At 67.2% G+C, this 54,698-nt stretch carries 55 protein-coding genes, 3 tRNA genes and 1 pseudogene (2 of these 59 cut by a window edge); 29 read left to right on the forward strand and 30 right to left on the reverse strand.

What is annotated here, in order from left to right:
• A protein-coding gene (locus K5K93_RS18940) for a DUF3011 domain-containing protein (protein WP_222388691.1) crosses the window boundary here: on the reverse strand, positions 1 to 15 show its 5' end (the start). 501 nt of this gene lie to the left of the window's left edge; the window shows 15 of its 516 coding nt (coding positions 1–15); it begins with the start codon at positions 13 to 15; its stop codon lies beyond the left edge, outside the window.
• 273 nt (positions 16 to 288) lie between these two features.
• Here K5K93_RS18940 and K5K93_RS18945 point away from each other — a divergent pair, with 273 nt between their 5' ends.
• Positions 289 to 657 (forward strand): hypothetical protein, encoded by a 369-nt coding sequence (locus K5K93_RS18945; RefSeq protein WP_258954381.1) that lies wholly within the window; start codon positions 289 to 291, stop codon positions 655 to 657.
• A gap of 51 nt (positions 658 to 708) precedes the next feature.
• On the opposite strand, the gene K5K93_RS18950 is transcribed toward K5K93_RS18945, so the two are convergent.
• Positions 709 to 1,401, reverse strand: a complete 693-nt coding sequence (locus K5K93_RS18950; RefSeq protein WP_222388693.1) for an aspartate/glutamate racemase family protein — start codon at positions 1,399 to 1,401, stop codon at positions 709 to 711.
• A gap of 137 nt (positions 1,402 to 1,538) precedes the next feature.
• Here K5K93_RS18950 and K5K93_RS18955 point away from each other — a divergent pair, with 137 nt between their 5' ends.
• From K5K93_RS18955 to K5K93_RS18965, 3 genes are all read left to right on the forward strand, one after another.
• A complete protein-coding gene (locus K5K93_RS18955) occupies positions 1,539 to 2,171 on the forward strand; it encodes a cation transporter (protein WP_222388694.1) in 633 nt (210 codons plus the stop codon).
• Positions 2,172 to 2,270: 99 nt separating this feature from the next.
• Complete coding sequence (locus K5K93_RS18960) at positions 2,271 to 2,912, forward strand: LysE family translocator (RefSeq protein ID WP_032978625.1); 642 nt, start codon at positions 2,271 to 2,273, stop codon at positions 2,910 to 2,912.
• A 104-nt stretch (positions 2,913 to 3,016) separates the two neighbouring features.
• Positions 3,017 to 3,190, forward strand: a complete 174-nt coding sequence (locus K5K93_RS18965; RefSeq protein ID WP_025876319.1) for a DUF1328 domain-containing protein — start codon at positions 3,017 to 3,019, stop codon at positions 3,188 to 3,190.
• 25 nt (positions 3,191 to 3,215) lie between these two features.
• Here K5K93_RS18965 and K5K93_RS18970 read toward each other — a convergent pair whose 3' ends face one another.
• The 4 genes from K5K93_RS18970 to K5K93_RS18985 all read right to left on the reverse strand — a co-directional run bounded on the left by K5K93_RS18970 (position 3,216) and on the right by K5K93_RS18985 (position 5,177).
• Entirely contained in the window at positions 3,216 to 3,548 is a 333-nt protein-coding gene (locus tag K5K93_RS18970) for an SMR family transporter (protein WP_088101305.1), read from the reverse strand.
• A gap of 294 nt (positions 3,549 to 3,842) precedes the next feature.
• Positions 3,843 to 4,598 (reverse strand): transporter, encoded by a 756-nt coding sequence (locus K5K93_RS18975; RefSeq protein WP_222388695.1) that lies wholly within the window; start codon positions 4,596 to 4,598, stop codon positions 3,843 to 3,845.
• 70 nt (positions 4,599 to 4,668) lie between these two features.
• Entirely contained in the window at positions 4,669 to 4,902 is a 234-nt protein-coding gene (locus K5K93_RS18980; protein WP_222388696.1) for a DUF1653 domain-containing protein, read from the reverse strand.
• Positions 4,903 to 4,913: 11 nt separating this feature from the next.
• Entirely contained in the window at positions 4,914 to 5,177 is a 264-nt protein-coding gene (locus K5K93_RS18985; protein ID WP_093820557.1) for a hypothetical protein, read from the reverse strand.
• A 416-nt stretch (positions 5,178 to 5,593) separates the two neighbouring features.
• On the opposite strand from K5K93_RS18985, the gene K5K93_RS18990 reads away from it, so the two are divergent.
• From K5K93_RS18990 to K5K93_RS19000, 3 genes are all read left to right on the forward strand, one after another.
• On the forward strand, positions 5,594 to 5,800 hold the full coding sequence (locus tag K5K93_RS18990; protein WP_093820553.1) for a hypothetical protein: 207 nt from the start codon (positions 5,594 to 5,596) through the stop codon (positions 5,798 to 5,800).
• Between the two features lie 130 nt (positions 5,801 to 5,930).
• Positions 5,931 to 6,494, forward strand: a complete 564-nt coding sequence (locus K5K93_RS18995) for a DUF3011 domain-containing protein (protein ID WP_222391124.1) — start codon at positions 5,931 to 5,933, stop codon at positions 6,492 to 6,494.
• 174 nt (positions 6,495 to 6,668) lie between these two features.
• On the forward strand, positions 6,669 to 6,872 hold the full coding sequence (locus K5K93_RS19000) for a hypothetical protein (RefSeq protein WP_032978640.1): 204 nt from the start codon (positions 6,669 to 6,671) through the stop codon (positions 6,870 to 6,872).
• Positions 6,873 to 7,022: 150 nt separating this feature from the next.
• On the opposite strand, the gene dxs is transcribed toward K5K93_RS19000, so the two are convergent.
• The 7 genes from dxs to K5K93_RS19035 form a co-directional block, all read right to left on the reverse strand.
• Entirely contained in the window at positions 7,023 to 8,930 is a 1,908-nt protein-coding gene (gene dxs, locus K5K93_RS19005; RefSeq protein WP_222391126.1) for a 1-deoxy-D-xylulose-5-phosphate synthase, read from the reverse strand.
• Between the two features lie 105 nt (positions 8,931 to 9,035).
• Positions 9,036 to 9,701 (reverse strand): HNH endonuclease, encoded by a 666-nt coding sequence (locus K5K93_RS19010; RefSeq protein WP_025876340.1) that lies wholly within the window; start codon positions 9,699 to 9,701, stop codon positions 9,036 to 9,038.
• 398 nt (positions 9,702 to 10,099) lie between these two features.
• Positions 10,100 to 11,890, reverse strand: coding sequence for an acyl-CoA dehydrogenase C-terminal domain-containing protein (locus K5K93_RS19015; RefSeq protein WP_222388697.1), 1,791 nt, complete (start codon positions 11,888 to 11,890; stop codon positions 10,100 to 10,102).
• 65 nt (positions 11,891 to 11,955) lie between these two features.
• Positions 11,956 to 12,432, reverse strand: coding sequence for an LEA type 2 family protein (locus tag K5K93_RS19020; protein WP_025876342.1), 477 nt, complete (start codon positions 12,430 to 12,432; stop codon positions 11,956 to 11,958).
• A gap of 163 nt (positions 12,433 to 12,595) precedes the next feature.
• Positions 12,596 to 13,147, reverse strand: coding sequence for a lipocalin family protein (locus K5K93_RS19025; protein ID WP_222388698.1), 552 nt, complete (start codon positions 13,145 to 13,147; stop codon positions 12,596 to 12,598).
• A 173-nt stretch (positions 13,148 to 13,320) separates the two neighbouring features.
• Positions 13,321 to 13,396, reverse strand: a tRNA-Phe gene (locus tag K5K93_RS19030).
• Between the two features lie 42 nt (positions 13,397 to 13,438).
• Positions 13,439 to 13,514: transfer RNA gene (locus K5K93_RS19035), tRNA-Phe, on the reverse strand.
• 336 nt (positions 13,515 to 13,850) lie between these two features.
• Here K5K93_RS19035 and K5K93_RS19040 point away from each other — a divergent pair.
• Entirely contained in the window at positions 13,851 to 14,870 is a 1,020-nt protein-coding gene (locus K5K93_RS19040) for an NADP-dependent oxidoreductase (RefSeq protein ID WP_222388699.1), read from the forward strand.
• Positions 14,871 to 14,879: 9 nt separating this feature from the next.
• Here K5K93_RS19040 and K5K93_RS19045 read toward each other — a convergent pair whose 3' ends face one another.
• Entirely contained in the window at positions 14,880 to 15,722 is an 843-nt protein-coding gene (locus tag K5K93_RS19045) for a methylated-DNA--[protein]-cysteine S-methyltransferase (RefSeq protein WP_093820543.1), read from the reverse strand.
• A gap of 131 nt (positions 15,723 to 15,853) precedes the next feature.
• Here K5K93_RS19045 and K5K93_RS19050 point away from each other — a divergent pair, with 131 nt between their 5' ends.
• The gene (locus K5K93_RS19050) at positions 15,854 to 16,615 is read left to right on the forward strand and encodes an SDR family oxidoreductase (RefSeq protein WP_222388701.1); all 762 of its coding nucleotides are present in this window, start codon (positions 15,854 to 15,856) and stop codon (positions 16,613 to 16,615) included.
• A gap of 6 nt (positions 16,616 to 16,621) precedes the next feature.
• Here the strand turns inward: K5K93_RS19050 and K5K93_RS19055 are convergent, their stop codons facing one another.
• A complete protein-coding gene (locus K5K93_RS19055; protein WP_093820539.1) occupies positions 16,622 to 17,107 on the reverse strand; it encodes a hypothetical protein in 486 nt (161 codons plus the stop codon).
• A 164-nt stretch (positions 17,108 to 17,271) separates the two neighbouring features.
• Here K5K93_RS19055 and K5K93_RS19060 point away from each other — a divergent pair, with 164 nt between their 5' ends.
• Entirely contained in the window at positions 17,272 to 17,445 is a 174-nt protein-coding gene (locus tag K5K93_RS19060; RefSeq protein ID WP_162887676.1) for a hypothetical protein, read from the forward strand.
• Between the two features lie 54 nt (positions 17,446 to 17,499).
• Here the strand turns inward: K5K93_RS19060 and K5K93_RS19065 are convergent.
• The 4 genes from K5K93_RS19065 to K5K93_RS19080 all read right to left on the reverse strand — a co-directional run bounded on the left by K5K93_RS19065 (position 17,500) and on the right by K5K93_RS19080 (position 20,586).
• Positions 17,500 to 17,575: transfer RNA gene (locus K5K93_RS19065), tRNA-Ala, on the reverse strand.
• A gap of 137 nt (positions 17,576 to 17,712) precedes the next feature.
• Complete coding sequence (locus K5K93_RS19070; protein WP_222388703.1) at positions 17,713 to 18,627, reverse strand: alpha/beta hydrolase; 915 nt, start codon at positions 18,625 to 18,627, stop codon at positions 17,713 to 17,715.
• Positions 18,617 to 19,510: an alpha/beta hydrolase gene (locus K5K93_RS19075; protein ID WP_222388704.1), complete on the reverse strand. Its 894-nt coding sequence runs from the start codon at positions 19,508 to 19,510 to the stop codon at positions 18,617 to 18,619. The genes K5K93_RS19070 and K5K93_RS19075 overlap by 11 nt, the downstream gene beginning before the upstream one ends.
• A gap of 20 nt (positions 19,511 to 19,530) precedes the next feature.
• Positions 19,531 to 20,586, reverse strand: coding sequence for a sugar phosphate isomerase/epimerase family protein (locus tag K5K93_RS19080; protein ID WP_059064684.1), 1,056 nt, complete (start codon positions 20,584 to 20,586; stop codon positions 19,531 to 19,533).
• Between the two features lie 101 nt (positions 20,587 to 20,687).
• Between K5K93_RS19080 and K5K93_RS19085 the strand changes: the two genes are divergently transcribed.
• Both K5K93_RS19085 and K5K93_RS19090 read left to right on the forward strand, forming a co-directional pair.
• Positions 20,688 to 21,278: a TetR/AcrR family transcriptional regulator gene (locus K5K93_RS19085; protein WP_093820531.1), complete on the forward strand. Its 591-nt coding sequence runs from the start codon at positions 20,688 to 20,690 to the stop codon at positions 21,276 to 21,278.
• 154 nt (positions 21,279 to 21,432) lie between these two features.
• Positions 21,433 to 23,763 (forward strand): TonB-dependent receptor, encoded by a 2,331-nt coding sequence (locus K5K93_RS19090; protein ID WP_222388705.1) that lies wholly within the window; start codon positions 21,433 to 21,435, stop codon positions 23,761 to 23,763.
• Positions 23,764 to 23,830: 67 nt separating this feature from the next.
• Here the strand turns inward: K5K93_RS19090 and rnd are convergent, their stop codons facing one another.
• Complete coding sequence (gene rnd, locus K5K93_RS19095) at positions 23,831 to 24,910, reverse strand: ribonuclease D (RefSeq protein ID WP_093820528.1); 1,080 nt, start codon at positions 24,908 to 24,910, stop codon at positions 23,831 to 23,833.
• Between the two features lie 84 nt (positions 24,911 to 24,994).
• On the opposite strand from rnd, the gene K5K93_RS19100 reads away from it, so the two are divergent.
• Positions 24,995 to 26,878 carry a formylglycine-generating enzyme family protein gene (locus tag K5K93_RS19100; protein ID WP_222388707.1) on the forward strand — a complete coding sequence of 628 codons (1,884 nt, stop codon included), beginning with the start codon at positions 24,995 to 24,997 and terminating at the stop codon, positions 26,876 to 26,878.
• Positions 26,879 to 26,979: 101 nt separating this feature from the next.
• Entirely contained in the window at positions 26,980 to 27,870 is an 891-nt protein-coding gene (locus K5K93_RS19105) for a M48 family metallopeptidase (RefSeq protein WP_025876363.1), read from the forward strand.
• 548 nt (positions 27,871 to 28,418) lie between these two features.
• Here K5K93_RS19105 and xseA read toward each other — a convergent pair.
• Together xseA and queG are read right to left on the reverse strand one after the other, a co-directional pair.
• A complete protein-coding gene (gene xseA / locus K5K93_RS19110; protein WP_222388709.1) occupies positions 28,419 to 29,759 on the reverse strand; it encodes an exodeoxyribonuclease VII large subunit in 1,341 nt (446 codons plus the stop codon).
• Positions 29,760 to 29,804: 45 nt separating this feature from the next.
• On the reverse strand, positions 29,805 to 30,875 hold the full coding sequence (gene queG, locus K5K93_RS19115; protein ID WP_222388711.1) for a tRNA epoxyqueuosine(34) reductase QueG: 1,071 nt from the start codon (positions 30,873 to 30,875) through the stop codon (positions 29,805 to 29,807).
• A 23-nt stretch (positions 30,876 to 30,898) separates the two neighbouring features.
• On the opposite strand from queG, the gene K5K93_RS19120 reads away from it, so the two are divergent.
• From K5K93_RS19120 to K5K93_RS19145, 6 genes are all read left to right on the forward strand, one after another.
• Positions 30,899 to 32,383 (forward strand): NAD(P)H-hydrate dehydratase, encoded by a 1,485-nt coding sequence (locus K5K93_RS19120; protein ID WP_222388713.1) that lies wholly within the window; start codon positions 30,899 to 30,901, stop codon positions 32,381 to 32,383.
• The gene (tsaE, locus tag K5K93_RS19125; protein WP_025876369.1) at positions 32,380 to 32,862 is read left to right on the forward strand and encodes a tRNA (adenosine(37)-N6)-threonylcarbamoyltransferase complex ATPase subunit type 1 TsaE; all 483 of its coding nucleotides are present in this window, start codon (positions 32,380 to 32,382) and stop codon (positions 32,860 to 32,862) included. The genes K5K93_RS19120 and tsaE overlap by 4 nt, the downstream gene beginning before the upstream one ends.
• A gap of 82 nt (positions 32,863 to 32,944) precedes the next feature.
• Positions 32,945 to 34,522, forward strand: coding sequence for an N-acetylmuramoyl-L-alanine amidase (locus tag K5K93_RS19130; protein WP_222388715.1), 1,578 nt, complete (start codon positions 32,945 to 32,947; stop codon positions 34,520 to 34,522).
• A gap of 132 nt (positions 34,523 to 34,654) precedes the next feature.
• Complete coding sequence (mutL, locus tag K5K93_RS19135) at positions 34,655 to 36,559, forward strand: DNA mismatch repair endonuclease MutL (RefSeq protein WP_093820517.1); 1,905 nt, start codon at positions 34,655 to 34,657, stop codon at positions 36,557 to 36,559.
• Positions 36,560 to 36,570: 11 nt separating this feature from the next.
• Positions 36,571 to 37,500: a DUF1684 domain-containing protein gene (locus K5K93_RS19140; RefSeq protein WP_080148394.1), complete on the forward strand. Its 930-nt coding sequence runs from the start codon at positions 36,571 to 36,573 to the stop codon at positions 37,498 to 37,500.
• A gap of 2 nt (positions 37,501 to 37,502) precedes the next feature.
• On the forward strand, positions 37,503 to 38,441 hold the full coding sequence (locus K5K93_RS19145; RefSeq protein ID WP_222388719.1) for a TraB/GumN family protein: 939 nt from the start codon (positions 37,503 to 37,505) through the stop codon (positions 38,439 to 38,441).
• An 81-nt stretch (positions 38,442 to 38,522) separates the two neighbouring features.
• On the opposite strand, the gene phaR is transcribed toward K5K93_RS19145, so the two are convergent.
• From phaR to gluQRS, 3 genes are all read right to left on the reverse strand, one after another.
• Complete coding sequence (gene phaR, locus K5K93_RS19150; RefSeq protein WP_025876379.1) at positions 38,523 to 39,068, reverse strand: polyhydroxyalkanoate synthesis repressor PhaR; 546 nt, start codon at positions 39,066 to 39,068, stop codon at positions 38,523 to 38,525.
• Positions 39,069 to 39,246: 178 nt separating this feature from the next.
• Positions 39,247 to 39,987, reverse strand: coding sequence for an acetoacetyl-CoA reductase (gene phbB / locus K5K93_RS19155; RefSeq protein WP_093820513.1), 741 nt, complete (start codon positions 39,985 to 39,987; stop codon positions 39,247 to 39,249).
• Positions 39,988 to 40,004: 17 nt separating this feature from the next.
• Positions 40,005 to 40,925 (reverse strand): tRNA glutamyl-Q(34) synthetase GluQRS, encoded by a 921-nt coding sequence (gene gluQRS / locus K5K93_RS19160; RefSeq protein WP_222388722.1) that lies wholly within the window; start codon positions 40,923 to 40,925, stop codon positions 40,005 to 40,007.
• A gap of 93 nt (positions 40,926 to 41,018) precedes the next feature.
• Between gluQRS and htpX the strand changes: the two genes are divergently transcribed.
• A complete protein-coding gene (gene htpX, locus K5K93_RS19165; protein WP_099784842.1) occupies positions 41,019 to 41,885 on the forward strand; it encodes a protease HtpX in 867 nt (288 codons plus the stop codon).
• Between the two features lie 622 nt (positions 41,886 to 42,507).
• Here the strand turns inward: htpX and K5K93_RS19170 are convergent.
• Positions 42,508 to 43,335 (reverse strand): inositol monophosphatase family protein, encoded by an 828-nt coding sequence (locus K5K93_RS19170; RefSeq protein WP_025876387.1) that lies wholly within the window; start codon positions 43,333 to 43,335, stop codon positions 42,508 to 42,510.
• A gap of 120 nt (positions 43,336 to 43,455) precedes the next feature.
• Between K5K93_RS19170 and K5K93_RS19175 the strand changes: the two genes are divergently transcribed.
• The 3 genes and pseudogenes from K5K93_RS19175 to K5K93_RS19180 all read left to right on the forward strand — a co-directional run bounded on the left by K5K93_RS19175 (position 43,456) and on the right by K5K93_RS19180 (position 46,765).
• Positions 43,456 to 44,226 carry an RNA methyltransferase gene (locus K5K93_RS19175; protein ID WP_140227428.1) on the forward strand — a complete coding sequence of 257 codons (771 nt, stop codon included), beginning with the start codon at positions 43,456 to 43,458 and terminating at the stop codon, positions 44,224 to 44,226.
• Between the two features lie 320 nt (positions 44,227 to 44,546).
• Positions 44,547 to 44,642, forward strand: a pseudogene (locus tag K5K93_RS20345) (metal-binding protein); the annotation flags it as partial.
• Positions 44,639 to 46,765 carry an EAL domain-containing protein gene (locus K5K93_RS19180; RefSeq protein ID WP_222388724.1) on the forward strand — a complete coding sequence of 709 codons (2,127 nt, stop codon included), beginning with the start codon at positions 44,639 to 44,641 and terminating at the stop codon, positions 46,763 to 46,765. The pseudogene K5K93_RS20345 and the gene K5K93_RS19180, both read left to right, overlap by 4 nt.
• Before the next feature lie 4 nt (positions 46,766 to 46,769).
• Here K5K93_RS19180 and epmB read toward each other — a convergent pair whose 3' ends face one another.
• Entirely contained in the window at positions 46,770 to 47,810 is a 1,041-nt protein-coding gene (gene epmB / locus K5K93_RS19185; RefSeq protein WP_222388726.1) for an EF-P beta-lysylation protein EpmB, read from the reverse strand.
• Positions 47,811 to 47,907: 97 nt separating this feature from the next.
• Between epmB and efp the strand changes: the two genes are divergently transcribed.
• The 5 genes from efp to K5K93_RS19210 all read left to right on the forward strand — a co-directional run bounded on the left by efp (position 47,908) and on the right by K5K93_RS19210 (position 52,187).
• Complete coding sequence (gene efp, locus K5K93_RS19190) at positions 47,908 to 48,474, forward strand: elongation factor P (RefSeq protein WP_222388728.1); 567 nt, start codon at positions 47,908 to 47,910, stop codon at positions 48,472 to 48,474.
• Between the two features lie 218 nt (positions 48,475 to 48,692).
• A complete protein-coding gene (locus tag K5K93_RS19195; protein ID WP_025876398.1) occupies positions 48,693 to 50,036 on the forward strand; it encodes a TRZ/ATZ family hydrolase in 1,344 nt (447 codons plus the stop codon).
• 26 nt (positions 50,037 to 50,062) lie between these two features.
• Positions 50,063 to 50,779, forward strand: a complete 717-nt coding sequence (gene ubiG, locus K5K93_RS19200) for a bifunctional 2-polyprenyl-6-hydroxyphenol methylase/3-demethylubiquinol 3-O-methyltransferase UbiG (RefSeq protein WP_222388730.1) — start codon at positions 50,063 to 50,065, stop codon at positions 50,777 to 50,779.
• Positions 50,776 to 51,471: a phosphoglycolate phosphatase gene (locus tag K5K93_RS19205; RefSeq protein WP_222388733.1), complete on the forward strand. Its 696-nt coding sequence runs from the start codon at positions 50,776 to 50,778 to the stop codon at positions 51,469 to 51,471. Before ubiG ends, K5K93_RS19205 begins: the two co-directional genes overlap by 4 nt.
• An 11-nt stretch (positions 51,472 to 51,482) precedes the next feature.
• The gene (locus K5K93_RS19210; RefSeq protein WP_222388736.1) at positions 51,483 to 52,187 is read left to right on the forward strand and encodes a squalene/phytoene synthase family protein; all 705 of its coding nucleotides are present in this window, start codon (positions 51,483 to 51,485) and stop codon (positions 52,185 to 52,187) included.
• 145 nt (positions 52,188 to 52,332) lie between these two features.
• Here the strand turns inward: K5K93_RS19210 and K5K93_RS19215 are convergent, their stop codons facing one another.
• The 3 genes in view from K5K93_RS19215 to yidD are tightly spaced (at most 1 nt apart) and all read right to left on the reverse strand, a layout consistent with a single transcriptional unit that may run on beyond the window.
• Positions 52,333 to 53,181: a M23 family metallopeptidase gene (locus tag K5K93_RS19215; RefSeq protein WP_199776052.1), complete on the reverse strand. Its 849-nt coding sequence runs from the start codon at positions 53,179 to 53,181 to the stop codon at positions 52,333 to 52,335.
• Positions 53,181 to 54,527 carry a dihydroorotase gene (locus K5K93_RS19220; protein ID WP_093820491.1) on the reverse strand — a complete coding sequence of 449 codons (1,347 nt, stop codon included), beginning with the start codon at positions 54,525 to 54,527 and terminating at the stop codon, positions 53,181 to 53,183. Before K5K93_RS19220 ends, K5K93_RS19215 begins: the two co-directional genes overlap by 1 nt.
• 1 nt (position 54,528) lies before the next feature.
• Positions 54,529 to 54,698, reverse strand: the 3' portion of a protein-coding gene (yidD, locus tag K5K93_RS19225) for a membrane protein insertion efficiency factor YidD (RefSeq protein WP_080148401.1). It continues 85 nt past the right edge of the window; only the last 170 of its 255 coding nucleotides appear in the window; the start codon falls outside the window, past its right edge; its stop codon occupies positions 54,529 to 54,531.

Below are 54,698 nucleotides of genomic sequence, written 5' to 3' on the forward strand. Positions count from 1 at the left end.
CAGGCGAAGGCTCATTGAAACCTCGGTTTGGGGATGGGACGCAAGAATGGCGCACGTATGGCGCTCTGCGACGACCGCGGGCTGCGCTGGCTCAGGACGGATTTATAAGTGTGCGACGGCGCATGCAGGGCGTTACATCCCGTATCATCCCGGGCACATCCGATTGCATCGGTTTACAGTTTTTTACACGTTCCAGCGCTTTCGGATGCGGCTTTCGGGCCTCGCCCGTGGCTGCTGGCACGGGTGCGGACAAGGATGTGCGGACCACGACGACCACAGGGGGTTGCGTTGATCAGCAGTATCGTCATTCATCGGTCGGCCGGCACAGGCGCGGCCGACGTGCAGGTCCTGGACACGACGTTCAAGGGCAAGCGTGTTTTTGTTGCCTGGGGCCTGCGTGGCCTGGAACTGACCCGCGAAGCCGAGCCGGAAGATACGGTTGCGGCCCGCGATGCCCTGCGCCGGGTTTCCCGCCAGGCCGACGGGCCGCGCAGCGGCGAGATCTTCATTGCCAGCCAATCGGGCGTGGCCATCAGTGTCTACCGGATGCTGACCGAAGCCCGCAGCGGCGACGCCGTGTTCTTCCTGTGCGATTCGCCACCGGTGGTGGAATGGCTGGTCACTTCGCTGGAAGTGCAACCCGAATCGCCTGCGTGACCGGACGCCTGACCGTGCAGTCGAGCCTGTTCGACTGCACCCCGCCGTGGGTTACGCCAACGCTGCGTCCACTGCCGCGCGCGCATGCAGGGTCGTGGTGTCGAACAGGGGCACCGGGCTGTCTTCGGCGCGTACCAGCAGCATGATCTCGGTACAGCCGAGGATGATCGCCTCGGCACCGCGGGCAACGAGGCGTTCAATCACTTCGACGTACACCTGCCGTGATCGCTCGTTGACCACCCCGGCGATCAACTCCTCGTAGATGATCGCGTGTACCTCGCGGCGGTCATCGGCCTCCGGAACCAGTACCTCCAGGCCGAAGCGCTCGCTCAGGCGGCCACGGTAGAAGTCTTCCTCCATGGTGAAGGCGGTGCCGAGCAGGCCGACGCGCTGCAGACCGGCCTGCACGATCGCCGTGGCGGTCGGGTCGGCGATATGCAGCAACGGCAGCGGGCAGGCCGCCTCGATCTCAGCAACGAGTTTGTGCATGGTGTTGGTGCAGATCAGCAGCAGGTCGACGCCACCGGCCTGCAGCCGCTGTGCGGCATCGACCATCTCGTTGCCCAGGGCATCCCAGTCGCCGTCGTGCTGCAGCTGCTTGATGCGGGCGAAATCCAGCGACCACATCAGCAACTGCGCCGAATGCGCGCCGCCCAGCCGCGCGCGTACCTCTTCGTTGATGAGGCGGTAGTACTGCGCCGAACTTTCCCAGCTCATGCCACCGATCAGGCCAAGCGTCTTCATGCGTGTCTCCGTGCCGGGGAAGCGCCATTGCAGCACAACATGGGCCAGGACGTGCAATTGTGGATGGACCCGTCGCAGCAGCTGCCGGCGGGCCTGATCGGCGTGATAATGGGGTACGACAGGCAGAGGGCAGGGCGATGGGCGAATGCTGTGGCTGCGGCAAGACGCTGGATGTGGCAGCCATGCAGGCGCGCCACCGGCGCGTGCTGTGGATCGTCCTGCTGATCAACCTGGCGACCTTCCTGATGATGGTCGGCGCGTCATGGCACAGCCATTCGTCCTCGTTGCTCTCCGGTGCGCTGGACAACCTGGGCGATGCGGCCACCTACCTGCTGAGCCTGCTGGTGGTGGGGGCCGGCGTGGCGGCCAAGGCGCGGGTTGCGTTGTTCAAGGGCGTGCTGATCCTGGCTGCGGCCGTGGCAGTGGCGGCACAGATCGGATGGCGGCTGGCGCATCCGCAGGTTCCCCTGTTCGAGAGCATGGGCCTGGCCGCGCTGTTGAACCTGGCTGCCAACGGTGTCTGCCTGTGGCTGCTGACGCCGTATCGCACTGATGACGTGAACCTGGCATCGGCCTGGGAATGCGCACGCAACGATATCTTCGAGGGCGTTTCGGTGGTGCTGGCGGCGGGGCTGGTGGCGCTGTTCGGTGCCGGTTGGCCGGACCTGCTGGTCGCCATCGCGCTGCTGGTCGTGTTCCTGCGCTCGGCGCTGCGGGTGCTGCGCATCGCGATGACCGGGCTGCGCGCATCGCGCATTGCCACCGGCTGAGCCGCAGCAGCTGTAACCGTCGAATCGACCCCGGACTGTACATGGTGGTGACAGCCGCTGCGCACTATCCTTGCAGGGATTATTACGGTGGATGAAGTGATGGCCCTGCATACCTGGTGGTGGTTCCTGGCGACAGTCTTCGTGCTGTGTGGCACGCCGGGCCCGAACATGCTGCACATCCTGGGGCGCAGCGTCGGCCTGGGCTTCCGTCGCAGCGTGCCGGCCATGGCCGGTTGCCTGCTGGCGATGCTGCTGGTGCTTGCGGCGTCCGCAGCCGGCCTGAGCGCGGTGCTGCGATCATCGCCGATGCTGTTCGATGTGCTGCGTTACCTGGGTGTGGCCTACCTCGCCTGGCTGGGCATCAAGGCGTGGCGGGACAGCTACCGGCAGGCGCCGGTGGCGACAGACGTCGATGCAGCAGCGCTGGCGCCGGTGCACGGTGCCTGGGCAGTGTTCCGTGGTGGCCTGCTGGTGGGGTTGAGCAATCCCAAGCTGCTGCTGTTCGCCGCCGCGTTCCTGCCGCAGTTCGTCGACCCCGCGCGTGGCCAGGCCGTGCAGTACACGGTGCTGGTGGCGACCTTCGCCACCTGCGAACTGTTCTGGTACGTGATGTATGCCGCAGGCGGGCATGGGCTGCGCCGTTGGCTGGCAAAGCCATTTGCGCAACGCTGGTTCGAACGCCTGGTCGGCAGCGTGTTCCTCGCTTTCGCAGTGGCGCTGCTGCGCTTCCGGCCGCGCTGAGCGGGTTCGTTTCACGCCGCGCCTGCGACCTGTTCACGCGTGTGGCATCGCGGCGTACCTAACCTGATCCCACCTTCAGTATTCCCGCCAGGGAGAGGATCGACATGATCAAGTGGGCCATCATTTTCGCCATCATCGGCCTGATCGCCGGTGCGCTGGGTTTCGGCGGCATCGCCGGCGCTGCCGTGGGCATCGCCAAGTTCCTGTTCTGGGCCGGCATCATCATTGCTGTCGTACTTTTCGTGCTTGGCATGACCGTCGCCAAGAAGGTCGCCTAGCCCGGGTGTTCGTGCAGCAGCGCGTTCAATGCGTGCTGCTGTGCGAGAACAGGTTGATGACCAGCACGCCGGCACAGATCAGGCCGATGCCGATCAGCGCCGGAGCGTCCAGGCGCTGCTTGAACACCAGCAGTCCGATCAGCGAAATCAGCACGATGCCGACGCCGGACCAGATCGCATAGGCGATGCCGGTGGGGATCGACTTCATCGTCAGCGACAGCAGGTAGAAGCACACACCGTAACCGGCAAGCGCGCCCAGCGTGGGACCGAGCCGGGTCATGCCTTCCGATGCCTTGAGCAGGGACGTGGCGATCACCTCCAGCACGATCGCACCGGCCAGGTAGACATATGGGTTCATCGAATCCTCCTGCTCATGCCGGTTCGCACAGCTTAATTGCCTCGAGGGCCACAGCCTGGGCATTCTGGCGCTCGTTTTCATCCAGCGGCCGCCCATCGGCGGTGACCCGGTAGCCATCGGCAACGCGAGCGTGCCCCGTATCCACGTGCGCCAGTGGACCGGCAGCGCCTGCTCAAGCATGTTGCCCGATGTCGTTGCTCTGCTCCTGCAGCAGGGCATCGGAAACGAAACCGAAGGGACGCTTTGATTATGGTGCGAGGGGATGCGCCGGACTGCACCATCAGGCCACGAGGGTCATTGCAGATAGAACGCGATGCCGGTGCCGAGCTGCAGGTCGGGGCTGTTGCGATTGAGGCCCAGATCGAAAGAGGCGTCCAACTGCACGTTCGGTCGCAGCATCCAGGTCAGGCCTGCGCCGGCGATAGCCTGGTCGGGTTGCTGGTTGGCGTGGGTGAAACCGGCTTGGAGATAGGTGCCAAGCCGCTCGGTCACGCTCAACGAAAGGCTGGGCGACCAGGTGGTGCTGCGCTGGCCGGCGCCCCGCTGATGACTGCCATACAGCGCGCCGCTCCAGCGGTCGTTGAAGCTGTGCTCGGCGCTGGCGGCCAGCGCGTACTGGCGGCCGTCGCTGAAGGCTGCATCGCCACGCGCGATCACCCCGCTGGCCAGCAGCGCCCAGGCCGTGCGCTCGGTACTGCCGGGACCTGCCCATTTCACTCCGACGGTGCTGTCGCCGGCGCCGCGCTGCTGCGTGCGCGGCATGCCGGGGCCACGTTCTCGCTGGCGCTGCCATGGCGTGGACGCCAGTTGCAGTTCCCAGCCCGGCGCCAGCCCGGTGCGCAGCAGCAGGTCGCTGGACAGCGTCGTCGTGCGCAGGCCGTCGCGATCACGCTCACGTTGATAGCTGGGCAGGCCCAGTTCGACGGCAAGGCCGCCACGCGGCACCGTGTCGGTGCCGAAGCCGATGCCGGGACGATCGAAGCTGGGAGGTTCCGCGCCCAGCACCGGGGTACTGGCCAGCGACAGGGCGATCAACAGGGTGTGGCGCATGCGGGTTCCGTCTCGCAGGGGGCCTTCAGCATACCCGGCGATACCGTGCGCGCGGCGTGAGCCGCACCGCTCAGTCGCTGATGCGGGCGAAACGCGCCTGCGGGCCGTGCTCGCCGGGCACCTGCTCGATGAACATCGAATAGGGGCGCACCCACAGGCCGCCCTCGCCATACAAAGCGCGATAGAGAACCATCGGCTGCAGCGTCTCACTGCTGCGGACGATGTCGATCACCTCGTACTCGCCACCTTTGAAGTGGCGGTAGCGGCCAGGTGCCAGCGCGGGCAGCGGGGTCAGGTTGGTCATTGGCGGGCCCGTTACCTGCGTGCCGGCGACGCCGGGGTGGCGCAGTAGGCATCGATGGCTTCGGCGGTGTTGGCCAGGCCCTGCGCCTGCGCCAGTTCCCACGGGCGCTCGCAGCGCTGGCTGTGTTCGCACCACTGATAGCCGGCCGAACCGATGCAACCGTGCGCATCGCGGTCGCCACCGACCACGGGTGTGGCGGCGTCATGGGTGACGGGTTTTTCCGGGCTGGCACACGCAGCAAGGGCCAGCAGCGGGATCAGCAACAGGACTTTCATGGGCGCGGCTCCGTGCCGTAAACCGACAGTCTGTTCGGTCCCGTCAGCAGCGGCAAGCATGGCTGGCCGATCCTCAACTCAGCGATGCGCGGATCAGTTCCTCGATCAGTACCACGTAGCTGGCGGCGAAATAGAACTTCAGCAGCGTCGAACGCTGCAGTGGAAGCGAGGTGCGCATGTGGAAGGGGCCCCTGTTGATGACGATAGTGTGAAGCGCGGCTGACTTCGTGACAAGGGTCACGGAACGGGTTTCCTAAATGGCCTCAGGGATGTGATGGGGGGCGCTTTCTGAGAGGAGGATGCGGAGTTTTCGGATAAATCCGATAGGTCTTCCCCGAGGCGCTGGCTAGGCTGGTCGGGCATCGGAGATCGGCCTTGTGCCGGTCCCCGATTTCCCAGAACCGCAGGAGCCCACCATGGTCATCACTGTCCAATGCAACGCCCAGCGCTGGTCCGTCCTGGATCCGCAGACACGCGCGACTGAAGACTTCAGCAGCGGTGCGGCCGCCTTCGACGCCGCCGTCTCGCGGGCCAGCGAACATCATTGCCGTACCGGCCAGCACAGCATCGTCCGCGTGGAAGCGCTGGGCACCGCGGTCGACGCGCTGCACTTCGGCCGCTGAGCCACCGCAGCCGCAGTCAGTTGCGGTTGGGTTGGTTGAATGGGGGAAAAACCACCGTCGCGGCTCCCTCTGTGCGCCACGCCGGGAATCCTTGATGCTTGCCTCCACCGTATTCACCTGGAGACAAGGGATGGGCAAGGGACTCACTTGGCGCACCGTGGCGTGCACCGTGTTGCCGATGATGGCTGCCGCTGGCGGCGTGCAGGCGCAGAACTATGGCTACGACGATCGCTACGACGATCGTGGTGGCAATGGCATCGTGCGCTGCGAATCGGTCAAGAACCGCAGCAACGAGTGCCGGCTGGAAGGGCGTGCGCGCATGATCCGCCAGTTGTCCGGCTCCCCCTGCGTGGAAGGTGAGACCTGGGGCCAGTCCCGTTACGGTGTCTGGGTTACCCAGGGCTGCCGTGCCGAATTCGTCGGTGAATACCGGCGGCCGGGCGGTGGCGGCGGTGGTTGGGGTGGCGGTGGTGGCAACGGCTGGGGCGGCAGCCAGTGGGGTGGTGGCGGCCAGGTGATTGCCTGCCATTCCAATGACCGGCGCCAGCAGTACTGCGACGCGCAGGTTCGTCGCGGCGTGCGGCTGGTACGACAGGAATCGCGCAGTGCCTGCATCGAAGGCCAGACCTGGGGCTGGGACCGCCGTGGCATCTGGGTCAGCAATGGCTGCAGGGCCCAGTTCCAGGTGAACTGAGCGGCTGTCGCAATCGGCTCAAGATCAGAAAAATCTGATAGCGATCACATTTCTTTCCTCGTATTGTCGACTCCCGGGACGCCTTGCGCGTCCCGGTTCGCACTGGCCATCCCTGTCGCGCCTGGTGCGGTCATTCTCTCGTCGTCGATACGCTGTTCAAGGAGTGAGCAACGCATGTTGATCCGACTGCAATGTGAGCAGCGCCAATGGCGCGTGCTGCACCCGGACAAGCCGGAGCCGATCGAGTTCCGCGATGGCGTCCGTGCCTTCGATTTCGCCGAAACCCTGGCCCGCCTGCATTTCACCGATACCGGCCAGCGCGCTTCGGTGCGGGTGGAGTCCAGCGGTGCTTTCGTCGAGGCGATCAGCTACGGCTGAGCACGCCGCGTGTCGGCACGGTCCGTGCCATCCAAGCATGGCGTGGATCTGCTTTTGCGCCACCAGCAACCTGGTAGATCCACGCCTTGCGTGGATGAGGAACCTGGGGAGCCACGCATGGCCTGGCCCCACCAGTCCCCTGCAACGCTCTCAGCCCGCCGCGCTCAACGGCGGGTTGCCGGCGGCCAGCTGCGGCCAGCGCCTGAGCAGGGCCGCACGGATGCCGGCCGCATCGATGCCGGCCTCGGCCAGCAGGTCCTCGCGGCTGGCGTGATGCTGGAAGGCATCGGGCAGGCCCAGGTGCAGGATCGGACGGAGCACGTCCTCGGCATTGAGCAGTTCGGCCACGGCCGAACCTGCGCCGCCCGCCACCACGTTGTCTTCGATCGTCACCAGGGCGTCGTGCTGGTTGGCCATCGCCAGCACCAGTTCGCGATCAAGTGGCTTGATGAAACGCATGTTGACCACGCTCAAACCCAGTTCGCGACCCACCTGTTCGGCGGCGGCAACGGTGCTGCCGAACGCGAGCAGGGCGACGCGGTTGCCTTGCAGGCGCAGCTCGCCCTTGCCGATCGGCAGGGTCGACAGATCGCTGCCGGCATCCACGCCGGTACCGCTGCCGCGCGGGTAGCGCACCGCAGCCGGGCCGGGGTGCTGCAGGCCGGTGCTGAGCATCTGCCGGCACTCGGCTTCGTTGGAGGGTGCCATCACCACCATGTTCGGCACGCAGCGCAGGAAGCTGAGGTCGAGATTGCCGGCGTGGGTTGCACCATCCGGGCCGACCACGCCGGCGCGATCGATCGCAAACAGCACATCCAGGCCCTGGATGGCCACGTCATGCACCAACTGGTCGTATGCGCGCTGCAGGAAGGTGGAATAGATCGCCACCACCGGCTTGCCGCCCTGGGTGGCCATGCCTGCGGCCAGGGTCACCGCGTGCTGCTCTGCGATGGCCACATCGAAGTAGCGCTGCGGATATTCCCTGCTGAAGCGCACCAGGCCCGAGCCTTCGCGCATTGCCGGAGTGATGCCGTACAGACGCGGCTCGGCCGCGGCGGCGTCACACAGCCAGTCGCCAAACACATCGGTATAGGTGGGCTTCTTCGCGCCGGTCTTGGCCACCAGGCCCTTGTCCGGATCGAACGGGCCCACCGCGTGGTAACCGATCTGGTCGCCTTCGGCCGGCTCGTAACCCTTGCCCTTGGTGGTCATCACATGCAGCAGCTTCGGGCCCTTGGAGGCACGCAGCGTCTTCAGCGCGGACAGCAGCGCCGGCAGGTCATGGCCATCGATCGGGCCGGTGTAATGGAAGCCCATTTCCTCGAACATCGTGGACGGCACGAACATGCCCTTCCAGTGTTCTTCCCAGCGCTTGACGAAACGCGCGGGATTGTTCTTCTTGTCGCCGAGGATCTTCTTGCCGCCTTCGCGCAGCGCATTGAGCGTGCGGCTGCCGGTGGCGCGGCCGAGCATCTTGGTCAGCCCGCCCACTGCCTCGGAGATCGACATGTTGTTGTCGTTGAGGATCACCAGCAGGTTCGGTTCCGGTTCCATGCCGCCGGCGTGCATCAGCGCTTCGAACGCCATGCCGGCGGTCATCGCACCATCGCCGATCACGGCCACGACCTTGCGGTCGTCACCTTCGGTCTGGCGCGCGATGGCCATGCCCAGCGCCGCCGAGATCGAGGTCGAGGAGTGGCCGACACCGAAGGTGTCGTACTCGCTTTCCTCGCGCTTGGGGAACGGCGCGACGCCATCCTTCTGCTTGACGGTATGGATCTCGTCGCGGCGACCGGTGAGGATCTTGTGCGGATAGGTCTGGTGGCCGACGTCCCAGACCAGCTGGTCGACCGGGGTCTGGTACAGGTAGTGCAGGGCCACGGTGAGCTCGATCACGCCCAGGCCGGCGGCGAAATGGCCGCCGCTTTTGCCGACCGATTCGATCAGGTAGGCACGCAGTTCATCGGCGACCGCCGTCAGTTCGGATTCGTCGAACGTGCGCAGGTCATCCGGTGTCTGGATGCGCGCGAGGCGGGGATAGCGGGCAGAGTCGATCATCATGTTCGCACTTGTTCTGAACGCCCATTTTCGCCCTCAAACGGGGGTGGGGCAAGCAAACGCCGCCGCCCGTGACAGGACGGTGAGGGTTGCATTCCCCGATGTTCAGGTGCAGAGCTTGGAACGCTTGGGCAGCTGGGCCCTCAGGAACGCCATCTGGTCGGCCAGGATGTTGCGGTTGGACAGGATCAGGTGCTCGATCCAGCTCGGCCGGTACGGCACCGCCAGCAGCGGCATGCCGGCCTGTTGCGGGGTGCGGTCGCTCTTGCGCGAATTGCAGTGGAAGCAGGCGGTGACTACGTTTTCCCAGGTATCCAGGCCGCCTTTGGACAGGGGCATGACATGGTCGCGGGTCAGAGTCGGGCGTCCGAACTGCTGTCCACAGTAAAGACAGAGATGGGCATCGCGGGCGAACAGGGCCGGGTTGGTCAGGTTCGGTGTCGGGTCCAGTGCACGCGAGCGGGCATGGCCGCGCGCGGCGATGATCGGGTGCAGGTCCATTCCGCTCTGCATGCCACTGCGACGATTGGTCCCACCGTGGATGTGCAGGCAGGGATCGCCGAGGGTCCAGGCGACGGCATCGCGGGCGTAGAGGCAGGCCGCGTCCTGCCAGGTGATCCAGTCCAGGACCCGGCCATGACCATCCAGTGAGAGCAACCGGACCGTGCCGGGGCGATGCAGCGTCGTGGCGTTGGGCGATGCTTCGGCGCCCGGAGCAGAAAACGGAGCTCCGGCTTCGATCAGACCCAAGCGTGTAGTGTCTGTCTCCATCGGGAAAACAGCTTATACCTGAATCATTGCGATTTGGGTATCGCCCGGAGGGCGAAACCCAAATCGCAAGATTCAGGTCCGCGCATTCCTCCTATTCCCCGCGCCTGCCGGCGCGCCCCCTTTAACAAAAGGGGGCTTTTCTCCAGAGGCATTACGGGTGGTTTCCATCCACGCACGGCGTGGATCTACCGGGAAATTGTCGAAGGCGGGGTGGGTCCGGTTGCGGGGGCTTGAGCCGCATGGATGCGGCGACCGAGCTTACATGGACGTAGTTGCAGCGTCCCCCGCAATTGGACCCGCCCCGCCATCCCGCAGGAAACCAGCTGTTGCTGTTGCTCCAGCTGTTGCGGTTGCCGGCCAGCGGCCGGCACCACCGTGGGTGCCGACCGCGGCCCGGCTCAGGCGCCGAAGCGTTCGTCGTCCATTGCCATCAGCGGTGCGGCGCCCGCCTGGATGGCGGCGGCGTGGCTGAGGGTGCGCGGCAGCACGCGGGCGAAGTAGAAGCGCGCCGTTTCACGCTTGCCTTGGGCAAACGCCGCACCGTGTGCGCTGGCATCGGCGGCGGCAACGCTGCGGGCCCACCAGTAGGCCAGCACCACATAACCCGAATAGAACAGGTAGTCGTAGCTGGCCGCGCCCAGTTCGTCCGGATTGGCGGCCGAACGCTGCAGCACGTCCATCGTCAGCTTGCCCCATTCGGCGGCCTTGGCGCGCAGCGGGCCGATGAACTCGGCCAGGCTCTCGTTGCCTTCATTCGCCTTGGCGAACGCCTCGATCTCGGCCAGCATCAGTTTCAGGCCAGCGCCCTGGCTGGACGCGGTCTTGCGGCCGATCAGGTCCAGCGCCTGGATGCCGGTGGTGCCTTCATACAGCGTGGTGATGCGGGCATCGCGGGCCAGCTGTTCCATGCCGTGCTCGCGGATGTAGCCGTGGCCGCCGAAGCACTGCAGGGCGTTGTAGGTGTTCTCGATGCCCCATTCGGTCTGGCAGGCCTTGGAGATCGGGGTCAGGAAGCTCACCAGGGTGTCAGCGCGCTCACGTTCGCCGGCATCTTCCGCATGGTGGGCGACGTCGATCAGGGTGGCCGCATGCAGGGCCAGCAGGCGGCTGCCTTCCACCAGCGACTTGATGGTCAGCAGCATGCGGCGCACGTCCGGATGGACCAGGATCGGGTCAGCCGGCTTGTCCGGGAATTTGGCGCCGCTGAGCGAACGCGACTGCAGGCGCTCACGGCTGTACTTCAGCGCGTTCTGGTAGGCGCGCTCGGACAGGCCGATGCCCTGCAGGCCGACACCCAGGCGAGCAGTGTTCATCATGGTGAACATCGCCTGCAGGCCCTTGTGCGGCTGGCCGACCAGGTAGCCCTGGGCGCCATCGAAATTCATCACGCAGGTGACCGAGCCCTTGATGCCCATCTTGTGCTCGATCGAGCCACAGCGCAGCGCGTTGCGCTCACCGACGTTGCCGTCGCGGTCGACCTTGAACTTCGGGGTGACGAACAGCGAGATGCCCTTGGCGCCCGGGGGGGCATCGGGCAGCTTGGCCAGCACCAGGTGCACGATGTTGCCGGTCAGGTCGTGCTCGCCGGCGGTGATGAAGATCTTGGTGCCGGTGATCGAATAGCTGCCATCGGCGTTCGGCTCGGCCTTGGTCTTGAGCAGGCCCAGGTCGGTGCCGCAATGCGGCTCGGTCAGGCACATGGTGCCGGTCCAGCGGCCTTCGATCAGCGGCTTCAGGAAGGCCTCGTGCTGCCAGGCTTCGCCGTGCTGCTTCAGCGCTTCGATGGCGCCGTGCGACAGCAGCGGGAAGTTGCCCCAGGCCAGGTTGGCGGCGTTGATCATTTCATTGAGCGGCACGCCCAGCGTGTGCGGCAGGCCCTGGCCGCCCAGTTCCGGCGCCGCGGTCAGGCCGGTCCAGCCGCCGTCGACGAACTGGTCGTAGGCCTGCTTGAAGCCGGGCGGCGTGGTCACTTCGCCGCTGGCCTGGTCGAGCACGCAGCCGATCTCGTCGCCCACGCTGTTGAGCGGGGCCAGCACGCTGGCGCTGAAGCGGCCGGCTTCTTCCAGCACGGCATCGACGACATCGGCGGTGGCGTCGGTGAAGCCCAGGCGGGCGAACAGCGGCTCGACCTTCAGCACATCGTGCAGGCCGAAACGAAGGTCGGAAAGCGGGGCGGTGTAGCTGCTCATCGGTGCGTCTCGATTTGATCAGTAACAGGGGGAGCGGCGCGATGCGTCGCGGCGGAAAGCGGAGGTCAGCGCAGCACGCCGGGCAGGCCCGGGGCCTGGTTGAGCGTGCTGCGGCTGTTGATATCGAAGGTGCGCTGCTTCTTTTCCTGCGGCGTGGCCGACACCGTGCCCTTCAGGCTGTAGGCCAAGGTGCGGTTGCTGGCCAGTGCGTCGGCGATCACCAGGCGCGCGGCCGGGCTGGGCTTGAAGTTCACGTTGATGACATCGGCGGAGACGCCGCCGATGGAGATGCCCGGCTTGGCCGACAGCGGGCCGGCCTCGGTGTCACCGATGGTCAGGGCCAGTGCGACGTCGTCGAAACTCATCGGCATCGAACTGTAGTTCTGCAGGCGCAGGGCGACAGTCCAGTCGCCATTGGCCTGCACGGTCAGCTGCTGCAGGCTCGCGGCCGGTTCCGAAACACGCTTGACGATGCCATCGCCGCAAGCGACCAGGGCCAGGGTGCACAGGACGATCAAGACGGTACGGAAGCGGTGGAACATGGGCGCAGGTCCTCTGAAGGCGGTGCGTGGGATAAGCATACTACGGCGTATGGTGGAAAGGGTCGCCCGCGGCGACCGGGCACAGAGGGTAGCGCGTGAAGATGCACGCCAGGCGTGGGCGATGCTGGATTGCAGGCGTTGCGTGCGCCGGTTGGGCGGCGCCTCAGTCGGCAGGTGCGTCGCGCAGGGGCGCCATCATGCGCAGTGGTGCGAGGTCGTAGCCCATCGCTTCTGCCTTTGCCTTGAGCTGGTCGAACAAGGCGCGGTCCATCTCCGGCAGGCGAGCGAGGATCCACAGATACCTTCGCCCGGGCTCACCCACCATTGCCCACTGGTAGTCCGGGTCCAGCGCGATCACCCAGTAGTCGGCCCAGACCAGGGGCACCCAGCTCAGCCAGTCGGGAACGAAGCGTACCTGCAGTTGGCCGGGCTGCCCTGCAACGGGCCGCGCCACACCCTCGGCGACAATCCGCTCGCCATCGGCCTTGCGGCAGGCGTTGGTGACGCTGATCCGGCCATCGCGGCGCAGCCCGTAGTTGGCAGTGATCTCGCCCACGCATTGCTTCTGGAACGACACCGGCAGATGTGCGATCTCGTGCCACTGGCCGGCATAGCGATCGATGTCCAGTTCGCTGACCGCGCGCACGGGCTCGGCGGCGAGTGCCGGTGCGGCGAAAAGCAGCAGGCAGGCGAGCAGGGCAGGGTGCAAGCGCATTGGTCGGCTCCGGGCAGGACTCTGGAGCGTAGGGTGCACGGCACGTGGAGGTGTGAATGTTTCGTCAACCCACGTGCCGCATCAGTGCAGGATCGATGCGGCGCGATCCATGTCGTGCATGGAGGCAAAGTCACGGACAAAAAAAAACCTGCATTTCTGCAGGTCTTTGAACATGGTGGCCGAGGACGGAATCGAACCGCCGACACGGGGATTTTCAATCCCCTGCTCTACCAACTGAGCTACTCGGCCATGTAGAAAAAAAAGACCCGCATTTCTGCAGGTCTTCGAAAGTGGTGGCCGAGGACGGAATCGAACCGCCGACACGGGGATTTTCAATCCCCTGCTCTACCAACTGAGCTACTCGGCCACTTGTTTCGTTGCAGCGATGTCGCTGCCGAGGACGCGCATATTACGGACGTAGGACAGGTTCGGCAAGCGTTTTGGAAAAAAACCTTCACATTGGTGTCTGTGGCCAGCGGAAGGCCCTGCAAGTGATTGATCCTGCGTTGAGCCGGCCTGACCGGCAATGCCGGACGCGGAAAACAGCGGCCCGTCGCTGGCGCCAAAGATGACGGGGCAAGCGATGCAGCGGCGGAGCGGGGAAGGCACCGATGGAACGCTGTTTTCATGGCACTCACGAGGGCAGGGCGCGGCGTACTGTCGCGGTTCCCTCCCGACGCTGCCCGCAGCAGAGCCATTGGACATGTCCGATTCAACCACCCGCATCGTGCTTGCCTCGCGCCCGCAAGGTGCGCCGGTCGCCGCCAATTTCCGCCTCGAACAGGTGCCGCTGCCGGCATTGGCCCCGGGCCAGGTGCTGCTGCGCAACCGCTACCTGTCGCTGGATCCGTACATGCGCGGACGCATGGACGATGGCCCGTCGTACGCACCGCCGGTGGCAGTGGATGCGGTGATGGAGGGCCAGACCGTGGCCGAGGTGCTGCAGTCGCAGGCGCCTGGCCTGGCGGTGGGCGAGCTGGTGCTGGCCCCCGGCGGCTGGCAGACGCATGCCGTGGTGGCGGGTGATGCGATCAGCCGGCACCTGGATCCGGCCGGGTTGCCGCTGAGCACAGCGTTGGGCGTGTACGGCATGCCGGGGTTCACCGCGTACTCCAGCCTGATCGAAATCGGCAAGCTGCAACCCTGCGAGACCCTGGTGGTGGCCGCTGCCAGTGGACCGGTCGGCGCCACCGTGGCCCAGTTGGCCAAGCTGCAGGGCGCGCGGGTGGTTGCCATCGCCGGCGGTGAGGCCAAGCGTGCGTATCTGGAAACACTGGGCGTGGACGTGGCGCTGGACCATCGCGCCTCTGGTTTTGCCGAACAGCTGCGCGCTGCCGTGCCGGATGGCATCGACGTGTACTTCGAGAACGTGGGTGGGCATGTGCTCGATGCCGTGCTGCCGCTGCTCAACGATTTCGCGCGCATTCCGGTGTGCGGCACCATCGCCACCTACAACGCCCGCGGCGTCGCGCAGTCCGGGCCGGATCGGCTGCCGGCGCTGTTCAGCCAGATCCTGCGCCAGCGCCTGACCGTGCGTGGCTTCATCGTGCATGACTTCAAGCATCTGTGGCCGGATTTCGAGCGCGACATGCCGCAGTGGCTGCGCGATGGACGCATCCAGTATCGCGAGGACGTCGTGCAGGGCCTGGAAAATGCACCCGAGGCCTTCTTCGGCCTGCTGCAGGGGCGCAACTTCGGCAAGCTGGTGGTGAAGCTGGATTGAGCGATCGTGTCAGCGACGGGTGATCTTTTCCCGCCGCAGCAGTTCGCGCTTGCGTTCCACGCCCCAGGCATAGCCGGACAGATCTCCGTCGCGCCGCACCACGCGGTGGCAGGGCACCGCCACTGCGAGAGGATTGCTGGCACAGGCGCGGGCTACCGCGCGACTGGCACGCGGCGCGCCGATGCGCGCTGCGATGTCGGCGTAGGACGCGGTCTGCCCGTGCGGAATGCGCTGCAGTGCCTGCCATACCCGCTGCTGGAAGGCAGTGCCACGGATATCCAGCGGCAGCGTGGTGCCGCGCGTGGGCTCTTCGACCAGGCCGATGACCTGAGCGATGAGATGCTCGTAACCCCGATCGGCACCCACCAGTTCAGCCTGGCGAAAGCGCTGTTGCAGGGAGTGCAGCAACGCTTCTGGATCATCGCCCAGCAGGATCGCGACCACGCCGGTGCTGCTGCTTGCCACCAGTACGCTGCCCAGCGTGCTCTGTGCAATCGCGAACCGGATGACCTCGCCGCTGCCACCCGCGCGCCAGCGCTTGGGTGTCATCCCCAACAGGCGTGGCACATTTTCGTAGAAGCGCCCGCTGGAACCGAATCCCGCCTCGTGGAAGGCATCGGTGATCCGGTCCTGGTGCTGCAGGCCTTCGCGCAGGCGGTCGGCGCGCAGGGCAGTGGCGTACTGCTTCGGCGTCACGCCAGTGGCCTGCTTGAACAGGCGGTGCAGGCGGGTCGGGCTGCAGCCGGCGATGTCGGCCAGTTCCTGCAGCGATGGTTCGTCGACGCTGGCCTGCAGATGACGGCAGACCCGTTCGATACGGGCATCCAGAGCGATATCGGCGGTGCTGTCCATGGTGCGATTCTGGCATGCACCAGGGCAGTGGAAACTCCGTTTCCTGCACCCGCTGCCGAGTCCGGAAACGGAGTGTCGGCAGCGCTGCATGAACGCAGAGTAGCGGGCACATCCCAACCCGGAGCACATCCATGCGGCTGCACGACAAGATCATCCTCATCACCGGCGCCAGCGCCGGCATTGGCCGCGCCAGCGCGCTGCGTTGCGCTGCTGAGGGCGCGCGACTGGTCCTCAATGCGCGGCGCCCACAGCCGCTTCATGAACTGGCTGCACAGATCCGCGCAGGCGGCGGCGAAGTGGCCGTGCATGCGGGTGACGTGGCCGATCCTGCCACCGCGCAGGTGCTGGTCGATCTGGCCCAGGAGTCATTTGGCGGATTGGACGCCGCCATCAACAACGCCGGCATGCTGGGCCCCAGCCTGCCCACCGCAGAGCTACCTGCCGATGCCTGGCGCGAGGTGATGGCCACCAACCTGGATGCCGCTTTCCATGCGGCGCGCGCGCAGTTGCCGGCATTGCTGGCACGCGGCGGTGGCTCGCTGGTGTTCGTCGGCACGTTCGTCGGCCACACCGTGGGATTCCCGGGCATGGCGGCCTATGCAGCGAGCAAGGCCGGGCTGATCGGCCTGAGCCAGGTCATCGCCGCCGAGTACGGTGCGCGCGGCGTACGCAGCAACGTGCTGCTGCCTGGTGGCACCGATACCGAAATGGGCCGGCAGGCCGCGCCCACGGGCGATGCGCGTGATTTCGTCCGCTCGCTGCACGCCCTCAAGCGCATGGCTGAGCCGGAGGAGATCGCCAACGCGGCGTTGTTCCTGGCCAGCGATGAAAGCAGTTTCGTCACCGGCAGCGCGATGCGTGTCGAGGGAGGAGTATCGATTACCCGCACCTGAGCATGCTCACCGGCGTGGCCGGTAGCGGATGCCGCTGCTGGCCATGAACCCCTTCGGATCGAAACCGGCCCAGGCCTCGCCCCAGTCGAAGCGGGCGTGCCCACCTGCCAGCGTCCGCCCTAGTGCCGCGCCGAGCGTGCGCTTCATGAAGGCGACCTCGGCGTCGATGGCCGCCTGGGTCGGCCAGCCCTCCTGCAGCTCTGCACCAGGCAGTTCGACGCCCATCGTCACCATGTCCAGTTGCTGACCGCGGAAGCACAGGCTGATGCCTGCGCGGGCGCCGCCCAGGCTCAGCCCCTGCAGGCTCAGCCACAGATAGCCTGTGCCGACGTCGCGTTCGCCTTGGATCCACGCGGCAAACGCGATGCGCGCCTGGTCCAGTGACAGCGCGGGGCCGATGCAGATCGGCAGGTTGCCGATCTGGATGCGTCCATCGGCGGCGTCGATGGTCATTGGCGCTGCTGGCGAAGCGGACTGCGCACGAGAGGGCATGGCATATTCCGATAAACACGATGCTTTCTGATTCTGGGTGTGAGCCGATTGCGGTCGCAAGGCCGAGGCTGCACGCGGTGTTGGCGCCGGACTGACCTGCGGCTCACGCCCCACGCACTAGCGTTGCCGGGAGCATCGGTCCCCCGCCGATGACGGAGCTTTCGATGAGCGAGCGCGACAAGGACCAGGCTGACCCCAAGCAGGGCGTGCAGGAAAGCCGGCAGGACAAGCAGCAGGATGAAGTGGCCAAGCAGCGTCCCGGCCAGCAGGACCAGAAGGTGCGCGACGCACATTCACGTGCACCGGCGCGCAAGGACGGCGGGCAGGACCCGGCCTGAGCGTCTGGCCAGAACAGAAAGCCCCGGCAGTGCCGGGGCTTTCTGTTTTTCATATGGTGGAGCCAAGGAGGATCGAACTCCTGACCTCGTCATTGCGAACGACGCGCTCTCCCAGCTGAGCTATGGCCCCATGGGGGTGTTGCATCCCGTGGGCAGCGGAGCTGGCGCCACGTGACGGCCCTAGCATAGCGCCGTCACGTGGCGGCTGCCAAGGGGGCCGCAGACACGCAGCGGCGTCGCCGCTGCGTGCCACTGCGGCCCGTCGTTTCAGGACAGCAGGGCCGCCGCGCGCTGGATCGCGATGTCGGTCGCCGCCGACACACCATGCAGGTGGATGCAGGCGTGGATCATCCCCGGCAGGCGCTCCAGCGTGCAGTCCACACCGGCTTCCCGCAGGTTGACGGCGTACTGTTCAGCTTCATCGCGTAGCGGATCGAACTCACAGCTCAGCACCGTGGCCGCCGGCAGCCCGCGCAGATCATGGGCGTGCAGGGGCGAAGCCAGCGCCTGTCGACGGTCACCGTCGCCCAGGTAGGCCTGCCAGCAGCGCTGCATCAGTCCGGCGCTGAGGTAGTAGCCGTCGGCGAACTCGCGGTAGGAGCCGCCGGCCATGGTGGCATCCAGTGCCGGGTACAGCAGCAGTTGATGCGATGGCAACGGCAGTCCCTGATCGCGCAGCAGCAGGCAGCACGCGGCGGCGAGGTTGCCGCCGGCGCTGTCGCCGCCGATGACCAGCCGTGCCGGATCAAGACCCAGTGCGGCGGCATTGGCCTGCAGCCACAGCCAGGCGTCGGCGACGTCGTGCAGCGGCGTCGGGAACGGATGCTCCGGCGCCAGACGATAGCCGACGGCAGCGACGACATGGCCGCTGGCATTGGCCAGGGCCCGGCAGGGCCCGTCATAGACCGCCAGCGAGCACTGGAACCAACCACCGCCGTGGGCGAACAACAGGGCAGGGCGCAGCTCGGAGCCGTTGACTGCGGGCGTATACAGGCGCACGACCAGCGCATAACCGTCGCGCGCGCTGATGACGTGCTCCACGACATGCGATACCGCCTCGGTGGCGCCCTGCAGCGTGGGCAGCGCCTGCTCGCTCAGTGCGCGCAGTTCGAGCAGATCGTCTGGCAGCGGTTGCGCCGCCACCGCATCGACGAAAGACTGCAACGCAGGTTCAAGCGGCATGGTCAGCCTCCTGCAGGAACGGCAGCAGCTGGGCGAGGAAGGCGTCCGGTGCTTCTTCCATGATGAAGTGGCCACAGCCCGGCACGACGCTGCCGCGCAGGTCATCGGCGTGCGGCTGCAGGGTCAGCATCGGGGCATTGCCGGTGGCGTGCTCGGCGCCGATGGCCAGCACCGGCATCCTCAACCGGCGTTGTGCGCGGAGCTGGTTCTGGCGGATGGTTTCCGGAATCGCGCGGTACCAGGCAAACCCTGCACGCAACGCGCCGGGGCGGCTGTAGGCGGCGATGTAGGTTTCGCTGGCCACCGCGTCGCGCCGGTACGACCAGCGGTCGAACATGAAGTCCAGGTAGGGACGTTCGCGACCGGTGATGAGGGCCTCGGGCAGATCGGCCACCTGGTTGAACATGAAGTGCCACAGGAAGATGTTGTCGGCCGGCGCGGCGAAGATGCCCGGCTCAGGCGCCAGCCCGGGAATCACCGCTTCGGTCACGGCCAGGCGCTGCACCGCCTGCGGCTGGTCGCTGGCCAGTGCATAGGCGATCCACATGCCGATGTCATGGCCGACTACCTGATAGCGCTCGTGGCCCAGCGCCTGCATGGTCTGGTGCAGTACTGCGGCGGCGCTGCCGGTGTCGTAGCCGTGCGCAGGGCGATCGGATTCGCCGATGCCGGGCGGGTCGACCGCGATCGCTTCGAAGCCGGCCTCGGCCAGGGCATGCAGCACGTGGCGCCAGGCGTACCAGGTCTGCGGCCAGCCGGGAATCAACAGCACCGGTTGACCGCTGCCGGCGGAGACGCAATGCACGCGCTGGCCGTCGATGCGCAGGTAGTGGTGGCGCAGGGTGTCGTCGCCGGGGGTACCAGCGGTGGAAAAATTCGTCATGGGGATGTTCCTGTGGGGGCTCAGGCGATGCCGAGCATGTGCTGCATCTGGGCGCTGCTGATCGGCGCGCCGGCGAAGTCGTCGAAGATCTTGTCGGTGACCGGGATGATGTGGTCGCGGATGAAGGCGGCACCTTCGCGCGCGCCGGCTTCCTGGTCCTTCAGGCAGCACTCCCATTCCAGCGTTGCCCAGCCGGCGTAGTCGTACTGTGCCAACTTGGAGAAGATCGACTTGAAATCGACCTGGCCATCGCCCAGCGAGCGGAAGCGGCCCGCGCGTTCGGTCCAGTCGGCGTAGCCACCGTAGATGCCCTGGCGACCATTGGGACGGAACTCCGCATCCTTGACGTGGAACATGCGGATCAGCGGATGGTAGATGTCCAGGAACTGCAGGTAATCCAGCTGCTGCAGCACGAAGTGGCTGGGATCGAACAGGATGCGGCAGCGCTCGTGCTGGCCCACACGCTCGAAGAAGCGTTCGAAGCTGGTGCCATCGTGCAGGTCTTCGCTGGGATGGATTTCGTAGCAGAGGTTGATGCCGTTGTCCTCGCAGGTATCGAGGATCGGCCGCCAGCGGCGCGCCAGCTCATCGAATGCGGCATCGATCAGGCCCGGCGGACGCTGCGGGAAGGGGAACAGGTAGGGCCAGGCGAACGAGCCGGAGAAGGTGCCCATGTCCTGCAGGCCGAGCCGGCGCGAGGCGCGGGCGGCAAGATGCAGCTGCTGCTGTGCCCATTCGCTGCGTGCCTGCGGATTGCCGCGCAGCGCTTCCGGTGCGAAGCCATCGCACAGTTCATCGTAGGCCGGATGCACCGCCACCAGCTGGCCCAGGATGTGGGTGGTCAGCTCGCTGACCTGCAGGCCGTGCTCGGCCAGGGTGCCACGCAGGTCATCGCAGTAGTCCTGGCTGTCGGCAGCGGTGGCCAGGTCGAACAGGCGCGCGTCCCATGCCGGAATCTGCAGGGCCTTGAAACCATGACCGGCCGCCCAGGCGGCGATGCCGGACAGGCTGTCGAACGGTGCCTGGTCGCCAGCGAACTGCGCCAGATGCAGGCTGGGGCCTTTGAGGGTTTGCATGTGCTGCTCCAATTGTTTGTCGGTCGACAAAGAATAGGCGCGTGCATCGGGATGGTCAACACCCGCGTTACACTGCGCGCCTCAGAACGGCAGGCAGGCAGATGGCAGGGCGACCGCGCGAATTCGACAGGGACCAGGCATTGCGCAAGGCGATGCTGCTGTTCTGGCAGCACGGCTATGAGGGCACCTCGATGTCGGCCCTGGTCGAGGCGCTTGGCATTGCCTCGGCGCGCATCTACGCCGCGTTCGGTAGCAAGGAGCAACTGTTCCGCGAAGCGGTGGCGCTGTACGAGGAAGGCGAGGGCGGCTTCGCGCCGCGCGCGCTGGAGCAGGCGTCACTGCGCGATGCGATCGGCAGCATGCTGCGGGATGCCGTGTTGACCTACACCCGTCGCGGTCGTCCGCATGGCTGCCTGGTGGTGTCCTCGGCCAGCAGCGTGTCACCGGATGGCGAGGGCGTGCGCGACTGGCTGGCCAGCCACCGCCGCCAGCGCACGGCGGCGATCATCGCGCGGCTGCAGCAGGCGCAGGCCGAGGGTGAGTTGGCCGACGACGCGGCGGTGCAGGCGCTGGGTGATCACTTCGCCACGGTGCTGCATGGCATCTCGGTGCAGGCGCGAGACGGCATCAGCCGCGAACGCCTGCTGGCGATGGTCGAGGTTGCGCTGGCGCCGTTACCGCAGCACGGCTGAGGCGGGGACTGTGCCGAAAGCGGCCTGATCCCCCTGCTGCCTGACGACGCAACGAAATTGTAACAATTTGGAGGATAATGGCCGCTTGCGCAGTTTTCCTCCTATTTGCCGCCCGGCCAGCGCAGGCCGCACGGACGCCTCCTCAGAGCTTTCGATGCCTTCCCATTCCGATTCCCGCCGTTCGTCGGGCATGTCGTCCTCCTTCGTTTCCTTCCGTCGCCATCCGCTGGCCCTGGCCTGTGCGGGCCTGGCGCTGGCTGCCAGCTTCGGTGCTGCTGCGCAGGACAGTGCGCCGACCCCGACCGGGCTGGACACCATCACCGTGACCGCCGAGCACCGCGAGCAGAACCTGCAGGAAGTGCCGGTGTCGGTCGGCGTGGTACAGGGCGAGCGCATGCGCGACTTCACCGCCGGCGGCGACGACACCCTGCTGGCGCTGTCCGGCCGCGTGCCGAGCCTGTATGCGGAAACCACCACCGGCCGCATCTTCCCGCGCTTCTACATCCGCGGCCTGGGCAACATCGATTTCTACCTCGGTGCCTCGCAGCCGGTGTCGATCATCCAGGACGACGTCGTGCTGGAGCACGTGGTGCTGAAGTCCAACCCGGTCTATGACGTGGACCAGGTGGAAGTGCTGCGCGGTCCGCAGGGCTCGCTGTTCGGCCGCAACACCACCGCCGGCATCGTCAAGTTCGACACCCTCAAGCCGACCCAGGACTACAGCGGCCGCGTCAGCGCCAGCTATGCCTCCTACAACAGCGTGTCGATCGACGGTGGCTTCGGCGGCCCGATCAACGACATCGCATCGTTCCGCGTGTCGGCGCTGTACCAGCACCGCGACGACTACGTCGACAACACCTACACCGGCCCCAGCGCCGACGGCACGGTCAGCCCGAAGAAGAACGCCATGGGCGGCTTCGACGACCGCAACGTGCGCGCGCAGCTGCTGCTGACCCCGAGCGACCAGTTCTCGATCCTTGCTTCGGCCCACGCCCGCGACTACGAAGGCACCTCGACCCTGTTCCTGCGCAACGCACTGACCAAGGGCTCGAACAAGACCGACGTGCCGCGTGACCAGGTCGCCTACGACGAGGCCGACAACAACCCGCAGGCGTACAAGACCTACGGCGGTTCGGTGAAGGCGCGTTATGACTTCGGCGCGATCGACTTCACCTCGATCACCGCTTACGAGACCACTTCCGGCTACAGCCGCGGTGACACCGACGGCGGCGCTGCGGTCAACTTCCCGGTCAATGGCGTGCCGAACGGCTACGGCCAGTCGATGGGCCAGATCCGTGACCTGGACCAGTGGACCCAGGAGTTCCGCCTGGCCAGCCATGACGACAGCGCCCTGCAGTGGCAGGCCGGTGCGTTCTACTTCAACGGCGGCGACACCACCGACTTCTACCAGCGCGGCTGGTTCCTGAAGGGCGCTGCGCGCAACCCGAACAACTGGGTGCGCCTGCGCAACAAGAACACCTCCTGGGCCGGTTTCGGCCAGCTGAGCTACGCCTTCACCGACAAGTTCACCGTCACCGCCGGCCTGCGCCAGACCCGCGATGAGAAGCACACCCGCCTGCTGAAGACGGCCGATACCGCTGCCGGCCTGGTCACCTACAAGGGCCGCACCGACGTCAAGATGACCGACACCACCCCGAGCTGGGATCTGAGCGCGATGTATCAGATCACCCCGGACGTGAGCGTCTATGCGAAGGTCGCCCGCGGCTTCCGTGGCCCGACCATCCAGGGCCGTTCGGCGGTGTTCAATGCCGACTTCACCACCGCCGATTCGGAGACGATCCTGTCCTGGGAAGCGGGCGTGAAGAGCAGCCTGTGGGACAACCGCCTGCGCCTGAACGCCACCGCGTTCACCTACACCGTCAACGACATCCAGCTCAACGGCAACGATTCGGACGGCAACGGCGTGCTGTTCAACGCCGACAAGGCCAAGGCCTACGGCTTCGAAGCGGACATGGAACTGCGCCCGATCCAGAACCTGACCCTGAGCGCCGGCCTGAGCCTGCTGCACAGCGAGATCAAGGACAAGCGCGTCTACGCGCAGGTCTGCGGCCTGAACGGCCAGGTGGTGTGCACGGTGAACGATCCGACCATCAAGGTCGGCGCCAACACCTTCGCGCAGATCGACGGCAATCCGCTGCCGAACGCACCGAAGTACAACATCAACCTGGCAGCGCGTTACGACTTCCCGGTCAGCGACGCGGCCACGATGTTCGTGTCCACCGACTGGAACAAGCAGGGCTACACCAGCTTCGTGCTGTACGACAGCAAGGAGTTCAACTCCAAGGGTGATTTCGAGGGTGGCCTGAAGATCGGCTACTCGGGCAACTACGGTGCCTACGAAGTGGCGCTGTTCGCGCGCAACATCACCAACGAGAAGAACCTCAAGGGCGTGATCGAGAACTACATGGCCGCGGTCTACAACGAACCGCGCACCGTGGGTGTTTCGCTGAACATGAACTGGTAAGCACTACCGGTTGGAGTATCGAAAACGGCGCTCATCGAGCGCCGTTTTTCGTTATCCGCCCGGTTCCTCAGACTGCCGGCAGCAACGCCTGCAACCGCGGCTCCAGTTCCTGCTGGCGCCAACCGGCCAGCGCGGCAGGCCACTGCCGATGCTCCAGATAGCTTTCCAGATGCTTGCGTGAGGCCAGCACGCCGTCTGCCAGGCCGAGCTCGCGGCTGCGTTCGGCCACCGCATCCTGCAGCTTCTTCAGCAGCTGCTTGCTGGCATCGCTGGCCTGCATCGCCAACGGCGCATCGGTTTCGTCGGCCAGCGGCGTGTCCAGCGCCTGCCATACCGCAGCGGCCAGCTTGCGCGGCGCCTTCGGGAACTGTTCGAACAGCTTGCTCACTGCAGCCGCGTCGGCTGGCGGGGTGCGTGCCAGGGTGGCGGCCAGTTCGTTGTCCAGGATCCAGCTGCGCGGACGGTCGCTGGCGCGCGCCTGCACGTCGCGCCAACGCAGCAGGCGCAGCAGGCGGCGCTGCGCGGACGCGTCCAGGAACTGCGCCGAGCGCATGCCCAGGTGGGGCCAGCGGTCTTCGTCATTTGCCACGCTGGCCAGCAGGCGCTCGCCATCGTCGTGCAGCCACTGCTGGCGCCCCAGCGTTTCCAGCTTGGCGGAGATGGCGTCGTGCATCGCGAACAGATGCTCGACGTCGTCGGCGGCGTACTTCAGCTGGGAGTCCGACAACGGCCTGCGCATCCAGTCAGAGCGGGTTTCGCCCTTTTCCAAGGCCACGCCGGTGATCTCCTGCACCAGCTTCTGGTAGCCCATGCCAGCACCGATGCCGGCCAGCGCGGCGCCGATCTGGGTGTCGAACAACGGACGCGGCAGCACGCCACAGGTCCACTTGAACGCCACCAGGTCTTCGCTTGCGCTGTGCATCACCTTGGTGATGGATTCATCGGCCAGCCACGGCGCCAAGGCCTCTGGCATGCCGGGAATCAACGGGTCGATCAGCAGGATGTCCTCGCCGACGGCCATCTGCACCAGCGCCAGTTGTGGCCAGAAGGTGCGTTCACGGATGAATTCGGTATCCAGGCCGATGCGGGTCGGCCGCTGCTGGCGGTATGTGTCCAGCTCGGCGGGGGTGGTGATCCAGGTTGCCACGTGTCAGGGCCTACTACTCGGGTTTGCTCAGGCAGGGGAGAATAGCCTAACGTCGGTCCGCATCCGTGCCGAAGGAGGCCCTGCTTGCGTTTTCTGCTGTCGCCCGCGCTGTTTACCGCCTTGGCCGTGAGCCTGGCCGGTTGCACGCCGTCGCCCCCTGCGCAGACCGCCGGTGGCCCCGCAGCCCCCCCGGCCGACCCTGCACCGCAGGCCGGGCCGGCGCCTGGTACCGGGCAGGGTACGGTGACCATTGCCGGCGACGATGCGGCCGAGGACGTCCAGCAGTGGACGCCGCCGCGGGTCGATCGCCAGGGGCGTACGCTGGCACAGCTGCGCCGGGCTGCCGAGCAGGCGTTCGCCCAGGGGCATCTGTACGAAGATGGCGACGCGGCGGTGCCCTTGTGGCTGGCGGTGCAGGAAGAAGATGCGGACGACCGCCAGGCGCGCCTGGGCCTGCAACGTGCCAAGCAGCGCCTGCTGCAGCAGGCCGATGCCTTGTTGCAGCAGCCATTGCAGCAGCGTGAGGCGCTGGCCGAAGCCGGGCGCCAGGCGCTGGTGCTGCTGACCCTGGCGCCGAAGGACGAGAAGGTCCGCGCGCTGCAGGGGCGGGTCGAGACCGCGCAGCGCGTGGTCGCCTACAACCGCGCGGGCGAAGACGATCTGCGTGCCGACCGGATAGGGGAAGCCGGTGATGGTGCGATTGGCAACTTCCGTGAGGCACTTGCGCTGGACCCGGCAAACCGTCGCGCGCGGCAGGGACTGGCTGCTGCGGAAAGTGGGCTGATCCGGCGTGCCGAGGATGCCGCGCGCATCCGCGATTTCGCCAGTGCCGGCGCGTGGTTGGCAGAGGCGAGCAAGGTGAGGGACTCGTCACCGACGATCGCCGATGCGTTCGAGCGCATCGAGCAGATCCGTGCAGCGGCACTGGTCCAGCTGCGTGATGGCGGCCTGCAGGATCTGACCACCCCGCAGGGGCTGAAGCCCGCGCGCGAGAAGTTGGCCGAAGCGCTGCGCATTGCCTTGCCGGGCGACGCGGTGGTGGCACAGCTGCGCGAGCGCATCGAACTGGCCACCCATTACGGCAGCTTCCGGCCGGGACAGGTGTTCAGCGACGCACTGCGTGATGGTGGTCGTGGGCCACAGATGATCGTGGTGCCCCATGGCGGATTCCAGATGGGCGCCAGCGACAGCGAACCAGGCGCGACCGATGCAGAGCGGCCGTCGCACTATGTACGCTTCGAGCGCGGTTTCGCGATGGCGATCACCGAGATCACCGTGAGTGATTTCGAGCGCTACGTGAAGGCGACCAATGCCCGCCCACGTGCGACCCGGCGTGGACATTCGGTGGTCTATGACGAGCGCAGCGGCAATTTCATACGTCGCAGCGGCGTGGACTGGCGGTCCGACTATGACGGCGGGCGGGCACTGGGCAATTCGCCGGTGATGCACGTGAGCGTGCGCGACGCAGAAAATTACGCGACCTGGTTGTCCGAACAGACCGGCCGCAGCTACCGCCTGCCCAGCGAGGCCGAGTTCGAGTATGCGATGCGTGCCGGCAGCAGTGGCCGCTACCCGTGGGGCGATGCCGGGTTGCCACCGGAAGGCAGCGGCAATTACACCGGCAGCAAGGATGTCTCTCCTTCCGGCAGGCATTGGCACAACGCCTTCGTCGGCTATGGCGACGGTTGGTGGGGGCCAGCTCCGGTCGCCAGCTTCCAGGTCAACGCCTTCGGGCTGCACGACATGGGCGGCAATCTGAGCGAGTGGGTGGCCGACTGCTGGCATGCCAGCTATCGGCGCGCGCCGGCTGATGGTGTGGCGTGGTTCAACCCGGGCTGCCGTTCACGGGTGATCCGGGGTGGCAACTGGGCCAATGCGCCGGAGCAGACCCGGGCGGCGTGGCGGCAATCGCAGGATTCGGATACCACCAACGCGCGCATCGGCTTCCGACTGGTGCGAGGGATCTGACGGCGCGCATGGATCGGTGCCGGTTTCACCCGCCGCAGGCGGCGCCGCACTAAGATTGCGCCGTACCCGCCGGCCGGCGGGGTCAGCCGGAAGACCTGCCGATGCGCAACGATCCTTTTTCCCGCTCGCCGCAGCAGCGGCGTGGCCTGTTTGGCAACATCCGCTGGTGGGTGCTGCTGCTGGCCGCCGGCTACGCGGCGTTCTACTGGTTCTCCAACCGCGCGGTCGATCCTTATACCGGCGAGAAGGTGCTGATCGACAGCAGCCTGGACGCCAGCCAGGAGAAGGCGCTGGGCCTGCAGGCCTACCAGCAGATCCTGTCGCAGGAACGCCCTTTGGGGCCGAATGAACAGGTCTCGCGCGACGTCCGGGCGATTGCCGAGCGACTGATCGCCAAAGTGGATGTTGTCGAGACCGCGTTGGCGCAGGAACACGGGTTGCAGCCGGCACACTTCGCTCGCGACTTCGAGTGGGAAGTGAACGTGATTCCGTCCGAGCAGGCCAATGCCTTCTGCCTGCCCGGTGGCAAGATGGCCGTCTACACCGGGCTGATACCGGTTGCGCGCACCCGCGATGCGATGGCGGTGGTGATGGGCCATGAGATCGCCCACGCATTGCTGCGCCATGGTGCACAACGCATGGCCCAGCAGAAGCTGACCCAGATCGGTCAGGTGGCCGGCGCCGCCAGCGGCATGGATGCGCAGCAGCAGCAGATGATGATGTCGGCGATGGGCTACGGGTACCTGTTGCCGTACGCGCGCAGCCACGAGACGCAGGCTGATGAAGTGGGCCTGATGCTGGCGGCCGCGGCGTGTTTCGACCCGCGCGAGGCGGTGCCGCTGTGGCAGCGCATGGGCCAGGCCGGTGGTGGCCAGTCGCCGCCGGAGTTCGCCTCGACCCACCCCAATCCGGGTACCCGTATCCAGAACCTGCAGGCGTTGATGCCGAAGGCACTGGAGTATCGGCAGAAGTTCTGCGAGCAGGCCAGGTAAAGGGGGGTTCGGCAGGGCTGCGCCCTGCACCCGCAGAAGCAATGGCAACGGCAGAAGCTGGCTTCCTGTGGGGAGGCGGGGTGGGTCCGGTTGCGGGGGACGCTGCAAGTACGTCCCTGTAAGCTCGGTCGCGCCATCCATGGCGCTCACGCCTCCGCCACCGGACCCACCCCGCCTTCGACAGATTTTCGCGATCTGTCGGAACGGCATGGCCTGCCTTTTGTGGGTGTCGACCTTGGTCGACACGGTAGATTCACGCCATGCGTGGATGAATTTCGATCAATTGTCGAAATATTCGATCCCGATGGAGATTCATCCACGCATGGCATGGATGTGCCAACCGCCGCCGGGAAACTGTCGAAGGTGGGGCGGTGTCGGATTGCGGGGTGTCCGCGGCATGGATGCCGCGGCCAAGCCCCCACGGACGGGTTTACGGCGTCCCCGCACTCCGACATCGCCCCGCCATCCCACGGAATGCCGCTCTCGCAGTTGCTTCGGCTGTTGCATTTGATTCGGCGGGTGCAGGGCGCAGCCCTGCCGAACACCCCTTACTTGACCGCAGTCACTTGTACGTCGATCACGCCGTCGCCGACGCGGGCCTGCAGTGCGTCACCTGGTTGCACCTGGTCGATCCGGCGCACCAGCGCGCCATCCTCTGCACGGGTCACGATGCTGTAGCCACGCGCGACGGTCGCCAGCGGACTGACCGCTTCCAGCGAACGTGCAAGGCCACGCAGGCGCAGCGCATCACGCTGCATCAGGCGCTGCAGCGCCGCTTGTGGGCGCCCGCCCAACGCGGCAAGGCGACGTCGCAGCGCCTCCATCTGCCGCTGCGGATGATGGCCCCGCAACACTGCGGCAGCGTGGCGCAGGCGGGCTGCGCGACGCTCCTGCTGCTGGTTGTGCGCTGCATGCAGGCGACGTCCGAGGTCCAGCTGACGACGGCGCAGCAGATCCAGTCGTGCCTGCGGACTCTGTGCGTTCAAGCGCAGCAGGGCGCGATCAGCGCGCTGCATCGCCTGCTGCATGGCGTGGCGTTGCAGCTGCACCATGCGAGCCGCGTTGCGGCGCAGGCGCAGGGCCAGGTCGCGCTGATCGGGTACCAGCAGTTCCGCGGCCACCGATGGCGTAGGCGCGCGCAGGTCAGCAGCGAAATCGCTGAGACTGAAGTCGGTTTCGTGACCCACCGCCGAGACCACCGGCGTGCCGCTGGCGGCGATTGCGCGGGCCAGCGCTTCATCGTTGAAGGCCCACAGGTCTTCCAGCGAGCCACCACCACGGGTCAGCAGGATCACGTCGTAGCGGCCGCTGGCATCGGCGGCCTGCAGCAGGCGGGTGATCTGCGCGGCAGCGGTTGCGCCCTGCACCAGGGTCGGCAGCAGATCCACTTCCAGCAACGGGAAGCGGCGGCCGAGCACGCTCAGCACATCGCGCACGGCGGCACCGGTGGGCGAGGTGATCACCGCCAGGCGCTGCACGTGGGCCGGCATCTGCCGCTTGCGGGTCGGGTCGAACAGTCCCTCGGCTTCCAGCCGCGCCTTCAGTTCCTCGAACGCGCGACGCAGCGCGCCTTCGCCGGCTTCCTCCATGTGGTCCAGCACCATCTGGTACTCGCCACGGGCGTCGTACAGGGTCACCTTGCCGCGCACCAGCACGCGCATGCCCTCGCGCGGTACGAACTTCAGGTACTGCGCCTTCATCCTGAACATCGCAGCGCGCAACTGTGCACGCGCGTCCTTCAGGGTGAAATACAGATGGCCGGACGCCGGCCGCGCCACGCTGCCCAGTTCGGCTTCCACCCAGATTGCCGGGAAGCTGCCTTCCAGCAGGTCGCGCGCCAGGGTGTTGAGCTGGCTGGGGGTGAGGACGTCGTTGTTGCGTGGCTGCATGGTGACGGCGTGGGGCAGATGGAGCAGGGGGCTCAGGATCGCACGTCAGCGCTGGCCGTGCTGGGCCAGTGCCCATTGCACGTGTTCGCGGACTACGGGTGAAGCAGCCTCGGCGCGCGTCTGCAGCGCAGACAGCGTCTCTGCCGTGGTTGGCGCATTGCCCAGTGCCACGGCGATGTTGCGCAGCCAGCGCTCATGGCCACTGCGGCGGATCGGGCTGCCTTCGGTACGGCGCAGGAATTCAGCTTCGTCCCAGGCGAACAACTGGTCCAGGCGTGCGGTGTCCAGGTTGTTGCGGGCGCGGAAGTCAGCTTCGTCGGTGCGCTTGGCGAACTTGTTCCAGGGGCAGACCAGCTGGCAGTCGTCGCAGCCATAGATGCGGTTGCCGATCAGCGGTCGCATCTCCACGGGAATCGCACCGTCATGCTCGATGGTCAGGTAGGAGATGCAGCGGCGCGCATCCAGCCGCTGCGGGGCGGTGATGGCCTGGGTCGGGCAGACGTCGATGCAGCGCGTGCAGGTGCCGCAGTGCGCGCTGGCCGGCGTGTCGATCGGCAGCGGCAGGTCGATGTAGATCTCGCCGATAAAGAACCACGAGCCGCCGTGGCGGTCGATCAGGCAGGTGTGCTTGCCGATCCAGCCCAGCCCCGCGTTGCGTGCCAGCGCGCGTTCCAGCACTGGCGCCGAATCGACGAAGACGCGGTAGCCCAGCGGCGCCACTTCATCGTTGATCTGCGTGGCCAGCTTCTGCAGGCGGTTGCGCATCAGCTTGTGGTAATCGCGGCCGAGCGCGTAGCGGGCGACGTAGGCGCGCCCCGGATCGGCCAGGGTCGCCCACGCTTCGGTGTCGTCCCTGTGGCTGTAGTCCATGCCCACCGAGATCACCCGCACGGTGCCGGGCAGCAGCTCAGCCGGGCGCGCGCGCAGGGTGCCGTGGCGTGCCATCCAGTCCATCGTGCCGTACAGGCCCTGGCCCAGCCAGTCGGCCAGGTGCGCCTCGTCCTCGCCCAGTTCGATGCCGGCGATGCCGCAGCGCTGGAAGCCATGCGCGCGCGCCAGATCGCGGATGCGCAGTACGGCCAGGGCCGGATCGAGGGGGGCAGGGACGGGGGACATGTGCACCAGTATAAAATCCCCGCATGGCCAACCTCGCCGATCTGTTCGATTCCCGTGCCGCACGCACACTCGATGCCCAGGCCTCCGCGCTGGCGGGCGATGGTGGCTGGGGCCTGATGGCCCAGGCGGGCCAGGCGGCCTGGCAGAGCCTGCTGCAGCACTGGCCGCAGGCGCGGCGGATCGGCGTGGTGGTTGGCAGCGGCAACAATGGCGGCGATGGCTATGTGCTGGCCTGTCATGCGCTGCAGGCCGGGCGGCAGGTGCAGCTGATCGCGCTGCCGGGCAGCCCACCTTCCACGGCGTTGGCGCAGCGCGCCGCAGCCGATTTCAGGTCCGCGGGCGGCACCGTCACTGATTTCAACGGCGAACTGGCCCAGGCCGATCTATGGGTCGATGCCCTGTTCGGCCTTGGCTTCTCCCGGGCACCAGAGGGCGCGGCGCTGGCCTTGATCGAGGCGCTGAACGCGCAGCAGGCGCCGGTGTTGGCGTTGGACGTACCCAGCGGTGTCGACGCCGACCATGGCTGCGTACCGGGCGCAGCCGTACGCGCGGCCCTGACAGTGCAGTTCATCGTCGCCCACCGCGGCCTGTACACCGGCGACGCACTGGAATACACCGGGCGCAGGCACCTGGCACCACTGGCGCTGGCCGATGCGGCCTGGCAGGGTGTCGTCGCTGCTGCAGAGTGCTGGACGCAGTCGCGCCTGCCGGATCTGCTGCCGCCGCGCCGTGCCAACAGCCACAAGGGTGAATCCGGCCACGTGCTGTGCGTGGGCGGCAACCATGGCAGCGGCGGTGCCATCGCGATGGCCGCCGAAGCTGCGCTGCGCGCTGGCGCGGGCCTGCTGAGCATCGGCACCCGCCGCGATCATGTCGGCCCGCTGCTGGCGAGGTTGCCTGAAGCGATGACGCACGCGCTGGAAGATGGCTCAGCGCTGCCGGCGTTGCTGGCAAAAGCCAGGGTGGTGGCGATCGGCCCGGGCCTGGGCCAGGACGAATGGGCGCGCGCGCTGTATGCGCGTGTGCTGCAGTCGGGCCTGCCGCTGGTGATCGACGCCGATGCGCTGAACCTGCTGGCGCAGGATGCGCATGCGCTGCCCGATGCGATCCTGACCCCGCACCCCGGCGAAGCCGCGCGCCTGCTGGAAACCACCACGGCGGCAGTCCAGGCCGATCGCTATGCCAGCGCGCAGGCGCTGGCCGAGCGCTATCACGCAGTGGTGGTGCTGAAGGGGGCGGGCAGCATCGTCGCCGCGCACGGCCACGCACCGCGACTGATTGCGGCCGGCAACCCGGGAATGGCGGTGGGTGGCATGGGCGACCTGTTGACCGGCATCATCGCCAGCCTGCGCGCGCAATGCCTGCCTGCGTTCGATGCGGCAGCAGGCGGTGCGCTGCTGCATGCCCTGGCCGGCGATGTCGCCGCTGCCGACGGTGCCCGCGGCCTGCTTCCCACTGATCTGCTGGCGCCCCTGCGGCGGCTGGCCAACCCGGAACGTTCCCGATGACCGAATTCTTCCTTGCTGACAGCAACGCCACCGAACTGCTGGGGCAATGGCTGGCAGCCACCCGTCCGCCGCAAGCGCTGGTAGAGCTGCGCGGTGATCTTGGCGCCGGCAAATCGACCACGGCGCGCGCGCTGCTGCGGGCGCTGGGCGTGCAGGGGGCGATCCGCAGCCCCACCTATACCCTGGTCGAGCGCTATCCGTTGTCCAGTGGCGGCGAGGCTTGGCACATGGACCTGTATCGCATCGGCCAGGCCGGCGAGCTGGATTTCCTCGGGCTGGACGAGGGCAGTGCCGTGCTGTGGCTGGTCGAATGGCCAGAGCGCGGTGCCGGTGCGCTGCCGCCAACCGATCTGGTGGTCGCACTGGAGATTGAAGGTCAGGGGCGTCGCGTGCGTCTCACTGGCATCAGCGACACGGGACGTGAATGGCTGCAGCGGCTTCCCGAAGGTGGCGACTTGCAGGCCCTTTCTGTCGGCTGACGAGAACAAACACCGGCAGGTTACGGATTATTAAGGAAAAAGGTGTTGCATTCCGTTCAGTGCGGTGATTGAATCCTGAGTCATGCGCCCGGGGAATCGACTCATTGCCATCTGTGCCGCCGTCGGACTTGGTCTGGCGAGCGTCAGTGCGTGGGCCGGTGAGGTCCGCCAGGTGCTGCTCAATACCGGTGCGACCGGAACCCGCGCGGAAATCGCCCTGGTCGGCAGTGGTGGCTACAAGACCCTGTCGCTGGCCGGCCCGAACCGGCTGGTGGTCGATTTCCCCGATTCCAGCGCGGTGCGTAACCTGAAGATGCCGTCGCCGCAGGGTGTGGTGACTGCGGTGCGTACCGGGCAGCCGGTGCCGGGCACTTTCCGTGTCGTATTCGACCTGGCCGAGACGGTCGCCCCCTTCCGCCCGCAGATGCAGCGCGAAGGCAATGAATCCAAGCTGGTGATCGAGTGGCCGGGCGATGGCCCGGCCGTGGCCGCCAGTCGCCCCGCGCCGACGCCTGCGCCGACGCAGCCGCCAGCGGCATCTTCGGTGAGTCCGGCTGCGGTCCCGGTCCCGACCCCTGCACAAACCGCGCAGTCCCGTGGTGATGCCGCGCGAGCCACTGCGCTGCTGACCGCGCAGGTCCAGCAGCAGGCCAGTGCCAGCGCAGCGGCACCCGCCGCGCCGACGCCGGCGCCGAGCACCACCCCGGTGCAGATGGCGGCAGCAGGTACCACCGCCAGCAGCACCCCGACGTCGTCGCCGGCAGCCATCCTGGCTGGTCAGGCCACCACTGCAGTTGTGGCCACCCAGCCCAAGCCGGTGCCGACACCTGTTGCGCCGACCGAGTCGCCGCGTCCGACCATGCCCAGCGATGCCTCGCGCATCCGCATGCAGCCGGGCATGCGTCACCTGGTGGTGGCGATCGATCCGGGCCATGGCGGCCAGGATCCGGGCGCCATCGGCCCGACCGGCAAGCGCGAGAAGGATGTCACCCTGGCGGTGGCGCGTGAACTGGCTCGCCAGGTCAACGCCACGCCTGGCCTGAAAGCCTTCCTCACCCGCGACAGCGATGTGTTCATCCCGCTGCCGATGCGTGCGCAGAAGGCGCGTGCGAACAAGGCCGACATCTTCATTTCGATCCATGCCGACGCCGCCGAAAACCGCTCGGCCACCGGTTCGTCGGTGTATGTGCTGTCGACCAAGGGCGCGTCTTCGCAGCGTGCACGCTGGCTGGCGGACAAGGAAAACGCGGCCGATCTGGTTGGTGGCGTACGCCTGCAGCAGACCGAAGGCACGCTGGCCAACGTCCTGTTGGACCTGGCCCAGAGCGGCTACATGAAATCCTCCGAGGACGCAGCCGGGCACGTGCTGGGCGGACTGAAGCGTATCGGCAACAACCACAAGCCCAACATCGAGCGCGCCAACTTCGCCGTGCTGCGGACCTCGGACATGCCGGCGATGCTGGTGGAAACCGCGTTCATCTCCAACCCGGACGAAGAGCGCCGCCTGATCGACCCCGCGTACCAGCGCAAGGTCGCCGGTGCGGTGCTGGATGGCGTGCACACCTTCTTCAGCCGCCAACCGCCGCCGGGCACGTTGTACGCCGCGCGCGCGCAGGCCGAAATCGACGCTGCAAGCACCGTGGCGGGCGGCAGCAAGTAACCCGCTGGATCGCCCGCGTCCGCTGGAGCCAGGCCACGCCTGGCTGGCTGGCGCCGCGTACGGTGGATCCCGACTCTCCTTGGCGCCGCTCCGCTATCATCGTGGCATGACGTCTGCCTGCCTTGCCTGCCCATGAACGCGCCCGATCCGCGTCCGATCCGGCCGCTGCCGGAAATCCTGATCAACCAGATTGCCGCCGGTGAAGTGGTCGAACGACCCGCATCGGTGGTCAAGGAACTGGTAGAGAATGCGATCGATGCCGGCGCCAGCCGCGTCGATATCGAGCTGGAAGAAGGCGGTGTGCGCCTGATCCGCATCCGCGACAACGGCAGCGGCATTGCCGCAGAACAGTTGCCGCTGGCGGTTTCGCGGCACGCCACCAGCAAGATCGCCAACCTGGATGAGCTGGAAGCAGTGGCCACGCTGGGTTTCCGTGGCGAAGCGCTGCCGTCGATCGCCTCGGTCAGTCGTTTTACCCTGGCCTCGCGGCGTGCCCATGATGAGCACGGTTCGGCACTGCAGATCGAAGGCGGCAAGATCGGCGAGGTGACCCCCCGCGCGCATGCGCCCGGCACCACGGTGGAAGTGCGCGAGCTGTTCTACAACGTGCCGGCGCGGCGCAAGTTCCTGCGCGCCGAGCGCACCGAACTGGGGCATATCGAAGAGTGGCTGCGTTCGTTGGCGCTGGCCCGTCCCGATGTCGAGCTGCGCGTCTCGCACAACGGCAAGGCCTCGCGTCGCTACAAGCCGGGCGACCTGTATTCGGACGTGCGCCTGGCCGAGACCCTGGGCGAGGACTTCGCCAACCAGGCCGTGCGCGTGGACCACAGCAGTGCCGGCCTGCGCCTGCATGGCTGGATCGCGCAGCCGCACTATTCGCGCGCCAGCACCGACCAGCAGTACCTGTACGTCAACGGCCGTTCGGTACGTGACCGCAGCGTCGCCCACGCGGTGAAGATGGCCTACGGCGACGTGCTGTACCACGGCCGCCAGCCAGCGTATGTGCTGTTCCTGGAGCTGGACCCGACGCGCGTTGATGTGAACGTGCATCCGGCCAAGCATGAGGTGCGCTTCCGCGATTCGCGGCTGGTGCATGACTTCGTCTACCGCACCCTGAAGGATGCACTGGCCGACACCCGTGCCGGCATGACCGCGCAGGAGATCGGTGCCGGCGCGGCGCATCCGGCCGCAGGCGACCCTGCGGCGGCGATGCCGGGCGCGACGGCGTCCAGCTTCGGCTACGTGCGCGGCCCGGCGCCCGGTGCCGGGCAGGGCGGCGGCGGTGGCGGCTTCTCTGGCTGGCGCCCGCAGCAGCCGCTGGGCCTGCAGGTGGCCGACGCACCCGCCGCCTATGCTGCGTTGTATGCGTCGCCAGCGGGTGCCGAGCGCGGTGCGGCAGTGCCGCCGATGCCGATGGAGAACGGATTGCCGGTCACCAGTGCCGACGCCGGCGTACCTCCGCTGGGTTACGCCGTTGCCCAGCTGCATGGCATCTACATCCTGGCCGAGAACGCCGAAGGCCTGATCGTGGTGGACATGCATGCGGCGCACGAACGCATCGGCTACGAGCGATTGAAGAATGCGCACGATGGCATCGGCCTGCAGTCGCAGCCGCTGCTGGTGCCGATCACCCTGGCGGTGGGCGAGCGCGAGGCCGATACCGCCGAGGCGGAGGCCGATACGCTGGCTGCGCTCGGGTTCGAGATCACCCGTGCCGGACCGGGCGCGCTGCACGTGCGCAGCATCCCGGCGCTGCTGGCCCATGCCGAGCCCGAAGGCCTGCTGCGCGATGTGCTGACCGACCTGCGCGAGCACGGCCAGAGCCGTCGCATCGCCACAGCGCGCGATGAGCTGCTGTCGACCATGGCCTGCCATGGCGCGGTGCGTGCGAACCGGCGCCTGACCGTGCCGGAAATGAACGCGCTGCTGCGCGACATGGAAATCACCGAACGGTCCGGCCAGTGCAACCACGGCCGGCCGACCTGGGCCCGTTTTTCGCTGGCGGAGATCGACCGCTGGTTCCTGCGCGGACGTTGAGGGGAGCACCGATGCGATTTTGCCGAATGGGCAGCCTGCTGGCGGCCCTGTTGTTGGTGGCCTGCAGCCCGGCACCCACGCCGGCACCGGCCGCCGTTGAGGATCCGGCCTTCGCCGCGCAGCAACAGCAATGGCGGGTGCTGCGCTACCAGGACCTGACCCGGCCCGACGGCTGGACCGCGCTGGTGGGGCTGCACTGGTTGCAGAACCGATCGCACTTCGTCGGCAGTGGCGACACCAGCGGCATCCGCCTGGCGGTGGGGCCGGCCAAGCTGGGCCTGCTGCGCCGTGACGGCGACCAGTGGTGGTTCACGCCGGAGTCCGGCACGGATGTCACCCTTGATGGACAGCCCGTGCGCGGGCGTGTGCGCATGGATACCGACAAGGATCCGCAGCCGACCCTGCTGGCCTTCGATGGTGGCAAGGGCCAGCTCAGCCTGATCCGTCGCGGCCCGCGTGATGCACTGCGGGTCAAGCATGCCGATGCACCGGCGCGCCGCGATTTCGCCGGCCTGCAGTACTGGCCCGGTGGCCCGCAATGGCAGGTGCAGGCGCGCTTCATCGCGCATCCGCCAGGCAAGACCCTGCCGATCGTGGACATCACCGGCCTGACCACCGAGATGCCCAACGCCGGTGCCGTGGAATTCGATCGCGACGGCCGCAGCTGGCGGCTGGAAGCGATCGGCGAACCGGGGCAGCCGCTGTTCCTGATCTTTGCCGACCGTACCAGTGGCCACGGCAGCTACCCTGCCGGCCGCTATCTGGATACCGATGCGCCCACGGCCGACGGCCACGTGACGATCGACTTCAACCACGCCCACAACCCACCGTGCGCGTTCACCGCCTATGCGACCTGTCCGTTGGCGCCGCCGGAAAACCGCCTGGACCTGCGCGTGGAAGCGGGTGAGAAGACGTATCACCTGCCTGAAGGAGAGGGTTGAACATGTTGATGAAACTGTTGTTGCGCAGTGTCGTTTTTCTCGCTGCCTGCGCCATCGGTCCGTTGGCCGTCGCGCGCGATGCGCCGGCCGAAGCCACGGCCGGCAAGCCGCCGGTGCCGCTGCTGTGGAAGGTCACCGGGCAGGGAGATGCACGCCTGTACCTGCTGGGTTCCTTCCACCTGTTGAAGCCGCAGGACTATCCACTGTCGACCGAGGTCGAGCAGGCATTCGAAGCCTCGCAGCGTGTGCTGTTCGAAGTGACCCCTGAGGAACTGCAGTCGCCGCAGATGGCCAGCCAGATGGTGCAGGTGGCTACCCGCAAGGACGGCAGCGAACTCAAGCGTGACCTGGATGCGCCGACCTGGCAGAAGCTGCAGGCCTATGCGACGCAGAACAAATTGCCATTGGCGCAGTTGCAGGGCATGAAAGCCTGGTTCGTCGGCCTGACCATCACCGTCGGGCAGATGCAGAAGCTGGGCCTGGACCCGGAGCTGGGGCTGGACCGGCACTTCATGCAGCGGGCGCAGAAGGCCGGCAAGAAGACCGCAGGCCTGGAAGACATGTCCAGCCAGATCAACCTGCTTGATGGCATGAGCGTGCAGGAGCAGCGGCAGATGCTGTCCGAGGCGCTGGATGAAGCGGGCAAGGGTGACGCCCAGGCGCAGATGCTGCATGAGGCCTGGCGCCGCGGCGACGATCGCCTGCTGTGGAGCCGGATGGGCGTGGAGATGCGCCAGAAGTATCCGCAGCTGTACCAGCGCATCAATACCAACCGCAACGATGCGTGGGTGCCCAAGCTGCTGCCGTACCTGCAGGCCGGGCAGGGCGGCACGCTGGTGGTGGTGGGCGGGCTGCACCTGCTGGGCAACGACGGTGTGGTCGAGAAGCTGCGGGCCAAGGGGTACAAGGTCGAGCGGGTCTGCAAGGGCTGCAGGAAGTAGGACCACGCCCCGCGTGGAGGCGTTCGAAACAGAACGGCGCGCCCATGGCGCGCCGTTATCGTATCCGCGGGGGCAGGGGCCTCAGCGGCGGGTCTTGCCGCCGGTGCCGGTGCCGCCGGTCGGATCGTTCGGCTTGCCGGCCGTACCGGCGCCGGTGCCCGTTCCGGTGCCACCCGGACGCGGGCCACCGAAACCGCTGCCCATGTTGCGCTGGAATTCCTGCCACAACTCCAGGTTGCGCTCGGTCAGCTGGTTCATCATCGCCCACGGCGTCTGCCCCAGCAGGTTGCCCATCTGCTGGCGGAACTGTTGCTGCTGGTCGAGGAAGACCTGCATGCTGCGCTCCAGGTAGTTGCCCATGAAGCCCTGCAGGGAATCGCCGTAGAAGCGGATCAGCTGGCTCAGCAGCTGGGTGGAGAGCATCGGTTCACCGTCCTGCTCCTGGTCGGCGATGATCTGCAGCAGGACCGATCGGGTCAGGTCGTCGCCGCTCTTGGCGTCGCGGACTTCGAAGTCTTCGCCGTCGAGGATCAGCTGGCGCACGTCCTCGATGGTGATGTAGCTGGAGATCTCGGTGTCGTACAGACGGCGGTTCGGATACTTCTTGATGATGCGGGTCGCAGCCATGAAGCGGTACTCGTCACAGTAGACGCGCAGCATGGCGCAGTGCAGCAGCGGTTGCAACCGCCCCAGCCCCCGCCAGGCTTGGCTTTCCGTCGCCGGAATGTTGCGCAGCAAGGCTTTGCGTGCTGCGCAGCATGACCAACGGCAGGGTGCAGCACGGGCTTTGAAGCCCTGGGGCCGCTTACCACCCCATATGGTGACCGCCGTTGATGTCCAGGTTGCTGCCGGTGATCCACGAGGCCTCTTCGGCCACCAGGAAGGACACGCCATAGGCGATTTCTTCCGGCTTGCCCAGGCGCCCGGTGGGGATGTCGGCGATGATCTTGGCGCGCACGTCCTCGGGCACCGCCATCACCATGTCGGTGGCCACGTAACCGGGTGAGATCGTGTTCACGGTGATGCCGAAGCCTGCATTCTCGCGCGCCAGCGAGATGGTGAAGCCATGCATGCCGGCCTTGGCGGCGGCGTAGTTGGCCTGCCCGTACTGGCCCTTCAGGCCGTTGATCGAGCTGATCTGGATGACCCGGCCCCAGCCGCGCCGGCGCATGCCCTCGATGACCGGGCGGGTGACGTTGAACACCGAATTGAGGTTGGTGTTGATCACATCATGCCACTGCTCCGCGCGCATGCGGTGGAAGGTGGTGTCGCGGGTGATGCCGGCGTTGTTGACCAGGATCTCGACCGGACCCAGCTCGGCCTCGACCGCGCGGACCAGGCCTTCGGCGCTGGCAGAGTCGGAGACATCGCCCGGGAAGATCGCCACGTGGTAGCCGCGTTCGGTCATCGCCTGCTGCCAAGCGCGGGCCTTGGTCTCATCGCGGTAGTTGGTGGCGACCCGGTGGCCCTGGTCGGCCAGGCGTTGGCAGATGGCGGTACCGATGCCGCCGGTTCCGCCGGTGACCAGTGCGACGCGAGATGTCATGGAAAGCTGTCCGGATGTCAGGTGGGGGAAGGGGGATTCTGCAACATCGGCGCGGAAAGTGCGCCGGCCGGCAGCAGAATGTCCGCGCGCGGCAGCAGGCCGGGGTTGAAGCTGCGCTGCGCGGCGGCCAACAGCGCGTCGCGGTCGTCGATGCCGTCCAGTGCGGTGCCCGGCTGGCCCAGCAGTACCCATAACCGGCGCAGCACCGGTACCGGCGCGCCGGCATCCACCGGCAGCGCGGCCAGTGACTTGGACAGTTTGTGGCCCGGCGCATCCAGCAGCAGCGGCAGGTGCCAGTAGCGCGGCGTCGGCAGGTCCAGCGCCTGCTGCAGCAGGATCTGCCGGGCGGTGGAATCGAGCAGGTCGGCGCCGCGCACGACTTCGTTCACGCCCTGCGCGGCATCGTCGACGACCACCGCCAACTGGTAGGCCCAGCAGCCGTCGGCGCGGCGCAGTACGAAGTCACCGACCTCGGCATGGACATCCTGTTGCTGCGGGCCGCGCAGGCCATCCTCGAAGCGCACGATGGTGCCGGGCGGCACGCGGAAGCGGACGGCCGGGTCCGCTCGTGCCTGCCGCGCGACGCAGCGATGGTGGATGCCTCCATTGGCCGCCAGGTCGCTCCGACTGCAGTGGCAGACGAACGCGTGGCCATCGGCCAACAGGCGGTCCAGCGCCGTCTGGTAGGCGTCGCCACGCGCGCTCTGCCAGATCACCGGCCCGTCATGAAGCAAGCCGAACGCGGCCAGCGCCTGCAGTTGCGCCTGTGCGGCGCCGGCCACCGTGCGGGGTGGATCAACGTCTTCGATGCGCAACCGCCACAGGCCGCCATGGTGGCGCGCAAGCAGCCAGCTGCCGAAGGCGGCAAGCAGCGAGCCGGGATGCAGCAGGCCGGTGGGCGAGGGCGCGAAGCGGCCGCAGGGAAGGGAGGAGGTCATGCAGGCTGAATCGTCGGTCAGGTTGGCGCTTGAATTCAAGCTGACTGCACCGCAGATTGACGGATATCAACCCCTTCCAAGCCGGAAATTCCCATGTTCACCCGTATTGCGCTGTTCCTGGCCACGAACTTTGCCGTGCTGATCCTCGCCAGCATCGTGATGTCGCTGATAGGGGTCGACCCCAGCCGGATGAGCGGCCTGCTGGTCATGGCTGCCATCTTCGGTTTTGGTGGTTCGCTCATCTCGCTGCTGCTGTCCAAGTGGATGGCCAAGCGCTCCACCGGTGCGGTGGTGATCACCGAGCCGCGCAACCAGACCGAGCGCTGGCTGCTGGCCACCGTCGAGCGCCAGGCCAAGGCAGCCGGTATCGGCATGCCGGAAGTGGCGGTGTATGACGGCCCGGAGATCAACGCCTTCGCCACCGGTGCCAACCGCAACAACGCGCTGGTGGCGGTGTCCACCGGCCTGCTGCACAACATGAGCGAGGACGAAGCCGAAGCCGTGCTCGGCCACGAGATCGCCCACGTCGCCAACGGTGACATGATCACCATGGCACTGCTGCAGGGCGTGCTGAACACCTTCGTGATCGTGTTGGCCCGCGTGGTCGGCGGGGTGATCGACAGCGCGCTGTCGGGCAACCGCGAAGGCGGCGGCCGCGGCTTTGCCTACTACATCATCGTGTTCGTGCTGGAGATGGTGTTCGGCCTGTTCGCCACGATGATCTCGATGTGGTTCTCGCGCCACCGCGAATTCCGTGCCGACGCCGGCGGTGCATCGCTGGCCGGCCGTCAGAAGATGATCTCGGCGCTGGAGCGGCTGCAGCTCAACCACGGCCAGAGCACCCTGCCGACGCAGATCGCCGCGTTCGGTATTGCCGGTTCGACGGCGAAGAAGCTGTTCATGAGCCACCCGCCGCTGGAAGAGCGCATCGCCGCGCTGCGGGCGTCGACGGTGGCGTAAGCCTCCGCGTGTAGAGCAGTGCAGGAACGCCTGGCCTCGCGCCGGGCGTTTTTGTTTGCGCGCTCACGCGTCGGTAGCGCCGGGCCATGCCCGGCGGATCGTTTCCGCGACCGCGGCGGGGCGTCACTTTCTTTGCTCGTGCAAAGAAAGTAACCAAAGAAACACGCCGCCGGCCGCGAGCCGACGTGCTGCGCACGCCGGTGCCCTGCGCTCCTCGGTCCGCCGAGGGACGGTGCGGGAACTCGCTGCGCTCAGACACCCGCACCTCTTCGCCCTCGCCGGACCTGCGGTGCTCGGCTCGCTCAAGGCGGACTCAAGGTCAAATGCCACAGCTGCACCCAGTAGATCCACGCCATGCGTGGATGCTCTTGCCGTTGATCTTGATCTTCCGGCCCGCCTTGAGCGAGCCGAGAAGCGCAGGGCACCGGCGCGTAGCGACGGCTCGCGGCCGGCGGCGCGTTTCTTTTGGTTACTTTCTTTGCACGAGCAAAGAAAGTGACGCCCCTCCGCGGTCGCGGAAATGATCCGCCGGGCATGGCCCGGCGCTACCGACGCGTGGGCGCAAAAACGAAAACGGCACCTTCGCAGGTGCCGTCTCCATGAACCGCTTTTACGCCCGAAATCAGAACTTCGCGTCGAACTCGGCAGCGTAACCGGTGTTGACCAGCACCTTCTGCAGCGACTCGGCCACCTTCAGGTTGCCGGCCACGATCTGCTGGGTGTCCGGGCCACGGTTGTCCATGCGGGCCGGGGTCGCGCCCTTGAAGTCGCAAACCTTGCCGCCGGCTTCGCGCACCAGCAGCACGCCGGCCGCGATATCCCAGGCCTTCACGCCGGCTTCGAAGTAGGCATCGGCACGGCCACAGGCCACGTAGGCCAGATCCAGCGCGGCCGAACCCGAGCGGCGGATGTCCTCGGCGTGCACCAGCAGGGCGTCCAGCGACTTCAGTTGCGCGCTGGCGCGGGCACGCTCGCGCGGGGCGAAACCGGTGTGGATCATGGTGCCTTCCAGATCCTTGCGGTCGGCCACGCGGATGCGGCGGTCGTTGAGCACGGCGCCGGCACCACGGCTGGCGGTGAACAGTTCATTGCGCAGCGGGTCAAAGATCACCGCGTCGGTCGGCTCGCCGTTCTCGACCAGGGCGATCGACACGCAGTAGTGCGGCACGCCGCGCAGGTAGTTGCTGGTGCCGTCCAGCGGGTCGATGACCCACATGTGGCGACGCTCGCTCTGCACGCCACCTTCTTCACCGAAGATGCCGTACTCGGGGTAGGCGCGCTTGAGTTCCTTGACGATCACCTTTTCCGCGTCCGCATCGACTTCGCTGGCGTAGTCCATGCGGCCCTTCTGGACTACATTCAGTGCCTCGAGCTTGTTGATGTTGCGCAAGAGGACGTTGCCGGCGAGGCGGGCGGCCTTGACCATGACGGTGACGGCGGGTTTCTGCATGGCATGGGCTCCCGGAAGGGCAGAAGAGAAGGGCTGGCGGGGGAAAAGAGCAGGTCCGGCGCAGTGGCCGGCCGCACAGTTTACCATTGGTCTTCGTCCAGCTCGACCCTTTCCCTGTTCATGTCCCAGTTTCCCGCTGCCACCCGCCTCCGATTCGTCCTGGTCGGTACCCAACACCCCGGCAACATGGGGGCCGCCGCCCGTGCCCTGAAGACCATGGGCCTGGCCCGCCTGGTCCTGGTGGCGCCGGAGAAGCCGCTTGATGAAGAGGCCTTCCGGCGCTCGGCCGGCGCCGAGGACGTGCTCGGCGACGCGCCGGTGGTGGCCACCCTGGCCGAAGCCGTGGCCGACTGCCGGTTCGTGCTGGGGTGCACCGCGCGTGCGCGCCGGGTCCAGCTGGAGGAGTTCCTGCCGGCAGATGCCGCAACCCGCGCAGTGGCCAAGGCCAGCGAGGGCGCCGAGGTGGCGCTGGTGTTCGGCCGTGAGCGCACCGGCCTGACCAACGAGGAGCTGCAGCTGTGCCATGCCGCCGTGCATATTCCGTCCGACCCGGAGTTCAGCTCGCTCAACCTGGCCGCCGCAGTGCAGGTGCTGGCCTATGAAGTGCGCATGCAGCTGCTTGGCGCGCAGCCGGTGGCCGCCACTGAGCCGGACAGCCGCGAACAGACCGCCAGCCATGATCAGCTGGAGAGCTTCTTCGCGCAGTTGGGCGACACCCTGGACGAGATCGATTTCCACAAGGGACGCGCGCCGGAGTCGGCGATGCGCAAACTGCGTCGCCTGTTCCTGCGTAGCGAGCCCAGCGAGCAGGAAGTGCGCCTGCTGCGCGGCATCCTGGCCGATACCCAGCGCATGGCGCGCTTGGCGCAGAAGAACGGCAAGGACAGCTGACGACGTTCTCATTTTTTCGGGTAGTCTGTCCGGATACCCCGGGGGATGATGCTTGTGTCGGGTCTGCGTAGGGCAATGCAGGGGGAACTGCTGCGCCTGGCCTTGGCCCTGCTGGCCGGGACGGCGCATGCTGCGCCCGGTTCACAGAAGGGGCGTTGGGCAGCGATGAGGGGCAACTCGCGATGACGCAGGATCATGCGCTTGGCAGTGTGGACCGGCCGGGTGCCGGACCGGCGCCGGGGGTATCAGGCCGGGTGTCCGCCGGGTTGCCGCGTGTCGCCTGTCTTCGGCGGGTGCAGCGTGCGTTGCAGGGGTTGTTGGGGGCTTCCGGTTTCCGCCGCGTCGATGCGCATGCGCAGCCGTGGCGGGATGATTTGAAACAAGGGTCGACGCGCGTGCGGATGGAAGTGGAATGAAGTTGCTCGGCTCGGGGATGCAGGCCCGGTTCCTGCTTGCGATGGGCGGGGCGATGCTGGTGGTGGTGGCAATCCTGGCCGTGCTGCTGGGGCGGCAGGCTGCGATGCAGGGCGAGGTGAGGTCGCTCAGCAACGGCGTCATCCACGAACTGTTCGACCGCAGCGTGCGCAGCCGTGGCGAGGCCATGGTGCGCGAGCTGTCCGATGCGCTTGCCGCTCCGCTCCACAACAACGACCTGGACCAGGTCGGGGCGCTGGTGCGCAGCATTTCGCGGCAGCCGGTGGTGCGCTACGTACTGGTGTTCGACGACCGCGGGCGGTTGGTCCACGACGGCTCGGCCACGGTTCCCGGATCCGGGCGGCCGATGACCGATCCGCTGGCGTCCGGGGCGGTTGCCGCACAATCACTGGTGGTGCAGCAGTCGCCCACGGTGCTCGACAACGCGATGCCGATCAGGATGGGTAATCAGCGCATCGGCGGTGTCCGCGTCGGCATGGCACTGGATGAAGTCCTGCAGCGTGAGCAGGCGGCCAACGCGACCCTCGGTGAGCGGCTGCAGCAGATGGGAAGCCGGCATCTGGGCTGGCTGCTGCTGATGCTTGGCCTGCTGGTGGTGATTGGCGTGGTGGTGATCCTCTACGTACAGCGCACGCTGGTGGCGCCGATCCGCGAGCTGGCCGCAGCCGCCCGGCGCATCGAAGCGGGCGACTACCAGGCGCCGCTGCGCGAAAACACCCGCGATGACGAGGTCGGGGAACTGGTGCGCGGCTTTGCCCGCATGCGTGATGCGATCGCCCGCCACGACCGCGAAGTGCGGCGCATGGCCTATACCGACGCGCTGACCGGGCTCACCAACCGCCTGGCGTTCCGCGAGGCGCTGGACCATCGATTGATGGCCGCACGTGCGTCCAATCACCGGTTGGGTCTGCTGTTTGCCGATATCGATGATTTCAAGCGGGTCAATGACACGCTGGGCCATGAGGCCGGCGACGAGGCGTTGCTGCAGTTCGCCCAGCGCATCGGCCGCGCAGTGACCGAGGCCGGCGGCGACGACGCCGTGCTGGCGCGGTTCGGCGGCGACGAATTCGTGATCCTGATCGGTGATGGTGATGTTGCTGCCAATGCGCGGTTGCTGGCCGAAGTGCTGGTGCGCGAGCTGAGCAAGCCGCTGGTGGTGCAGGGCAGGGAGCTGTTCCTGGGTACCTCGATCGGCGTGACCCTGTTCCCCGACGATGCCGCGGACGCGACGACGCTGCTGAAGAACGGCGACATCGCGATGTACCAGGCAAAGATGGCCGGCAAGAACTGCTATCGCTATTACAGCCGGGCCATGGATCACGCGGTCGAGCGCCGCGTGCACATGGAGCAGGAACTGCGCGGTGCCTGGGAGCGGGGCGAGCTGCGGCTGGCCTACCAGCCGATCTTCCGCATGCGTGACCGCCGCATGGTCGGCGTGGAAGTGCTGCTGCGCTGGCAGCACCCGACGCTGGGCACGATTCCGCCATCGGTGTTCATCGAGGTGGCCGAGCAGAGTGGCCTGATCGAGGTCATCGGCCCGAAGGTGCTGCGTGCCGCCTGCATGGAGGCGGTGCAGTGGCCGCGGGGCGTGGCCGGTGACGAGTTGTTCGTCTCGGTCAATGTGTCGCCGCGGCAGCTGCGCGGCGGTGAGTTGCCGGCGTTGGTTGCGCAGTGCCTGCAGGAGTCGGGCCTGCCGGCCTCGCGCCTGCACCTGGAGCTGACCGAGACGGCGGTGATTGGCGATGAGATGCTGGCCGCGCAGCTGCTGGACCGCCTGCACCGGGCCGGGGTGAAGGTGTGGCTGGATGACTTCGGTACCGGTTTCTCCGGTCTGAGCCACCTGCGGCAGGTGCCGGTGGACGGGGTCAAGATCGACAAGAGTTTCGTCGCCGACATGCAGCGCGACCCGGACGACCTGGCCCTGACCACGGCGATCATCGCCATGGCCCACGCACTGGGCATCACGGTGGTGGCCGAGGGTATCGAACAGGAGGCACAGTTCGAGCTGCTGGCCCAGCGTGGCTGCGACCTGGGCCAGGGCTACCGGCTGAGCCACCCGGTCACCGCCACCGAAGTGGTGCGGATGATCGAATCGGGCGCGTGAGGCGCTACAGCGGGCGCTTGCTCGGGTCGCCGGGAAGTTCGCGGACCAGCTTGGGGACCAGGTAGCCGGACAGCCGGGCAGTGAGGCCGGCAATCAGGGCCTTGGCCTGGAAGTCGTCCACTTCGAAGTGGGCCACGCCCTCGACGCGGTCCAACTGGTGCAGGTAATACGGCAGCACGCCGGCGGCGAAGCTGCGTTCGCTCAGGTCCTGCAGTGCCTGCACGCTGTCGTTGACCCCGCGCAGCAGCACCGCCTGGTTCAGCAGCTGGGCGCCGATGCCACGCAGGCGGGCCATCGCGGTATCGACGCTGGCGTCGAATTCGTTGGCGTGGTTGGCGTGGACCACGATCGCCAGTGGCCACGGCAGGCTGCCCAGCCAGGCCAGCAGTTCCTCGTCCACGCGCTCGGGCAGTACGATCGGCAGGCGCGTGTGGATGCGCAACCGGCGGATGTGCGGGATCTGGCGCAGCGCATCGGTCAGCTCGGCCAGCTTGTGCGTGGCCAGCGACAGCGGGTCGCCGCCGGACAGGATCACCTCATCGATGTCCGGGTCTGCGGCGATGGCCTCCACGGCCTCCTGCCAGCCCCCCTTGGCGGCGTTCTCGGCGCCATAGTCGAAATGCCGGCGGAAGCAGTAGCGGCAGTTGATCGCACAGCTGCCGGTGGCCACCAGCAGGGCCCGGCCACGGTATTTCTGGATGACCCCGGTAGCCTTCTTGGCCGCGCCGTCGCCCACCGCGTCAAAGCTGAACCCGGGCGCCGGGCGCATCTCCGCGTCGATCGGCAATACCTGCCGCAGCAGCGGATCGTGGGCATCGCCACGGCGCATGCGGGCGACGAAACCCTCCGGCACGCGCAGCGCGAACTGGGCGATGGCCGCCTCCGATACGCCCAGTGCCGCGGCATCCAGATCCAGCCGGGCCAGCAGCGCCTGCGGGTCGCGCAGGGCCTGGCGCCAGAGCTGTTGCCAGCGCGCGGGCGCGCCTGGCGACTGGGTCCGGGGGAAGGCGGAAAGCTGCATGGAGAGGGGGCCTGCGGTTATCATGGACACATAAACAGTTGCCCGCCGGGGTTCCGGTGGGCTTTCCATTCTATCCGGCTCGCCGCACGCGCGGCGGTTTCGCCATTTGAGGAGCTTGAGCATGGCCACTGCGGGCATGAACGATGTCAAGAACGGGATGAAGATCCTGGTCAACAATGAACCGGCCGTCATCTCCGAGACCGAGTTCATCAAGCCGGGCAAGGGCCAGGCCTTCACCCGCGTGCGCTATCGCTTCATCAAGTCGGGCCGCACGGTCGAAATGACCATGAAGGCGACCGACGACGTGGAAGTGGCCGATGTGGTCGATACCAACATGGACTACATGTACAGCGACGGCGAGTACTGGCATTTCATGGACCCGGAGACCTTCGAGCAGGTGCAGGCCGACAAGGCCGGCATGGGCGGCGCCGAGAAGTGGCTGAAGGGCGAGGAGTCCTGCATCGTGACCCTGTTCAATGGTGCGCCGATCTTCGTGCAGCCGCCGAATTTCGTTGAACTGAAGATCACCGAGACCGATCCGGGCGTCCGCGGTGACACCTCCGGCGGCGGCGGCAAGCCGGCCACCCTGGAAACCGGCGCCGTGGTGCGCGTGCCGCTGTTCGTCAACCAGGATGAAATCATCAAGGTCGACACCCGTTCGGGCGAGTACTCCTCGCGCGTCAAGTAATCCGGGTAGGCGCCGGCGCATTCGCGCTGGCGCTCCCACGATCCGCCATGGCGGATCGTGGGCCCCCACTCACCAGCATCCACACCCCGCCGCTTCGCGGCCGCCCCTGACTCAGGGGCTTGCCTTCCAGAAGCCCAGCGGTAGCCGTTTGACCGGTGATCAGTCGCCAGGTCCGAGCCAAGGCTACGTACGGTCCTTCCCCCAGCCAGTGAGCCCGCATGAGCGATAGCCCGCACCTCCCCGAAGCCTGCGACCTGCTCATCGAAGCCGGTTATGTCGTTCCGATCGAGCCGCATGCGGTGGTGCTGGAAGACCATGCCGTGGCCATCCGTGGCAGCGAGATCGTGGCCATCCTGCCGCGGGCCGAAGCGCGTGCGCGGTTCCGCGCCACCCAGGTTGTCAGCCGCCCAGAGGCGGCGCTGATGCCGGGCCTGGTCAACGCACATACGCACAACCCGATGACCCTGCTGCGCGGCGTTGCCGACGACCTGCCGCTGATGACCTGGCTGCAGCAGCACATCTGGCCGGTGGAAGCGGCGGTGATTGGTCCCGAATTCGTGGCCGACGGCACCACCCTTGCCATCGCCGAGATGCTGCGTGGCGGCACCACCTGCGCCAACGAGAATTATTTCTTCGGTGACGTGCAGGCCGCCGTCTACAAGAAGCACGGTTTCCGCGCGCTGGTCGGCGCGGTCATCATCGATTTCCCCACCGCCTGGGCCAAGACCGACGACGAGTACTTCGCCAAGGCCGGTGAACTGCATGACCAGTGGCGCACCGACCCGCTGATCGGCACCGCGTTCGCGCCGCATGCGCCGTACACGGTCAACGATGCCAATTTCGAGCGGGTGCGGATGCTGTCCGACCAGCTGGACATGCAGGTGCATCTGCATACCCATGAAACCGCGCAGGAAATCACCGATTCGATCAAGCTGCACGGCCAGCGTCCGCTGGCGCGGCTGGATCGCCTCGGCCTGGTCAACGACCGCCTGATCGCGGTGCACATGACCCAGCTGACCGAGGCCGAGATCCACCTGTGCGCCGAGCGCGGCGTCAGCGTGGTGCATTGCCCGGAATCGAACCTGAAGCTGGCCTCTGGTTTCTGCCCGGCCTGCGCCCTGCAGCGCGCCGGCGTGAACCTGGCCATTGGTACCGACGGCTGCGCCAGCAACAACGACCTGGACATGTTCAGCGAGAACCGCACGGCGGCGATCCTGGCCAAGGCAGTGGCCGATGATGCCACCGCGCTGGACGCGGCGACCACGTTGCGCGCCTCCACCCTGGGCGGCGCCCGCGCCCTGGGCTTCGGCGAGCGCATCGGCTCGATCGAGGTCGGCAAGCAGGCCGACCTGGTATGCGTTGATCTGTCCGCGCTGGAGACCCAGCCGCTGCACAATGTGCTGTCGCAGCTGGTGTACGCCACCGGCCGGCAGCAGGTCAGCGACGTCTGGATCGCCGGCAAGCCCAAGCTGGTTCAGCGCGAGCTGGTCGGCATGGACCTGCCGGGCATCATCGCCAACGCGCGCCAGTGGCGCGAGCGCATCCGTCACATCCGCGCCTGAGTGCAGGCGCCGCAAGGACAACCGTCATGACTGCCCCCCACGCTTCTTCCAATTTCGATCAGGCCGAACTGGACAAGTTCGCCGCGCTGGCCAACCGCTGGTGGGATGCCGATGGCCCGCAGAAGCCGCTGCACGCACTGAATCCGGTGCGCCTGCAGTACGTTGCCGACCGCGCGCCGCTGCGTGGCGCACGCGTGCTCGACATCGGCTGCGGTGGCGGGCTGCTGAGTGAAGCGCTGGCCCAGGCCGGTGCCGAAGTGACCGCCATCGACCTCGCACCGGAGCTGGTCAAGGTTGCGCGCCTGCATGCCCTGGAGAGCGGCGTCAGCGTCGACTACCGGGTGCAGGCCGCCGAGGACCTGGCTGCCGCACAACCGGGCAGCTTCGATGTGGTGACCTGCATGGAAATGCTCGAGCACGTGCCCGATCCGGGCGCGATCATCGAGGCCTGCAAGCGCCTGCTGAAGCCGGGTGGCCATCTGTTCCTGTCCACCATCAACCGCACCGCAGCCGCATTCTCCGTGGCCATCGTCGGTGCCGAGTACGTGGCACGGCTGCTGCCCAAGGGCACCCACCACTACCAGGAATTCATCAGGCCGGCCGAGCTGGCGCGCTGGCTGCGCGAGGCCGACCTGCAGCTGGCCGATGTCAGCGGCATGGCCTATGAGCCGTGGCGCAACCGCGCCCGCCTGAGCAGCCGCACCGACATCAACTACCTGGCCCACGCGGTCAAGGCGCCATGACCGCTGCCGTGTTCCCGCGTGCGGTGCTGTTCGACCTGGACGGTACGCTGCTGGACAGCGCTCCGGATTTCGTCGCCACCCTTGATGCGATGCTGGCCGAGCGCGGTCGCGCGCCGATCGATCCGGCGCAGTTGCGGCCGGTGGTGTCCAAGGGCTCACGGGCGATGGTGTCGGCCGCGTTTCCTGAGCTGGAAGCAGCCGAGCGGGATGCATTGATTCCCGAGTTCCTGCAGCGCTACGAAGCCGCAATCGGCCAGCACGCCGTGCTGTTCGAAGGCGTCGCCGGCATGCTCGGTGCGCTGGACGAAGCCGGCACCGTGTGGGGGATCGTCACCAACAAGCCCGAATACCTGGCGCGGCTGATCGTGCCGCAGTACGACTGGCAGCAGCGCTGCGCCGTGCTGGTCGGCGGTGACACCCTGGCCGAGCGCAAGCCGCATCCGTTGCCGCTGCTGCACGCCGCGCAGCTGATCGGCATCGCAGCGGAGGACTGCGTATATGTCGGCGACGATGAGCGCGACATCATCGCCGCGCGTGCCGCCGGCATGCCGTCGGTAGCGGCGCTGTGGGGCTACCGGCTGCACAGCGACGACCCCTTGGCCTGGCAGGCGGACGTGCTGGTCGAGAATGCCGAACTTCTGCAACTGGCCAGTCTCTGGCCGACCCGGCCGGCAGCCCCGGCCCAGCCGTAAGGAATTACGTAGTGAGCAGTACCGCGCTGGACAGTTTCCTCGACAAGTGGCGCAGCCGTTGGCCGGAATGGTCGGTGGCCGAGCCGTTCGTGGCCGAACCACAGCGCCGTGTCGCGCTGGCATGGTTCGCGCTGCTGCAGGAATTCGACGACATGCTCAACACCGCTGGCGATCCGCTGCCGGCGGACGCCAAGCTGGCATGGTGGGGAGAGGAACTGCGCAGCTGGGCCGCGCAGCGTTCGCGGCATCCGCTGGGACGCGTGCTGGAACCGGTGCGGGCACCGTGGGTGCAGCTGGCCGAGGCGCTGCCGGATCTGGTCGAGGCGCGCACCGTAGCGCTGGACGCTGCCGGTGCCGAACGCGCACTGGGCAACTATGCTGACGCGGTGGCTGCGGTCGAGGCCGTGGTGTTTGCCGACAAGCCGCGCAAGGGGGCTGGCCATGCCGTGCTGCTGCAGACACTGGCGCAGCGCCTGCAGGACGCTGGCGTGGCCGGGGTTCCGCGCAGCCTGCTGGACGAAGATGCCGGCAACGCGGCACAGCGTTGGGCGCAGCAGTTGCTGAAAGGGTGGGGCACCCGCGTGCCCGGTCCACGCGCACGCCGGGTGTGGTCGAGCCTGGCGCGTGCACGTCTGGCGGCGCAGGCCGCCGGCAAACCGATTGAAGCCACGCCCGTGCGCACGTTGCTGCGCGTGTGGTGGGCCGCGCGCGGCTGAACCCTCGGCCGCTGCGCTCGCCGGGCACGACCCGGCGCTACCGTGCATGGTGATTCGGCCGCTGCGCTCGCCGGGCATGGCCCGGCGCTACCGTGCATGGTGATCGGGTAGCGCCGGGCCATGCCCGGCGGGGAGCCTGCGTGCGTTATTTCCGTTCCAGCACCAGCAGCGGATCGATGCGGGTGTCGAACCAGTTCATGCCCCAGTGCAGGTGCGGCCCGGTGGCACGGCCGGTGGCGCCGACGGCGGCGATCACCTGGCCCTGTTCGACGCGATCACCGACCTTCACGTCGATGCGCGACAGGTGCAGGAAGTTCGAACTGACGCCGAAGCCGTGGTCGAGCAGCAGCGTGCCACCGGTCAGGTACAGGTCCGGCCCAGCGAACGTCACCACACCGGCCGCCGGTGCCTTCACCGGGGTGCCGGTCGGCACTGCGATGTCCATGCCGGAGTGGCCGGCACCGGGCTGGCCGTTGTACACGCGGGCGTTGCCGAAGCGGCCGCTGATGCGGCCCTGCACCGGCCAGATGAAGGTCTGGGTGAAATCGGTGCGGTTGTCGTCGCGCGCACGCGCAGCGGTGACCTGCGCCTGTTCGCGCTTGATGCGCTCGGCGATGGCCGGCGGCGGATTGACCGTCTTCGGCGGTACGCCGTTCACCCGCTCGGTCGGCCAGTCGCGCGCGGTCACGGCGATGGCGGCCGTCTCGCTGCTGCCATCCGGTCGGCGGATCTGCACCTGCAGCGGGCCCTTCTCATCGCGACCGATGCCGAACACCACGCTGCCGTAGCTGCTCACGCGCAGGTCGCGGCCTGCATAGCGCACGCTGCTGCCGGCGGGAACCTTGCCGATCACCAGCGCGCCCTGCGACGCGCTGGCCGGAAACACCACGCGACTGTCGATCAGGTCGCCGATGCCGTCCTGTGCCTGGGCCGCGGGTGCGGAGAACAGGGGCGCTGCCAGCAGCAGCGCCGCGAACATGAGTGCCGGACGCATCAGCGGTCGTAGGTCATGCGCTGGCCGGCGGGCTTGCCCACCAGCGTGCTGCCGTCCCAGACCAGCTGGCCGTTGACCCAGGTCGAGGCCACGCGCGAACGGAACGTGGTGCCCTCGAACGGCGACCAGCCGCACTTGGACAGCACGTCCTCGCGCTTGACCGTGAACGGCACGTCTTCCACCAGCACCAGGTCGGCAAAGTAACCTTCGCGCAGGAAGCCTCGCTCTTCCACATCGAACAGCTGGGCGGGAGCATGGGCGAATTTCTGCACGACCTGCTCGCGGGTCAGCTTGCCTTCGTGCACGCGTTCCAGTGCGGCGACCAGCGCGTACTGCACCAGCGGCAGGCCGGACGGCGCCTGCGCATAGGGCTTCTGCTTCTCTTCCCAGGTATGCGGGGCGTGGTCGGTGGCCAGCACGTCCAGCACGTCGTCAGCCAACGCGGCGGTGATCGCCTCGCGATCGGCCACGTCCTTGATCGCCGGATTGCACTTGATCAGGTTGCCCTTGGTGGCGTAGTCCGGGCGGGCGAAGTGCAGGAAGTGCACGCAGGTCTCGGCGGTGATCTGCTTGCGGCTGCCGTCAGCGCGGATCAGCGGGCCCTTCTCGAACAGGGCCAGTTCGTCGGCGGTGGAGATGTGCAGCACGTGCAGGCGGGTGCCATGCTTGCGCGCCAGCGACATGGCCAGCCGCGTCGACTTGATGCAGGCTTCGCGTGAACGGATGTCCGGGTGCATCTCCGGGGTGAGGGCTTCGCCGTACTTCTCCTGGAACGCTTTCAGGTTGGCATCGATCATCGGCGTGTCTTCGCAGTGCGTGATGATCGGGGTGGGGCACTCGCGGAAGATCGCGTCCAGGGTTTCGGGGTTGTCGACCAGCATGTTGCCGGTGGACGCGCCCATGAATACCTTCACGCCCGGTGCCTTCTTCGGATCGAGCGCGCGGATGGCGTCGAGGTTGTCGTTGCTGGCACCGTGGTAGAAACCGTAGTTGGCCCAGGCACGACCGCGCGCCAGCTCGTACTTGGCTTCCAGGATGGTCGAATCCAGGGTCGGCGGGTTGGTGTTGGGCATGTCCATGAAGCTGGTCAGGCCACCGGCCACGGCCGCGGCCGATTCGCTGGCGATGTCACCCTTGTGGGTCAGGCCCGGCTCGCGGAAATGCACCTGGTCGTCGATCATCCCGGGCAGCAGCCAGCGCCCGGCCGCATCTACCACCTGTTCGCCATCACGCGGAGTCAAACCCTTGCCGATCTGCGCGATGCGGTCGTTCTCGATGCGCAGGTCGCCTTCGAAGGTGCGGCCTTCGTTGACCAGGCGGGCGTTGGTGATGAGCGTGGAGGACATGTCAGTGTTTTCCTGTGCAACGGCAAGAGGGGGCGTTGGGAGAGTCGGGCACTGGATCGAAGCCGCCGGGATGGAACGGATGGCAGCGGCCCAGCCGTCGCGCCGCCAGCCAGCTGCCGCGCAGCGGGCCGTGCCGGGAGATGGCGTCCATGGCGTATTCAGAGCAGCTCG

The organism is Stenotrophomonas sp. DR822, assembly GCF_019793815.1.
GTDB lineage: Bacteria > Pseudomonadota > Gammaproteobacteria > Xanthomonadales > Xanthomonadaceae > Stenotrophomonas > Stenotrophomonas indicatrix.

Coding starts and splice junctions, on each gene's coding strand:
- K5K93_RS18950 (WP_222388693.1), bottom strand. CDS start 1,401: ATGAAGACGCTTGGCCTGATCGGTGGCATGAGCTGGGAAAGTTCGGCG.
- K5K93_RS18955 (WP_222388694.1), top strand. CDS start 1,539: ATGGGCGAATGCTGTGGCTGCGGCAAGACGCTGGATGTGGCAGCCATG.
- K5K93_RS18960 (WP_032978625.1), top strand. CDS start 2,271: ATGGCCCTGCATACCTGGTGGTGGTTCCTGGCGACAGTCTTCGTGCTG.
- K5K93_RS18965 (WP_025876319.1), top strand. CDS start 3,017: ATGATCAAGTGGGCCATCATTTTCGCCATCATCGGCCTGATCGCCGGT.
- K5K93_RS18970 (WP_088101305.1), bottom strand. CDS start 3,548: ATGAACCCATATGTCTACCTGGCCGGTGCGATCGTGCTGGAGGTGATC.
- K5K93_RS18975 (WP_222388695.1), bottom strand. CDS start 4,598: ATGCGCCACACCCTGTTGATCGCCCTGTCGCTGGCCAGTACCCCGGTG.
- K5K93_RS18980 (WP_222388696.1), bottom strand. CDS start 4,902: ATGACCAACCTGACCCCGCTGCCCGCGCTGGCACCTGGCCGCTACCGC.
- K5K93_RS18985 (WP_093820557.1), bottom strand. CDS start 5,177: ATGAAAGTCCTGTTGCTGATCCCGCTGCTGGCCCTTGCTGCGTGTGCC.
- K5K93_RS18990 (WP_093820553.1), top strand. CDS start 5,594: ATGGTCATCACTGTCCAATGCAACGCCCAGCGCTGGTCCGTCCTGGAT.
- K5K93_RS18995 (WP_222391124.1), top strand. CDS start 5,931: ATGGGCAAGGGACTCACTTGGCGCACCGTGGCGTGCACCGTGTTGCCG.
- K5K93_RS19000 (WP_032978640.1), top strand. CDS start 6,669: ATGTTGATCCGACTGCAATGTGAGCAGCGCCAATGGCGCGTGCTGCAC.
- dxs (WP_222391126.1), bottom strand. CDS start 8,930: ATGATCGACTCTGCCCGCTATCCCCGCCTCGCGCGCATCCAGACACCG.
- K5K93_RS19010 (WP_025876340.1), bottom strand. CDS start 9,701: ATGGAGACAGACACTACACGCTTGGGTCTGATCGAAGCCGGAGCTCCG.
- K5K93_RS19015 (WP_222388697.1), bottom strand. CDS start 11,890: ATGAGCAGCTACACCGCCCCGCTTTCCGACCTTCGTTTCGGCCTGCAC.
- K5K93_RS19020 (WP_025876342.1), bottom strand. CDS start 12,432: ATGTTCCACCGCTTCCGTACCGTCTTGATCGTCCTGTGCACCCTGGCC.
- K5K93_RS19025 (WP_222388698.1), bottom strand. CDS start 13,147: ATGCGCTTGCACCCTGCCCTGCTCGCCTGCCTGCTGCTTTTCGCCGCA.
- K5K93_RS19040 (WP_222388699.1), top strand. CDS start 13,851: ATGTCCGATTCAACCACCCGCATCGTGCTTGCCTCGCGCCCGCAAGGT.
- K5K93_RS19045 (WP_093820543.1), bottom strand. CDS start 15,722: ATGGACAGCACCGCCGATATCGCTCTGGATGCCCGTATCGAACGGGTC.
- K5K93_RS19050 (WP_222388701.1), top strand. CDS start 15,854: ATGCGGCTGCACGACAAGATCATCCTCATCACCGGCGCCAGCGCCGGC.
- K5K93_RS19055 (WP_093820539.1), bottom strand. CDS start 17,107: ATGCCCTCTCGTGCGCAGTCCGCTTCGCCAGCAGCGCCAATGACCATC.
- K5K93_RS19060 (WP_162887676.1), top strand. CDS start 17,272: ATGAGCGAGCGCGACAAGGACCAGGCTGACCCCAAGCAGGGCGTGCAG.
- K5K93_RS19070 (WP_222388703.1), bottom strand. CDS start 18,627: ATGCCGCTTGAACCTGCGTTGCAGTCTTTCGTCGATGCGGTGGCGGCG.
- K5K93_RS19075 (WP_222388704.1), bottom strand. CDS start 19,510: ATGACGAATTTTTCCACCGCTGGTACCCCCGGCGACGACACCCTGCGC.
- K5K93_RS19080 (WP_059064684.1), bottom strand. CDS start 20,586: ATGCAAACCCTCAAAGGCCCCAGCCTGCATCTGGCGCAGTTCGCTGGC.
- K5K93_RS19085 (WP_093820531.1), top strand. CDS start 20,688: ATGGCAGGGCGACCGCGCGAATTCGACAGGGACCAGGCATTGCGCAAG.
- K5K93_RS19090 (WP_222388705.1), top strand. CDS start 21,433: ATGCCTTCCCATTCCGATTCCCGCCGTTCGTCGGGCATGTCGTCCTCC.
- K5K93_RS19105 (WP_025876363.1), top strand. CDS start 26,980: ATGCGCAACGATCCTTTTTCCCGCTCGCCGCAGCAGCGGCGTGGCCTG.
- xseA (WP_222388709.1), bottom strand. CDS start 29,759: ATGCAGCCACGCAACAACGACGTCCTCACCCCCAGCCAGCTCAACACC.
- queG (WP_222388711.1), bottom strand. CDS start 30,875: ATGTCCCCCGTCCCTGCCCCCCTCGATCCGGCCCTGGCCGTACTGCGC.
- K5K93_RS19120 (WP_222388713.1), top strand. CDS start 30,899: ATGGCCAACCTCGCCGATCTGTTCGATTCCCGTGCCGCACGCACACTC.
- tsaE (WP_025876369.1), top strand. CDS start 32,380: ATGACCGAATTCTTCCTTGCTGACAGCAACGCCACCGAACTGCTGGGG.
- K5K93_RS19130 (WP_222388715.1), top strand. CDS start 32,945: ATGCGCCCGGGGAATCGACTCATTGCCATCTGTGCCGCCGTCGGACTT.
- mutL (WP_093820517.1), top strand. CDS start 34,655: ATGAACGCGCCCGATCCGCGTCCGATCCGGCCGCTGCCGGAAATCCTG.
- K5K93_RS19140 (WP_080148394.1), top strand. CDS start 36,571: ATGCGATTTTGCCGAATGGGCAGCCTGCTGGCGGCCCTGTTGTTGGTG.
- K5K93_RS19145 (WP_222388719.1), top strand. CDS start 37,503: ATGTTGATGAAACTGTTGTTGCGCAGTGTCGTTTTTCTCGCTGCCTGC.
- phaR (WP_025876379.1), bottom strand. CDS start 39,068: ATGGCTGCGACCCGCATCATCAAGAAGTATCCGAACCGCCGTCTGTAC.
- phbB (WP_093820513.1), bottom strand. CDS start 39,987: ATGACATCTCGCGTCGCACTGGTCACCGGCGGAACCGGCGGCATCGGT.
- gluQRS (WP_222388722.1), bottom strand. CDS start 40,925: ATGACCTCCTCCCTTCCCTGCGGCCGCTTCGCGCCCTCGCCCACCGGC.
- htpX (WP_099784842.1), top strand. CDS start 41,019: ATGTTCACCCGTATTGCGCTGTTCCTGGCCACGAACTTTGCCGTGCTG.
- K5K93_RS19170 (WP_025876387.1), bottom strand. CDS start 43,335: ATGCAGAAACCCGCCGTCACCGTCATGGTCAAGGCCGCCCGCCTCGCC.
- K5K93_RS19175 (WP_140227428.1), top strand. CDS start 43,456: ATGTCCCAGTTTCCCGCTGCCACCCGCCTCCGATTCGTCCTGGTCGGT.
- K5K93_RS19180 (WP_222388724.1), top strand. CDS start 44,639: ATGAAGTTGCTCGGCTCGGGGATGCAGGCCCGGTTCCTGCTTGCGATG.
- epmB (WP_222388726.1), bottom strand. CDS start 47,810: ATGATAACCGCAGGCCCCCTCTCCATGCAGCTTTCCGCCTTCCCCCGG.
- efp (WP_222388728.1), top strand. CDS start 47,908: ATGGCCACTGCGGGCATGAACGATGTCAAGAACGGGATGAAGATCCTG.
- K5K93_RS19195 (WP_025876398.1), top strand. CDS start 48,693: ATGAGCGATAGCCCGCACCTCCCCGAAGCCTGCGACCTGCTCATCGAA.
- ubiG (WP_222388730.1), top strand. CDS start 50,063: ATGACTGCCCCCCACGCTTCTTCCAATTTCGATCAGGCCGAACTGGAC.
- K5K93_RS19205 (WP_222388733.1), top strand. CDS start 50,776: ATGACCGCTGCCGTGTTCCCGCGTGCGGTGCTGTTCGACCTGGACGGT.
- K5K93_RS19215 (WP_199776052.1), bottom strand. CDS start 53,181: ATGCGTCCGGCACTCATGTTCGCGGCGCTGCTGCTGGCAGCGCCCCTG.
- K5K93_RS19220 (WP_093820491.1), bottom strand. CDS start 54,527: ATGTCCTCCACGCTCATCACCAACGCCCGCCTGGTCAACGAAGGCCGC.